This is a genomic window from Cruoricaptor ignavus (genome assembly GCF_900141665.1).
In the GTDB taxonomy this organism is placed as follows: domain Bacteria; phylum Bacteroidota; class Bacteroidia; order Flavobacteriales; family Weeksellaceae; genus Cruoricaptor; species Cruoricaptor ignavus.
The window spans coordinates 230,687-286,677 of sequence record NZ_FQYI01000001.1 but is presented as its reverse complement, the minus strand read 5'-3'; the positions used below and the strand labels follow the sequence as shown (position 1 = coordinate 286,677).

General features: G+C 46.1%; 57 protein-coding genes, 1 pseudogene and 1 riboswitch (2 of these 59 running past the window's edge). Of the genes and pseudogenes, 38 read left to right on the top strand and 20 right to left on the bottom strand.

Annotated elements, in window-relative coordinates; translation table 11 throughout:
- From rpsM to rplQ, 5 genes and pseudogenes are all read left to right on the top strand, one after another.
- On the top strand, positions 1-236 hold the 3' portion of the coding sequence (gene rpsM / locus BUB43_RS01390; protein WP_073177594.1) for a 30S ribosomal protein S13. It extends 142 nt beyond the left edge of the window; 236 of the gene's 378 nt are visible here — the last part of the coding sequence; its start codon lies off the left edge, out of view; its stop codon occupies positions 234-236.
- Positions 237-248: 12 nt separating this feature from the next.
- Positions 249-638: a 30S ribosomal protein S11 gene (gene rpsK / locus BUB43_RS01385; protein ID WP_073177592.1), complete on the top strand. Its 390-nt coding sequence runs from the start codon at positions 249-251 to the stop codon at positions 636-638.
- A 107-nt stretch (positions 639-745) separates the two neighbouring features.
- Positions 746-1,354: a 30S ribosomal protein S4 gene (gene rpsD, locus BUB43_RS01380; RefSeq protein ID WP_073177590.1), complete on the top strand. Its 609-nt coding sequence runs from the start codon at positions 746-748 to the stop codon at positions 1,352-1,354.
- A gap of 33 nt (positions 1,355-1,387) precedes the next feature.
- Positions 1,388-2,383: a DNA-directed RNA polymerase subunit alpha gene (locus BUB43_RS01375; RefSeq protein WP_073177588.1), complete on the top strand. Its 996-nt coding sequence runs from the start codon at positions 1,388-1,390 to the stop codon at positions 2,381-2,383.
- A 5-nt stretch (positions 2,384-2,388) separates the two neighbouring features.
- Positions 2,389-2,904 (top strand): annotated as a pseudogene (rplQ, locus tag BUB43_RS10980) (50S ribosomal protein L17); the annotation flags it as partial.
- 213 nt (positions 2,905-3,117) lie between these two features.
- Here the strand turns inward: rplQ and BUB43_RS01365 are convergent.
- A complete protein-coding gene (locus tag BUB43_RS01365; protein WP_073177587.1) occupies positions 3,118-3,462 on the bottom strand; it encodes a hypothetical protein in 345 nt (114 codons plus the stop codon).
- Positions 3,463-3,577: 115 nt separating this feature from the next.
- On the opposite strand from BUB43_RS01365, the gene eno reads away from it, so the two are divergent.
- Both eno and BUB43_RS01355 read left to right on the top strand, forming a co-directional pair.
- Positions 3,578-4,879, top strand: coding sequence for a phosphopyruvate hydratase (gene eno, locus BUB43_RS01360; RefSeq protein WP_073177585.1), 1,302 nt, complete (start codon positions 3,578-3,580; stop codon positions 4,877-4,879).
- A 49-nt stretch (positions 4,880-4,928) separates the two neighbouring features.
- Complete coding sequence (locus tag BUB43_RS01355) at positions 4,929-6,212, top strand: citrate synthase (RefSeq protein ID WP_073177583.1); 1,284 nt, start codon at positions 4,929-4,931, stop codon at positions 6,210-6,212.
- A gap of 70 nt (positions 6,213-6,282) precedes the next feature.
- Here BUB43_RS01355 and BUB43_RS01350 read toward each other — a convergent pair whose 3' ends face one another.
- Entirely contained in the window at positions 6,283-7,320 is a 1,038-nt protein-coding gene (locus tag BUB43_RS01350; protein WP_073177581.1) for a T9SS type A sorting domain-containing protein, read from the bottom strand.
- Between the two features lie 72 nt (positions 7,321-7,392).
- Complete coding sequence (locus tag BUB43_RS01345) at positions 7,393-8,253, bottom strand: GLPGLI family protein (RefSeq protein WP_073177579.1); 861 nt, start codon at positions 8,251-8,253, stop codon at positions 7,393-7,395.
- An 89-nt stretch (positions 8,254-8,342) separates the two neighbouring features.
- On the opposite strand from BUB43_RS01345, the gene BUB43_RS01340 reads away from it, so the two are divergent.
- Complete coding sequence (locus BUB43_RS01340; RefSeq protein WP_073177577.1) at positions 8,343-9,257, top strand: dimethylarginine dimethylaminohydrolase family protein; 915 nt, start codon at positions 8,343-8,345, stop codon at positions 9,255-9,257.
- 131 nt (positions 9,258-9,388) lie between these two features.
- On the opposite strand, the gene BUB43_RS01335 is transcribed toward BUB43_RS01340, so the two are convergent.
- On the bottom strand, positions 9,389-10,060 hold the full coding sequence (locus BUB43_RS01335; protein ID WP_073177576.1) for a copper homeostasis protein CutC: 672 nt from the start codon (positions 10,058-10,060) through the stop codon (positions 9,389-9,391).
- Positions 10,061-10,126: 66 nt separating this feature from the next.
- Between BUB43_RS01335 and ctlX the strand changes: the two genes are divergently transcribed.
- A complete protein-coding gene (gene ctlX, locus BUB43_RS01330) occupies positions 10,127-11,050 on the top strand; it encodes a citrulline utilization hydrolase CtlX (protein ID WP_073177574.1) in 924 nt (307 codons plus the stop codon).
- A 6-nt stretch (positions 11,051-11,056) separates the two neighbouring features.
- On the opposite strand, the gene BUB43_RS01325 is transcribed toward ctlX, so the two are convergent.
- The 4 genes from BUB43_RS01325 to recJ form a co-directional block, all read right to left on the bottom strand.
- Positions 11,057-13,264 (bottom strand): outer membrane beta-barrel family protein, encoded by a 2,208-nt coding sequence (locus BUB43_RS01325; RefSeq protein WP_073177573.1) that lies wholly within the window; start codon positions 13,262-13,264, stop codon positions 11,057-11,059.
- A 94-nt stretch (positions 13,265-13,358) separates the two neighbouring features.
- Positions 13,359-13,700, bottom strand: a complete 342-nt coding sequence (locus BUB43_RS01320; RefSeq protein WP_073177572.1) for a DUF3817 domain-containing protein — start codon at positions 13,698-13,700, stop codon at positions 13,359-13,361.
- Between the two features lie 6 nt (positions 13,701-13,706).
- Positions 13,707-14,294, bottom strand: a complete 588-nt coding sequence (nadD, locus tag BUB43_RS01315; protein WP_073177570.1) for a nicotinate (nicotinamide) nucleotide adenylyltransferase — start codon at positions 14,292-14,294, stop codon at positions 13,707-13,709.
- A gap of 3 nt (positions 14,295-14,297) precedes the next feature.
- The gene (gene recJ / locus BUB43_RS01310; RefSeq protein ID WP_073177568.1) at positions 14,298-16,010 is read right to left on the bottom strand and encodes a single-stranded-DNA-specific exonuclease RecJ; all 1,713 of its coding nucleotides are present in this window, start codon (positions 16,008-16,010) and stop codon (positions 14,298-14,300) included.
- Positions 16,011-16,118: 108 nt separating this feature from the next.
- On the opposite strand from recJ, the gene BUB43_RS01305 reads away from it, so the two are divergent.
- Entirely contained in the window at positions 16,119-16,340 is a 222-nt protein-coding gene (locus BUB43_RS01305; RefSeq protein ID WP_073177566.1) for a hypothetical protein, read from the top strand.
- Complete coding sequence (locus BUB43_RS01300; RefSeq protein WP_073177564.1) at positions 16,328-16,522, top strand: hypothetical protein; 195 nt, start codon at positions 16,328-16,330, stop codon at positions 16,520-16,522. The genes BUB43_RS01305 and BUB43_RS01300 overlap by 13 nt, the downstream gene beginning before the upstream one ends.
- Before the next feature lie 170 nt (positions 16,523-16,692).
- On the opposite strand, the gene BUB43_RS01295 is transcribed toward BUB43_RS01300, so the two are convergent.
- A complete protein-coding gene (locus BUB43_RS01295; protein ID WP_073177562.1) occupies positions 16,693-18,318 on the bottom strand; it encodes an ABC-F family ATP-binding cassette domain-containing protein in 1,626 nt (541 codons plus the stop codon).
- A gap of 73 nt (positions 18,319-18,391) precedes the next feature.
- Between BUB43_RS01295 and smpB the strand changes: the two genes are divergently transcribed.
- The 3 genes from smpB (at position 18,392) to BUB43_RS01280 (ending at position 21,211) form a co-directional block, all read left to right on the top strand.
- Complete coding sequence (gene smpB / locus BUB43_RS01290; RefSeq protein ID WP_073177560.1) at positions 18,392-18,850, top strand: SsrA-binding protein SmpB; 459 nt, start codon at positions 18,392-18,394, stop codon at positions 18,848-18,850.
- A 77-nt stretch (positions 18,851-18,927) separates the two neighbouring features.
- Positions 18,928-20,376, top strand: a complete 1,449-nt coding sequence (locus BUB43_RS01285) for an OmpA family protein (RefSeq protein ID WP_073177559.1) — start codon at positions 18,928-18,930, stop codon at positions 20,374-20,376.
- Between the two features lie 94 nt (positions 20,377-20,470).
- Positions 20,471-21,211 carry a YebC/PmpR family DNA-binding transcriptional regulator gene (locus BUB43_RS01280; RefSeq protein ID WP_073177557.1) on the top strand — a complete coding sequence of 247 codons (741 nt, stop codon included), beginning with the start codon at positions 20,471-20,473 and terminating at the stop codon, positions 21,209-21,211.
- A gap of 32 nt (positions 21,212-21,243) precedes the next feature.
- Here BUB43_RS01280 and BUB43_RS01275 read toward each other — a convergent pair whose 3' ends face one another.
- On the bottom strand, positions 21,244-21,534 hold the full coding sequence (locus tag BUB43_RS01275; RefSeq protein WP_073177554.1) for a GNAT family N-acetyltransferase: 291 nt from the start codon (positions 21,532-21,534) through the stop codon (positions 21,244-21,246).
- Between the two features lie 35 nt (positions 21,535-21,569).
- Complete coding sequence (locus BUB43_RS01270; protein WP_073177552.1) at positions 21,570-22,304, bottom strand: RDD family protein; 735 nt, start codon at positions 22,302-22,304, stop codon at positions 21,570-21,572.
- Positions 22,305-22,325: 21 nt separating this feature from the next.
- On the opposite strand from BUB43_RS01270, the gene BUB43_RS01265 reads away from it, so the two are divergent.
- The 7 genes from BUB43_RS01265 to BUB43_RS01235 are packed head-to-tail and all read left to right on the top strand — an operon-like array spanning position 22,326 to position 28,932.
- Complete coding sequence (locus tag BUB43_RS01265) at positions 22,326-23,306, top strand: stage II sporulation protein M (protein ID WP_073177550.1); 981 nt, start codon at positions 22,326-22,328, stop codon at positions 23,304-23,306.
- Entirely contained in the window at positions 23,284-24,240 is a 957-nt protein-coding gene (locus BUB43_RS01260) for a hypothetical protein (protein WP_073177548.1), read from the top strand. Before BUB43_RS01265 ends, BUB43_RS01260 begins: the two co-directional genes overlap by 23 nt.
- Positions 24,237-25,013: a DUF4129 domain-containing protein gene (locus BUB43_RS01255; protein ID WP_083541108.1), complete on the top strand. Its 777-nt coding sequence runs from the start codon at positions 24,237-24,239 to the stop codon at positions 25,011-25,013. The genes BUB43_RS01260 and BUB43_RS01255 overlap by 4 nt, the downstream gene beginning before the upstream one ends.
- On the top strand, positions 25,010-26,149 hold the full coding sequence (locus tag BUB43_RS01250; RefSeq protein WP_073177545.1) for a DUF4350 domain-containing protein: 1,140 nt from the start codon (positions 25,010-25,012) through the stop codon (positions 26,147-26,149). The genes BUB43_RS01255 and BUB43_RS01250 overlap by 4 nt, the downstream gene beginning before the upstream one ends.
- A gap of 17 nt (positions 26,150-26,166) precedes the next feature.
- Complete coding sequence (locus tag BUB43_RS01245) at positions 26,167-27,162, top strand: AAA family ATPase (protein WP_073177543.1); 996 nt, start codon at positions 26,167-26,169, stop codon at positions 27,160-27,162.
- A 3-nt stretch (positions 27,163-27,165) separates the two neighbouring features.
- On the top strand, positions 27,166-28,485 hold the full coding sequence (locus BUB43_RS01240) for a DUF58 domain-containing protein (RefSeq protein WP_073177541.1): 1,320 nt from the start codon (positions 27,166-27,168) through the stop codon (positions 28,483-28,485).
- A gap of 18 nt (positions 28,486-28,503) precedes the next feature.
- Positions 28,504-28,932: an OsmC family protein gene (locus BUB43_RS01235; protein ID WP_073177539.1), complete on the top strand. Its 429-nt coding sequence runs from the start codon at positions 28,504-28,506 to the stop codon at positions 28,930-28,932.
- 30 nt (positions 28,933-28,962) lie between these two features.
- Here BUB43_RS01235 and BUB43_RS01230 read toward each other — a convergent pair whose 3' ends face one another.
- Complete coding sequence (locus tag BUB43_RS01230; RefSeq protein WP_073177537.1) at positions 28,963-31,581, bottom strand: MGH1-like glycoside hydrolase domain-containing protein; 2,619 nt, start codon at positions 31,579-31,581, stop codon at positions 28,963-28,965.
- A 101-nt stretch (positions 31,582-31,682) separates the two neighbouring features.
- Positions 31,683-31,786: riboswitch (SAM riboswitch) on the top strand.
- Between the two features lie 61 nt (positions 31,787-31,847).
- On the opposite strand from BUB43_RS01230, the gene BUB43_RS01225 reads away from it, so the two are divergent.
- Genes BUB43_RS01225 through metF form a run of 3 tightly spaced genes read left to right on the top strand, consistent with a single transcriptional unit; the run spans position 31,848 to position 36,560 of the window.
- On the top strand, positions 31,848-32,864 hold the full coding sequence (locus tag BUB43_RS01225) for a homocysteine S-methyltransferase family protein (protein WP_073177535.1): 1,017 nt from the start codon (positions 31,848-31,850) through the stop codon (positions 32,862-32,864).
- A 7-nt stretch (positions 32,865-32,871) separates the two neighbouring features.
- A complete protein-coding gene (gene metH / locus BUB43_RS01220) occupies positions 32,872-35,559 on the top strand; it encodes a methionine synthase (protein ID WP_073177533.1) in 2,688 nt (895 codons plus the stop codon).
- A gap of 44 nt (positions 35,560-35,603) precedes the next feature.
- A complete protein-coding gene (metF, locus tag BUB43_RS01215; protein ID WP_073177532.1) occupies positions 35,604-36,560 on the top strand; it encodes a methylenetetrahydrofolate reductase [NAD(P)H] in 957 nt (318 codons plus the stop codon).
- Here metF and hemH read toward each other — a convergent pair.
- Together hemH and BUB43_RS01205 are read right to left on the bottom strand one after the other, a co-directional pair.
- A complete protein-coding gene (gene hemH / locus BUB43_RS01210) occupies positions 36,557-37,588 on the bottom strand; it encodes a ferrochelatase (RefSeq protein ID WP_073177531.1) in 1,032 nt (343 codons plus the stop codon). The genes metF and hemH overlap by 4 nt on opposite strands.
- 120 nt (positions 37,589-37,708) lie before the next feature.
- On the bottom strand, positions 37,709-38,587 hold the full coding sequence (locus tag BUB43_RS01205; protein ID WP_073177530.1) for a NifU family protein: 879 nt from the start codon (positions 38,585-38,587) through the stop codon (positions 37,709-37,711).
- Positions 38,588-38,707: 120 nt separating this feature from the next.
- Here BUB43_RS01205 and BUB43_RS01200 point away from each other — a divergent pair, with 120 nt between their 5' ends.
- The 4 genes from BUB43_RS01200 to BUB43_RS01185 are packed head-to-tail and all read left to right on the top strand — an operon-like array spanning position 38,708 to position 43,407.
- Positions 38,708-39,220: a gamma carbonic anhydrase family protein gene (locus BUB43_RS01200; RefSeq protein WP_073177529.1), complete on the top strand. Its 513-nt coding sequence runs from the start codon at positions 38,708-38,710 to the stop codon at positions 39,218-39,220.
- A 49-nt stretch (positions 39,221-39,269) separates the two neighbouring features.
- Positions 39,270-40,250, top strand: a complete 981-nt coding sequence (locus BUB43_RS01195; protein WP_073177528.1) for a YihY/virulence factor BrkB family protein — start codon at positions 39,270-39,272, stop codon at positions 40,248-40,250.
- 45 nt (positions 40,251-40,295) lie between these two features.
- Positions 40,296-42,422 carry a helix-turn-helix domain-containing protein gene (locus BUB43_RS01190; RefSeq protein WP_260200442.1) on the top strand — a complete coding sequence of 709 codons (2,127 nt, stop codon included), beginning with the start codon at positions 40,296-40,298 and terminating at the stop codon, positions 42,420-42,422.
- Positions 42,409-43,407: an LLM class flavin-dependent oxidoreductase gene (locus BUB43_RS01185; protein WP_185113757.1), complete on the top strand. Its 999-nt coding sequence runs from the start codon at positions 42,409-42,411 to the stop codon at positions 43,405-43,407. Before BUB43_RS01190 ends, BUB43_RS01185 begins: the two co-directional genes overlap by 14 nt.
- On the opposite strand, the gene folB is transcribed toward BUB43_RS01185, so the two are convergent.
- Genes folB through BUB43_RS01165 form a run of 4 tightly spaced genes read right to left on the bottom strand, consistent with a single transcriptional unit; the run spans position 43,404 to position 46,273 of the window.
- A complete protein-coding gene (folB, locus tag BUB43_RS01180; RefSeq protein WP_073177525.1) occupies positions 43,404-43,763 on the bottom strand; it encodes a dihydroneopterin aldolase in 360 nt (119 codons plus the stop codon). The genes BUB43_RS01185 and folB overlap by 4 nt on opposite strands.
- Positions 43,763-44,779, bottom strand: a complete 1,017-nt coding sequence (gene nadA / locus BUB43_RS01175; protein ID WP_073177524.1) for a quinolinate synthase NadA — start codon at positions 44,777-44,779, stop codon at positions 43,763-43,765. Before nadA ends, folB begins: the two co-directional genes overlap by 1 nt.
- A 23-nt stretch (positions 44,780-44,802) precedes the next feature.
- Positions 44,803-45,366, bottom strand: a complete 564-nt coding sequence (gene gmk, locus BUB43_RS01170) for a guanylate kinase (RefSeq protein WP_073177523.1) — start codon at positions 45,364-45,366, stop codon at positions 44,803-44,805.
- Between the two features lie 52 nt (positions 45,367-45,418).
- Positions 45,419-46,273 (bottom strand): YicC/YloC family endoribonuclease, encoded by an 855-nt coding sequence (locus BUB43_RS01165; protein ID WP_073177522.1) that lies wholly within the window; start codon positions 46,271-46,273, stop codon positions 45,419-45,421.
- Positions 46,274-46,369: 96 nt separating this feature from the next.
- On the opposite strand from BUB43_RS01165, the gene BUB43_RS01160 reads away from it, so the two are divergent.
- Together BUB43_RS01160 and BUB43_RS01155 are read left to right on the top strand one after the other, a co-directional pair.
- Positions 46,370-46,810 carry a hypothetical protein gene (locus tag BUB43_RS01160; protein WP_073177521.1) on the top strand — a complete coding sequence of 147 codons (441 nt, stop codon included), beginning with the start codon at positions 46,370-46,372 and terminating at the stop codon, positions 46,808-46,810.
- Positions 46,811-47,986: a hypothetical protein gene (locus BUB43_RS01155; protein ID WP_073177520.1), complete on the top strand. Its 1,176-nt coding sequence runs from the start codon at positions 46,811-46,813 to the stop codon at positions 47,984-47,986.
- Positions 47,987-47,993: 7 nt separating this feature from the next.
- On the opposite strand, the gene BUB43_RS01150 is transcribed toward BUB43_RS01155, so the two are convergent.
- Positions 47,994-49,205, bottom strand: coding sequence for a type IX secretion system plug protein (locus BUB43_RS01150; RefSeq protein ID WP_073177519.1), 1,212 nt, complete (start codon positions 49,203-49,205; stop codon positions 47,994-47,996).
- A 53-nt stretch (positions 49,206-49,258) separates the two neighbouring features.
- Here BUB43_RS01150 and BUB43_RS01145 point away from each other — a divergent pair, with 53 nt between their 5' ends.
- Both BUB43_RS01145 and BUB43_RS01140 read left to right on the top strand, forming a co-directional pair.
- Entirely contained in the window at positions 49,259-49,768 is a 510-nt protein-coding gene (locus BUB43_RS01145) for a DUF2480 family protein (protein WP_073177989.1), read from the top strand.
- A 20-nt stretch (positions 49,769-49,788) separates the two neighbouring features.
- Positions 49,789-50,421, top strand: a complete 633-nt coding sequence (locus tag BUB43_RS01140; RefSeq protein WP_073177987.1) for a DUF937 domain-containing protein — start codon at positions 49,789-49,791, stop codon at positions 50,419-50,421.
- Positions 50,422-50,462: 41 nt separating this feature from the next.
- On the opposite strand, the gene BUB43_RS11545 is transcribed toward BUB43_RS01140, so the two are convergent.
- Positions 50,463-50,657 (bottom strand): 30S ribosomal protein THX, encoded by a 195-nt coding sequence (locus tag BUB43_RS11545; protein WP_073177518.1) that lies wholly within the window; start codon positions 50,655-50,657, stop codon positions 50,463-50,465.
- 410 nt (positions 50,658-51,067) lie between these two features.
- On the opposite strand from BUB43_RS11545, the gene aspS reads away from it, so the two are divergent.
- The 6 genes from aspS to BUB43_RS01105 all read left to right on the top strand — a co-directional run.
- Entirely contained in the window at positions 51,068-52,816 is a 1,749-nt protein-coding gene (aspS, locus tag BUB43_RS01130; protein WP_073177517.1) for an aspartate--tRNA ligase, read from the top strand.
- A 35-nt stretch (positions 52,817-52,851) separates the two neighbouring features.
- Positions 52,852-53,925 (top strand): chorismate synthase, encoded by a 1,074-nt coding sequence (gene aroC, locus BUB43_RS01125; protein ID WP_073177516.1) that lies wholly within the window; start codon positions 52,852-52,854, stop codon positions 53,923-53,925.
- Positions 53,926-53,993: 68 nt separating this feature from the next.
- Positions 53,994-54,545 (top strand): TlpA family protein disulfide reductase, encoded by a 552-nt coding sequence (locus tag BUB43_RS01120; protein ID WP_073177515.1) that lies wholly within the window; start codon positions 53,994-53,996, stop codon positions 54,543-54,545.
- Positions 54,546-54,668: 123 nt separating this feature from the next.
- Positions 54,669-54,923, top strand: coding sequence for a YkvA family protein (locus tag BUB43_RS01115; RefSeq protein ID WP_260200441.1), 255 nt, complete (start codon positions 54,669-54,671; stop codon positions 54,921-54,923).
- A gap of 72 nt (positions 54,924-54,995) precedes the next feature.
- Entirely contained in the window at positions 54,996-55,907 is a 912-nt protein-coding gene (miaA, locus tag BUB43_RS01110) for a tRNA (adenosine(37)-N6)-dimethylallyltransferase MiaA (protein WP_073177513.1), read from the top strand.
- A 4-nt stretch (positions 55,908-55,911) separates the two neighbouring features.
- Positions 55,912-55,991 carry the 5' portion of a thioredoxin family protein gene (locus BUB43_RS01105; RefSeq protein WP_073177985.1) on the top strand. The gene runs 481 nt beyond the window's last position, so 80 of the gene's 561 nt are visible here — the first part of the coding sequence; the start codon lies at positions 55,912-55,914; the stop codon falls past the right edge of the window.

Sequence of the window (55,991 nt, the reverse complement as noted above, 5' to 3'; positions counted from 1 at the left end):
GGAATGACGATGAATTGGCTGCCATCAGGTCTTACATTACTGATAATGTAAAGGTGGAAGGTGAGCTTCGTTCTGAAGTTCAGCTAAACATCAAGCGCCTGATGGATATAGGTTGCCAACGAGGAATACGTCACAGGCTTGGATTACCTTTAAGAGGCCAGAGAACGAAAAACAACTCGAGAACCCGTAAAGGAAAGAGAAAAACTGTTGCTAACAAGAAGAAGGCGACTAAATAATCGTTAAGAAAAATGGCAAAACAGACCAAAACAGTCAAGAAAAGAAAAGTAAAAGTAGAAGCGATTGGAGAAGCGCACATCCAGGCTTCTTTCAATAATATCATTATCTCCCTCACCAATAAGAACGGGGAGGTGATATCATGGGCTTCTGCAGGCAAGATGGGCTTTCGTGGTTCTAAAAAGAACACGCCGTTCGCCGCGCAAATGGCAGCGGAAAACTGCTCAGCGGTGGCACACGAGGCGGGTCTCAGAAGGGTAAAAGTGTATGTGAAAGGACCTGGTGCAGGCCGCGAGTCAGCGATTAGAACGATTCATAATTCTGGTATCGAAGTTACCGAAATTATTGATGTGACGCCAATCCCTCATAACGGATGCCGTCCACCAAAAAGGAGAAGAGTGTAGGAACTCTTTAGTTTGCGCCGCTAGGATTGGAGCTTGGAGGTTAACAACTTGCTCAACATCAATCTTAATCTGATTTGCGCAGACTTTTAATTCTAAATTATTTTTAAATGGCAAGATATACAGGACCAAAAACCAAAATAGCGCGTAAGTTTGGAGCGCCAATTTTTGGTGATGATAAAAATTTCGAAAGGCGTAAGAACCAACCGCCAGGGCAGCACGGACCAAATAAGAGAAGGGGTGCGAAGCGCTCGGAATACGCTATTCAGCTCGCTGAAAAACAAAAGGCAAAATATACCTACGGCATTCTAGAAAGACAGTTTGCCAATATGTACGAGCGGGCAAACCGCGCGAAAGGTGTTACAGGTGAGGTTTTACTACAGCTGTGTGAATCCAGGCTGGATAATGTGGTGTACAGACTGGGCTTCGCAAAGACTAGGGCTGCTGCAAGACAGCTGACCTCTCACCGCCACATCACTGTGAATGGAGAAATTGTAAATATCCCTTCATATATTCTGAAGGCGGGAGATGTAGTAGCTGTGCGCGAGAAATCTAAGTCACTGGAAGTAGTGAGTGATGCACTTGCTAGTCGCTCATCTTACGAATGGCTGCAGTACAACGATGAGAAGCAGGAAGGTACCTTTATTTCCGCTCCGGAGCGGATCCAGATACCTGAGGACATCAAGGAGAACCTCATCGTCGAGCTTTACTCTAAATAATCCATAACCTTTCGCTAAAGCCCCAAAAATACTATGGCAATTTTACAATTCATTAAACCTGATAAAGTCGTCCTGCTGAACTCAGACGATTTTAAGGGTCAGTTCGAGTTCAGGCCTCTGGAGCCAGGCTTTGGCCTTACGATTGGTAATGCCCTTCGCAGGGTGCTACTTTCATCTTTGGAAGGTTACGCTATTACCTCCATTAAAATCGAAGGAGTAGAACACGAGTTCTCTACAATACCGGGAGTGGTAGAAGATGTCACCGAGATTATTCTCAACCTTAAGCAACTCCGTTTCAAGGCTAATTCTGAAAAACAAGAAGGGGAAACAGTTACCGCTAAGATTTCCGGACAGGAGATGATTACCGCCGGAGATTTTGAAAAATCCATCAACGGTTTCACTGTTTTGAATCCGGATCTTGTCATCGCGCATACAACTACTGATGTACAGTTTGAAATAACTTTTGAAATCGGTAAGGGACGCGGATATGTACCATCTGAATTAAACAAACCTGCAAATGCGCCAATAGGAACAATTGCAATTGATTCCGTATACACGCCAATAAAAAAAGTTCAGTATTCTATTGAAAACTATCGTGTTGAGCAGAAAACGGACTATGAAAAACTCGTGATTGATATTGAGACAGACGGGTCTATCAGCCCGCAGGGAGCTCTTACAGAGGCTTCCAAAATCCTCATCTATCATTTTATGCTTTTTTCAGATGAAAGAATCACTCTTGAGACAGAAGCCGTAAAGGCAAGTGCTCAGTATGATGAAGAAACTATGCATACCCGCCAGCTTCTTAAATCTAAACTCGCGGATATGGATCTTTCCGTGCGCGCACTGAACTGCCTGAAAGCTGCTGAGGTGGAAACTCTTGGCGAATTGGTTTCTTACAGCAAAACTGATCTGATGAAATTCAGGAATTTTGGTAAAAAATCCCTTACCGAGCTTGAAGAACTAGTACACAGCAAGGGCCTTAATTTTGGCTTTGATGTGGCGAAATATAAACTTGACGCTGATAAATAATTACAATGAGACACGGTAAAAAAAATAATCACCTAGGAAGAACCGCCCCACACCGGAAGGCGATGCTTTCTAACATGGCTTGTTCTCTCATAGAGCATAAAAGAATCAACACTACTGTGGCTAAGGCGAAGGCACTCCGCGTATATGTAGAGCCGATTCTGACCAGAGCCAAGGAAGATACCACGCATAACAGAAGAACCGTTTTCGCATATCTACAAAACAAGTATGCAGTAACAGAGCTCTTCCGGACAGTTGCCCCAAAAATTGCAGATCGTCCGGGTGGCTATACGCGCATCATCAAGACAGGATTCCGCGTTGGCGACGCTGCTGATACAGCAATGATCGAGCTCGTTGACTTTAATGACCTCTATAACCCTAAGGCAGAAGAGAAAAAAGCTACCAGAAGAAGCCGGCGTTCTACAGCTAAAAAGGCTGCCGTTTCAGAGAATGTTTCTGCCGAAGAAAACTCAATAGTTACGGAAACAGATATGGAGAAGGTAACAATGGAAGAATCTACAGAAGCTACCACCGTTCAGGCATCCGAAGAACAAACATCACAAGATGAAATGACGGAGGCCGAATCTGTAAGAATATCTGACGATCCCAACGCTCCTGCGGATGAGCAGGATGTAAATACCGATAAAGCTACCGGTACGCCGGCCGCCGAGGAGGAAGAAAAATAATTTTTATAACTTAGCAATAACAGGCATCCCGTTACGGATGCCTGTTCGTTATTAATTGTCCCAAACCAGCTCTATCACATTCTCCTCCTGAGTGATAATTAAGGAATCACCCTTCCTGTCTGCTGTAATGCCACGCCGCTCGTAATGGCCGCTGCCTTTATCATCCAGCTCGAAGGTGGTATTATTCGATGTTATGCTCATCGTATTTTTCTTATGATCGAAATATACCCTTGCTCGTGAGCCATCTTTTGCCCTGTATGTAAAACTGCCGTGGTCGCCAGGCTTTCTGGGGCCTGCAGCCTGTTCCGTGGTGGCAAGGTTTTCATTATTTTCCTTATTGCAGGCTGTAATGCTTATGAGGACGCAAGTACCTGCAGCAATTATTAATCTTTTCATTTTTTTAAAAAATCTTATCCAAAGTTAATTAAAATTAAGATACTTCGGCACATAATTCTCTCGGTGCTTTCATACGAAATCCTTAAATTTGTAGAAAATCATTAAAACCAACAAGATGAGCTACATATCTTATATCGAAGCACGGCAGATTCTGGATTCGCGCGGAAATCCCACAGTAGAAGTAGATGTATTTACAGAAAGTGGTGCTATGGGCCGTGCTGCGGTGCCTTCTGGCGCTTCCACAGGTGAGCACGAAGCCGTGGAGCTGAGAGACGGCGGCGAAGATTTTCTTGGAAAAGGCGTGATGAAGGCGGTGGAGAATGTCCGCGAAACCATCGCACCAGAATTGATTGGCATGCCAGTTTTCGAGCAGAACCTTATCGATAGAATAATGGTAGAGCTGGACGGATCCGACAACAAAGGTAAGTTGGGCGCCAATGCAATCCTGGGCGTATCCCTTGCTGCGGCGAAGGCTGCGGCTGCAGAACTGCGGCTGCCGCTTTACAAATATGTGGGTGGCGTAAATGCCAACACGCTGCCTGTGCCGATGATGAATGTAATCAACGGTGGTTCGCATTCCGATGCGCCGATTGCGTTTCAGGAATTTATGGTAATGCCTGTGAAGGCGGATTCCTTCTCGCACGCTTTGCGCAAAGGCACGGAGATTTTCCATAGCCTGAAGAAAATCCTTCACGACAGAGGCCTTTCCACTGCGGTTGGCGATGAAGGCGGTTTCGCACCAACTTTCACGGGAACAGAGGATGCGCTCGATACTTTGCTACAGGCAATTGAAAAGGCAGGCTACAAGCCTGGCGACGATGTGATGCTTGCGCTGGATTGTGCATCTTCCGAATTCTACAAAGACGGCATTTACGATTACAGAAAATTCCAGACCGAAGATGCGGCGCAGTATTCAAGCAGCGAGCAGGCTTCTTACCTTGAAGAGTTGGTGAACAAATACCCGATTATTTCCATAGAAGACGGAATGCACGAGGACGACTGGGACGGCTGGAAAATGCTTACCGAGAAAATTGGCGACAGGGTGCAGCTTGTGGGCGATGATTTGTTTGTAACGAATGTGAGGCGGCTTTCTCAGGGCATCGAGCAGAATGTGGCGAATTCCATTTTGGTGAAAGTAAACCAAATCGGTTCATTGACGGAAACGCTGGATGCCGTACAGATGGCGCAGCGCAATAGATATACTGCCGTGATGTCTCACCGAAGCGGCGAAACGGAAGATGCTACCATCGCTGATTTGGCGGTGGCTACCAACTGCGGACAGATTAAAACCGGCTCTGCATCACGCTCAGACAGGATGGCGAAGTACAACCAGTTGCTGAGAATCGAGGAAGCACTGGGAGAATCCGCAGTGTTCCCTGGTTTATCAGCTTTTCAAATTTCTAGGGGAAGAAATTAAAACCTGATGTAGGCAGGGATTTAAGTCATGAACAATTAAAAAAATATAAATGTCAGATTCAGTACAATTAAAATACAACGGGCAAGAATATGAATTCCCGGTTGTAGACAGCACGATGGGCGATAAGGGTTTCGATATTTCGAAACTACGCGATCAGACAGGCCTCATCACCCTGGACCTTGGATATAAAAACACTGGGGCCACCATCAGCGAAATTACTTACCTTGATGGAGATAAGGGCGAACTTTACTACAGGGGCTATCCGATTGAGCAAATCGCGGAACAGTCAAACTTTTCGGAGGTGATGTACCTTCTGCTTCACGGGGAGTTGCCCACTAAGGATCAGTTTGAAGTCTTTGAAAATGAAATAAAGCATTACAACTTCGTAGCCGATGAGATGAAGAAAATCCTGGATGCGTTTCCTCGTTCTGCGCATCCTATGGGTGTACTCTCGTCGCTTACTTCCGCACTCGTAGCCTTCAATCCGAAGTCTGTGGACGTAAGCTCCGAGGATGATATGGAACACGCATCCATTATGCTGATTTCCAAATTTGCCCACCTTTGTGCGTGGACTTACCGCAAGAAAATGGGCCTTCCAGTAAACCACGGGGATAATAAGCTGAACTATGTGGAGAACTTCTACCGGATGACTTTCCGCAAGCCTTACGAGGAATTTGAAATTGATCCTGTAGTTGTAGGCGCTCTGGATAAGCTTCTGATTCTCCACGCAGACCACGAGCAGAACTGCTCTACTTCCACCGTACGGATGGTGGGCTCTGCACACACAGGCTTGTTCGCGTCTATCTCCGCGGGCGTTTCCGCGCTTTGGGGGCCGCTTCACGGCGGAGCAAACCAGGCAGTAATCGAGATGCTGGAAATGATTGAGAAAGACGGTGGCGATGTAGCGAAATATGTGGAGAAAGCGAAAAACAAGGAGGATAATTTCCGCCTGATGGGCTTTGGGCACAGGGTTTACAAGAACTTCGACCCGCGCGCTAAAATCATCAAAAAAGCCGCGGATGATATTCTGAATTCCCTTGGTATTCACGATAAGGCGCTGGATATCGCGCTGCAGCTGGAGAAAGTAGCTCTGGAAGACGATTATTTCGTGAGCAAAAAACTTTATCCAAATGTGGATTTCTATTCCGGAATTATCTACAGAGCGCTGGGCATCCCAACCGAAATGTTCACTGTGATGTTTGCGCTGGGAAGGCTGCCAGGCTGGATTTCCCAATGGAAAGAAATGCGCAAAAAAGGCGACCCGATCGGCAGGCCGAGACAGGTATACCAAGGGGCGCAGGTGCGCGAATATGTGAAAATGGAGAACAGGTAATCTTCGCAAAAAATAACAAAAAAAATCCCTTCCAAATTCGGAAGGGATTTTTTTATTTGGATAGTGATTTTTATTTCTTGATAAACTTCGAGCTAATCATCTTTCCGCTGGCAGTTTTCGCGGTGAAGATGTAGCTGCCTTTCGCTAAACTTTCCACAGAAATTTCCCCGGAAGGTTTTACGCCTTCCAGAACTTTTCTTCCATCTGCAGAATAAATTTTGTAAAGGCTGATGGCTTCATCCGTTTTCACGCTGATGAAATCTGTAGCAGGGTTTGGATAAACCGAAATCTTCGCAGCGCTAAAATTCTTCTCAAAAATTCCCAGCTGTGCAAAAGTGCCGTGCTTCGCATTATCGATAAAGGCTGTGCCGCCGGCATTGTTGTGCCCAAGTTTCACAAGCGTCCAATCTCTCTTAGTCAGGATGTTCTCCACGGTTTTTACAAGGTTTCCATCCAGGTAATAGTGCAGTTTGCCATCCGTAGCCATCGCCTTAAAATTCAGCCACTTGTTTGCTTCGTATTGCCCAATGATTTCAAATAACGAGTCTTCCGGCTCTTCGTCCCTGTTCATCGCCTTCAGCTTTCGGTGCTGCTTCAGTTTTTCCAGCCTTTTATCTTCACCATCACCAAAATCGATGATTTTCAGCTGAGCATAAATATCTCCGCCAAGCATCCCAAACCAGAAGGCCGTTTCCATCTCGTAATCTTCCTCGCCTTCATCGTTGGTGAATTCGTAGTAGGCGTAGCCTTCGATTTCGTAGAAAGTATCTTCCGCATCACTCATCTGAAAATCCGTGGAAAACACGGCATCCTCAGGTGCTAGCTCGTTTTCCAGGAAATAATAAGCCGCCATATTTGCGGCAAAAAGTTCGCCGTACTCAGGGTGCGTAGCGATTTTTAGGGACTGCGTTCCGTGCGTTGCTTTCTCATCAGTAATCAGGAAGTTGGGAAGGTAGCCCTCATCATCCTCCAAAACCAGCCAGTTCTCTTCATCCTGCCCGCCGAAAATTCCAACATTAAAATTCTCCGATTTCTCGAAGGAAACGGTGGTTTGCGCAAAGGAAATCCCGGCAAGGAAAATCCCGGCCAAAAGCGTAAATTTTTTCATATCGTAAAATTTTAGAGGTTCTAAGCAAAAATAAAATTTCCCTCGGAATTTGCAAGGCTGCAGGTTTTGCCATTATTTCCGCATTGGTTTCCGCGACGGTTTTTTGGTGATGCCTTCGTAATCCACCGCTTTATCCAGTTCTATCGGGTTGTAATTTTTACGGATTTCTGCCTGCGTTTCTGGCGTCATTCTTTTCAGCTCTTCATTTGTGGAAACTTCCTTCCCGTCCTTCGTCTCGAAAATCCAATTTCCCTCGCCCAAAATTTTGAAGCGTACAAAAGGATCGCGATAATCATTCAGTAGAATCTCTTTATATTTACTTTCCGTAATCTCCAGCGGCAGCTGTTTGAAAACGGTTTCCAGCAAATTAGGATTGAAATTTCCAGGCTTCTTTACGGATTCCAGTTCCCAGCTGTAATTATTTTTCGTATCGCGAATTTCGGTGATAATTCCTGGCAAGCCTGTGAATTTGTAAGGTCCTTCGTTAAAGGGGAAATCCTTGGCAAACCAGGCTTCCCAAGTTCTTCCGCCAAAATTGCAGGTCGCCTTTTGCACCAGCCACTCACCGTGCTGCTTGGTATCGGGCAGAAATTTCCAGTCGATTTTATCTTGGGTTTTAAATTTGAAATAATCCATCGAAGAGCGGTAATAATTCATATTTACAAAATCGCCAGTTTTGCGTTTCAGCTTGGCAATTGGCGAAGTGTAGGTGCTCGTAGTTAGAGGCTTGGATTTATTAAGCGAATCTGTAGCGATGGCCCGCTCTTCAAAATATAATGTGTGGCCTTCGTGAATATCAAGTACCGTTTTCAGAATTTTGAAATCTGTGGCGGTAGAATCTACCTTATATTTCAGGTTGTAACTGAGGCGAAGTGCTTGCGCGCAAGCCAATTGGCTGAAAATCAAGATAGTGAGCAGGATTAACCTTTTCATTTTCAAAAGTTTTCACAAATATGAAAAGTTTTCCGAAAATTTCCAAAATCGGGAATTCAATGCAGCATTATCCCTATCTTTGAAGCGCTATGCAACTCAACATTAAAAACGAAACCGGCAGGCTGCGCTCTGTGGTGCTGGGCCAGCCAAAATCGAACGGCGCCGTGCCTACGCTGGAAGATAGCTACGACGCGAAATCCTACCACACGATTCAGCAGGGAAATTATCCCACGGAAGAAAACATTACTGCGGAAATGTGCACCTTTGAAAGCGTGCTGAAAAAGTACGGCGTGGAAGTTTTCCGGCCGGATGTCATCCAGGATTATAACCAGGTTTTCGCGCGAGATGTGGCCTTCGTGATTGATGATAAGATGATACTTGCCAATCTTCTGCCGGACAGAGCCGATGAACAGGATGCCTACAGCAAAATTTTCGAGAAGGTGGAATGGCGCAAAATCATCAACCTGCCGGAAACTGCGCACATTGAAGGTGGCGATGTAATTGTATGGAACGATTTCCTCTTCATAGGCACCTGCTTTTCAGAGGATTACAGGAATTTCAAAACGGCGAGAACCAACGAGTACGCCATAGAAATTCTGAAGGAATACTTCCCGAAAAAGCGCATTATAGACCTGGAGCTGAAGAAGAACGACACCGTGCCCTACGAAGGCATACTGCATCTGGACTGCACCTTCAACCCGATAGGTACGGATAAATGCATCATCTACAAGGATGGTTTTGTGGATGAGAACGATTATAATCTGCTGCTGGATATTTTCGGTGAAGATAATTGCTTCCAAGTAACCAGGGAAGAAATGTTTGCGATGAACCCGAACATTTTCTCGATTTCGCCGGAAGTCATCGTTTCAGATTCGGCCTTTACCAGGATGAACGATTTCCTGCGAAACGAATGGAACTTCACCGTGGAAGAGATTCCGTACCGCGAAATTTCCAAAATGGGTGGGCTTCTGCGCTGCAGCACAATGCCGCTGGTTAGGGATTGAGAGATTAGGAAATTAAGTGATATTGCACGCAAAAATTTTTAAGCAAAATCCACAAAGAAATTTTGTAATCTTAAACGAGAAAATATCTCTGCACCTTTGCCTAAAATTCCTCAAACTCAACCTGAATCAACCTAACTTATTTCCGCTTTCAGGCGCATTATTTCATCTTCGTTGGCATAGGTTTCGTAAGATGGAATTGCGGAAGAATGGAAATTCCACGCACCGGTAAAATCCTTCAGTTCACGAATGTTGCCGGAACGAACGCCGCCGCCAACTAAAATATTGATCCGGTGAGAATACCTTTCCACCAGCGTTTTTAGGACATCGCGGCCTTTCATCGCGGCATCTTCACCGCCGGAAGTCAGCACATTGCGGAAGCCCAGCTCAATTAATTTTCCCACAGATTTTTCCACATCAGGAGTCCGGTCGATAGCACGGTGAAAAGTGCAGGGCTTTTCCTCTGCCAGAGCCAGAAGTTCACGGTTACGCTGCATATCCACGATGTTGCCGTGCGAAAGAACGCCGAAAACAAAACCGTCTGCACCGGCATTTTTAAATTCCACGATGCTGTTTTTCATCCGCAGAAAATCCTCATCGGAATAGAGAAAGCCGCCGCCTTTCGGGCGAATCATCACGAAAATCGGCTTGCTGTAGTGGCTCTTCAAATAGCGGAATTCATCAATATTTGGCGTGATGCCGCCCAAGCTTTGCCCGGCGCAAAACTCAATCCTATCGGCTACTGAGCGCAGCGCCGTTTCAGCGGAAGTCATTTCAAAGCAGGCAATTTCCAGTAGGTTTTCCATCGCAAAAACTCTTCCGCAAAATACGGAAATTTGGTTAATTTTGCCCTGAGAAATTTACACCGAACAATGCAGGCTACCGATACCGTTTTGATGATAGAGCCCGTAGCTTTTGGCTACAATGCACAGACTGCCGAAAATAATTATTTCCAAAATAATGCGGAAAGTGCTGATACTCAAGGTAATGCGCTGAAGGAATTTAATGCTTTTGTGGAAAAGCTCCGGGCAAAGGGCATTAATGTGATCACAGTGAAAGACACTTTGCAACCGCACACACCGGATTCCATCTTCCCGAATAACTGGGTAGGTTTCGGTAGCGATGGAAAGGTGACGCTTTTCCCGATGTTTGCACCAAACCGAAGAGATGAACGCCGCAAAGAAATTTTGGAAGAAGTTAAAAATCAAGGGTTTACAATTACGGAAATCGTGGATTTGAGCGGCAGCGAAAATGAAGGGAAATTTCTGGAAGGCACCGGAAGTATGATTTTCGATCACGATAACAAAGTGGCTTACGGCTCGGTTTCGCTAAGGCTGGATGAGGAGCTTTTCCGTGATTATTGTGCGAACATCGGCTATGAACCCGTGGTTTTCCACAGCTTCCAAACTGCGGGCGATGAAAGGCTGCCAATATACCATACCAATGTGATGATGTGCGTAGCCGATAGATTTGCGGTGATATGCCTGGATGCCATCGACAGCGAACTGGAACGGGAAATGGTAGAGGAAAAGCTGAAACTTACCGGAAAGGAAATCGTGGAAATTTCCGAAGAGCAGATGCAGAATTTCGCCGGAAATATGCTGCAGGTGCGGAATTCCGAAGGGCAAACTTTCCTGGTGATGAGCGAATCTGCCTACAAATCTTTATCAAAGCAACAGATTTCCCAAATTGAAAAGTTTTCCGAAATCATCTACGCTGATCTCCACACCATCGAAACGAACGGCGGCGGAAGCGCGCGCTGTATGATGAGCGAAGTTTTCCTGCCAAAAAAATAAGCGGGATTATTTCCCGCCGGTTCTGCTTTTCAGCTCGCTGGCTTCGCCGCCGTCCTGCCTTGTGCGTTTCAGCTTTTGGTTGCCGAAATTGTAGGTGATGCCCAGCGCAAATCTTTGGTTGTAGTTTCTCTGCCGAACATTATTGAAATAGCCGTTGCCATTTTCATTAATGATATCCATTTTTCTAAGGCCGTTAAACACATCAGATACCGAGCCCTTGAAAGTCCAGTTTTCCCAGTTTTTCTGTAGGGAAAGGTTCAGCGTGTGCAGCAGCGGCAGATGTCCCATCTCCAATTCTATTTTCGTTTGCAGGAAATACTGTGCATTCAGCCACCAGGTTTTAGCCTTGTCGAAAGCATATCTGCTGCCTGCAGTGATGGTGAGAAAATCCGTGGTTCTATCCACAATGTATGGCTCGAAAACTTCCAGAGTCAGCGGGTCTGTATCCACGCTTCCGCTGTATTTTTGGTGGCTGAAGTTGGCAGAAGCATTAGCAATCCATCTGCCCTTCAGGAAAGCCTTTTGCATTCCTACGGTTGCTGTAATGCCCTGATTATCACCATAGTTCGTGCGGATGTACCTTAGCGAAACATCTCCGCTGGCATCGGTTTTCTGCAAAGGAATTTGCGCGGAAGCATGCCTGGTGTAGTAGTGGCTCAGCTGCAGATACCAGGCGCCGTTCAGCATATACATCAATTCCTGCTCATAGATTTTTGCCGGAATCATAAACGGATTGTTCTGAACATAATTATTCGGCGTGGTATAGTTTCTCACCGGGTTCAGTTCCCAGAAACTTGGGCGCTGCACCCTGCTCGTGAAGCCATAGCTCAGGCTGTGTTTTTCGGAAGGCTGCCAGCTCAGGTTTACGAATGGCAAGATGTCGTTCAGCGAACGGCGGAAGTTGTATTCCGGCTTGTCAGAAATTTCACCGTCCATCGTTGTATGCTCAAATCTCAGCCCTGCTTTTGCCGAGATTTTCTCGCTGAAATTCCTCTCATAATTCGTGTAGGCAGAAGCTATATTTTCCTTGTAAACGAAGTGGTTGCTAAGTTCAGGATTTGTGATGAAATAGAAACCGTCCGCAGTTTCATACCGCGTATCATTATCGGTTTTGGTAAGGTTTACATTCCCGCCGAAACTCAGCGTGCTTTCATCCTTGAACTTCAGGACTTCGTCCCCCTGAAAAATAAAGGCGTCTATCTGCTGTGGTGAAATCTGGTTAAAACCGCCCAGCATTCTCATCGTTGGCAGCGCAAAAGTGCGGTTTTCGCTGTGCTCATCTTTTTTATAATTCAGGTAGGATGCGAAGAATTTCAGCTTGCTGTCGTTCTTTCCGTGCGTCAGTTCATAGCGGATTTGCCCGGAAAGGTTGTCCGACTGATTCTTCGGATTATCCGTTCGGTTATAGTTTTCATTCGTGATGCTGCCGCTGTAGAAGCTTTGGTTGGAAAATTCCGCAGAATAATTTTTAATTCTCGAGAAGTTCGAATTAAAGCCGAAGTTCAGATAGTTTTTCTCATTAATATCATAATCCAGGCTAAGGTTGGCGTACAGGTTTTTGGACAAAAGATTTATACTTCCGCTGCTCACCGTATAATTTTCGCGTATTCCGTTTTCCAGAATCATCTCCTTAAAATAAGTTGTTTCGCTGTAGCCCGTGCTGATGTTCGCACCGAATTTATTCTGCCGCAGGTTCAGGTTCAGCGCGGTAGAAGGATTGCTGCGGTACGCCTTTTCGTTTTCCATTCTCAGCGTTCCGTTGTAGCCGTCCGTTGTGCGTTTTTTCATCACAATGTTGATGATGCCCGTATTTCCCGGCACATCAAATTCGCTGCCCGGCATAGAAATCACTTCGATTTTGGAAATATTTTCTGCCGGTGTATTTTTCAGCATAGCGTTCAGCGCATCGGCATTCATATTCGTTTTTCGCCCGTTGATGTAGATGGCCACGGCGCTTTTTCCCGGCATTGAAAATTTATCATCTTCGGTGGCTATTACCGTTGGCGTTTCTTTGAGAAGATCCAGCGCTGTGCTGCCTTTTGCAGAAGGCGATGCCGCTACATCGTACACCATCCTGTCGGTTTTGCGCTCGAAAATTTTCTTCGTGATATTCACTTCCTGAATGTCCTTCGCCTTTGCAGAATCTTGCTTCGGCGTTTGCTGCGCGGAAATCATCCCGCCTAAAAGTAGGGATGCGATGCTTATCTTTCTCATCGTTTCAAATTTTTTAACAAGGCAAAGATATATGTTTTTTTTTATACTTTGCAATGCAAGGTAGAAAAAGTTTTAAAAAATGTTGGGTTGAAATTTATTCTCCACGGTTGAACCGTGCCAGCTTTCTATCCACCCAGATTGTTGCCAAAGGGAAGAAAGCTGCGCCCAAAGCAAACACGAAATCCTCATCATCCCACCGGAAAATTTTCTTCGCCGGGAAAACCAGCAAAAGATAAAGCGTGAAGAAAAGCCCGTGAATATTGCCCATAATAATGATGTAAATGGTGGGTGCCAGGCTTTCCCTATCCATCCGGATCCACACCATTGCAGAAAAAAGCAGCAGCCAGGAAACCGCTTCCAGAATGCATGCCAGCCTGAACCACCGCACGATTTTTTCCTGCGGATATTTTACCAGAAATTTTTCTACAACGCTCATTATCAGTTACTTATAAAGGTTGGAGCCATCGATGTAATCGAAGACTTCTGGTGGAAGCATCGGTCGCACATTCTTGCCGTCCTTTATCATTTGCCGAATTTGCGTGGCAGAAAGTTCGATAATCGGTGCATCAATCAGCGTGATGTTCTCGTGCTCTTCGTAGCTCTCCAGCGTTTCGCTTTTCTCGAAATACCTCGGGTAAACGATGATTTGGTAATTCTTCACCAGAAGTTCCGCATTCTTCCATTTCGGAAGGCCGGCAAGGTTGTCTTCGCCCATTATCAGCGCAAAGCTATGGTTCGGGAATTTTTCTTTCAAATAGGTCAAAGTATCAATCGTGTAGCTTGGTTTCGGTAATGAGAATTCTACATTAGAAACGCGCATTTTTTCATAATTCCGCAAAGCGCGCTCTACCAAATCCAGCCTTGTCATATCATCCAAAAGAGATTTTTTTTCCTTGAACGGATTCTGTGGGCTTACAACAAACCACAGTTCCTGCATATCAGAATTTTCCAGAATATAATTAGCCAGGATTAAATGCCCGATGTGAATAGGATTGAAAGATCCGAAAAAAAGACCGGTTTTTTTGCGCATTTTTTAATTCAGAAATTTTACATCACGAATTTGCAGGTAATAAGTCACATTGCCCTTCCAGTGATTTTCTTCCACCGTAAAAGCCAGGTCGAAAGATTTGGTTTTAAAATCTTCCAGAAAAGTCCCAAGCTTCCAGCCCACACACTCGATGTTTCGGGAATTTGCCGGGTTATGGATGTAGAATTTTATGTGGTTGCCGTCTTTTCCCATCTGCTTTACAAGGCCTGCGGCGCTTTGATTTTCCAGCACCAGCACAGGCTTCATATTGTGCGGGCCAAAGGGCGCCAGCTTTCTGTGGAAGTTGAAGAAATCGCGGTTCAGGTTTTCAATTTCCGCTACGCTGTCGATGGTTAAAGTGGGCACTTTTTGTTCATCCCGAATCATTTCCGCCACCACCTCTTCGAATTTTATTTTAAAATCTTCGAAGCGTTCCTTTTCCATTGAAAGCCCTGCAGCAGCAGGATGCCCGCCGAATTTGATGAAAAATTCCGAGCACTGCTCCAGCGCCTTGTGCACATCAAATTCTGGAACGGAGCGTACCGATGCCACCAGCTCACCATTGTTCCCATCGGTGAAAACCACGGTGGGCTTGTAGTAGGTTTCGGTAAGGCGGGAAGCCACGATGCCGATGACGCCCTTGTTCCAGTGCGGCCCGTAAACCACGGTGGTAAAGTTTTCGGTTTGCTTGGTTTCGAGGACCTGTTCCAGCGCTTCTGCCGTGCTTGCAGAATCCAGCATCCTTCGGGAGTCGTTCAGGTTCACAATCTCATTTACGATTTGTTGGGCGTGTTTCAGGTTGTCGGAAACCATCAGTTCCACCGCAGATTTTCCGTGGGAAATTCTTCCCGCAGCGTTGATTTTCGGCGCTATTTCAAACACGATGTTAGAAATATCGTAGGTTGGCAGTTTTTCATCAGGGATGAGCAACCTCAGCCCGATGTTCCGGGTTTTCCGGAGGATTTTCAGTCCCATTTTTGCAAGCGTCCGGTTTTCGCCCGTCATCGAAACAATGTCCGCAGCGATGGAAATCGCCAGCAAATCCGTAAGCTCGAAAATTTCCGATTCCGGAATTTTGTAAATGGTATTCAGGCCCTGGCAAAGCTTGAAGCCTACACCGCAGCCCGAAAGCTCCTTAAAAGGATAGCGGCAATCTTTGCGCTTCGGATCCAGAACTGCCGCAGCGTTCGGAATTTCTTCGCCGGGCAAATGATGGTCACAAATGATGAAATCTATGTCGAACTGCCGCGCAAATTCCACCTTTTCGTTCGACTTGATGCCGCAGTCTAAAGCGATAATCAAGCTGAAGCCGTTTTGATGCGCAAACTGGATGCCCTCGTGTGAAATGCCGTAGCCTTCGGAATTTCTGTCCGGTATGTAGAAATCCAGGTAGCGCTTTTCCACGATTTTTGAAAGGTACAGGTACATCAGCGAAACCGCCGTGGTTCCATCCACATCATAATCGCCGTATATCAGGATTTTCTCGCCGTTTTCTATGGCTGTGGCTACGCGTTCCACTGCCTTCTGCATATCGGCCATAAGGAAAGGGTTGTGGATGTCTTCAATTTTCGGCTTGAAGAATTCGCGGGCTTTTTCGTAATTATCGATGCCGCGCAGCACCAGCAGTTTAGATTCAAAAGTGCCGAAACCGAGCGACATACTGAGCCTGTCCACCGTTTCTTCATCAGGTTCCTGCCGGAAAATCCACTTTTGATTCATAATTGACAAAGATAAGGAAAACAGAAAAGAGCCGAGGAAAGTAAAGGGCAAAAGCTAGGGAAAAAGGAAGTTATCAATTATCAATTATCTTTGTTCAAAAATCGAGCTATGCTTACAAAGGTTTCGTTTGATATTGCGGAAGAAGAATTGCCGATTGTGAAGGAAGTTTTGCTTCGCTTCGGTGCGGAAAACATTGAAACAGAAGACGATATGGATGTTCCCGATGAACATTGGGAAAGCATTCAGCAAGGTAAGAAGGAAATTGAAATAGGTTTGGGAATTCCTGCTGAATTGGTGATGAAAAGGGCACTTGAAAGATGTACAAGATAATTTGGTCGCCAATTGCGGATAAAGAATTTTCCGCCAATCTTGTTTTTTGGACGGAGCATAATTATTCCAATTCTTATTCGTTGAAAATCATTTCTGAAGTGATGCGTTTGCAGGAAATCTTGCGAGAAAACCCTACATCGGAAAACCAACCGAGAAAGACCGTTCGGTTTTCAAAGTTTTAATTCTTCGGAATTTCTACCTCTATTATTCTGTTGAAAATCAGGTGATTAATGTTCTTTCCTTCAAAGCGTTTCGCAAGGCGGCAAAACTAATCCGTTTGGTTTGTAAAAAAACAGCGCCGGAAGTTTCGGCGCTGTTTTCTTAATACCTTAATTCTTTAATCATTTAATTTTCAGCTGTAAAGCTGTGCCTGCAGTTCCTTCACCTTTTTATCGGCAAGGTATTCATCGTAGGTCATCTCCCTATCTATGATGCCTTTCGGCGTAAGCTCGATGATGCGGTTACAAACGGTTTGCAGCATTTCGTGGTCGTGCGATGCCAGCAGGATGTTGCCCTTGAAATTCACCAGGGAATTGTTCAGCGTGGTGATGCTTTCCAAATCCAGGTGGTTCGTAGGCTCATCCAAAATCAGCACATTCGCTTTTTGCAGCATCATCCGGCTGAACATGCACCGCATTTTTTCGCCCCCGGAAAGCACGGTGGAGGATTTCAGCGCTTCATCACCGGAAAACAGCATCCTGCCAAGAAAACCGCGGATGAATTCTTCGTGGCGCTCTTCATCATTTTTGGTGAATTGCCTTAGCCAGTCCACCAGGTTCAGATCTTTATCCTGGAAAAATTCCGTGTTGTCCAGCGGCATATAAGATTGCGTGGTCGTCACACCCCAATTGTATTCACCATTGTCTGGCTGAGCATTTCCTGTAATTATTTCAAAAAATTCGGTGATTGCCAAAGTATTCTTCGAAATAATCGCTACTTTGTCGCCTTTTTTCAATTTGAAATCAATGTTGGAAAAAAGCAGCTCGCCGTCCTTCGATTTTTCCAGGTTTTTCACCTCCAGAATTTGGTCGCCGGCTTCTCTTTCTGTTTCCCAGATTATCGCAGGGTAGCGGCGCGAAGTAGGCTTAATGTCCTCGATGTTCAGCTTCTCTATCATCTTTTTTCTTGCGGTAGCCTGCTTGGCTTTCGCCACATTGGAAGAGAATCTTGCGATAAATTCCTGAAGTTCCTTCTTCTTTTCCTCCGCCTTTTTATTGGCCTGAGCCCTTTGCTTCGTGGCAAGCTGGGAGGCCTGGTACCAGAAGGAATAATTGCCGGTGTAAAGGTTCAGCTTGCTGTAATCCAAATCGCCAATGTGCGTGCACACCGTATCCAGGAAGTGCCTATCGTGCGAAACTACGATTACCGTATTTTCATAATCGGCAAGGAAGTCTTCCAGCCAGGCAATGGTTTCGATGTCCAAATCGTTCGTAGGCTCGTCCAAGATCAGTACATCGGGATTGCCGAAAAGTGCCTGTGCAAGCAGCACCTTCACCTTGTCCTTATTTTCCAGCTCGCCCATCATTTGGTAGTGCATATCTTCCGGAATTCCCACATTGGAGAGCATCGTCATCGCGTCAGATTCTGCATTCCAGCCACCCATTTCATCGTAGATTACGCCCAGCTCACCAGCCTTTATCCCGTCTTCATCGGAAAAATCCGGCTTGGCATACAGGGCATCCATTTCTTCCTTGATTTCGAAAAGTTTCTTGTTGCCGCGCAGCACGGTTTCCAGCACGGTATATTCATCGTAGGCAAAGTGGTCCTGCTCCAGCACGGACATTCTTTTGCCCGGTTCCAGCGAAACATTCCCTGTGGTAGGCTCCTGCTTTCCGGTAAGTATTTTCAGGAAGGTGGATTTCCCGGCGCCGTTCGCACCGATGATTCCGTAGCAATTGCCTTTGGTGAAATTGATGTTCACATCGTCAAAGAGCACGCGCTTTCCGAATTGCAGTGATAAGTTTGAAACAGTTAACATATTATGTTATAAATTTGCCGCGAATTTACGAAATAAAGCGCAGATTGGCAGCCATGCCACACCATAATATATTATGAAGATACAGAAGACGGTTTCCATCCTGAATAAAAGGGCGCGTTTTGAGTACGAGCTTTCGGATGAGATGGAAGCGGGAATTGTGCTGACGGGAACTGAGATCAAGAGCCTGAGGATGGGCAAGGCAAGCATTGCGGAAAGCTTTTGCCAGTTTATCAATGGTGAGCTTTTCATCATCAATATGCAGATTGAGGAGTATAAACTGGGCACTTTTTACAACCATAAAGCAAAAAGGGAACGGAAATTGCTGCTGCACCGAAGAGAACTGCAAAAGCTGGAACGCCGCGTGAAAGATGTGGGCTATACGATTGTTCCGCTGAAGGTGTACATAAATGATGCTGGAAAGGCGAAAGTTTTTATTGCGGTAGGCCGTGGAAAAAAGCAGTTTGACAAGCGGGAAACGATAAAGGAGAGGGAAAATAAACGCAATCTAGACAGAATCCTTAAAAAAAGTTAAAAAATTCATAAAAAACTTTGTTTAGAAAAAATATTTGTTTTTAATTTGCATCATCAATTATTTAATCGTATAATTCTATGAAAAATCTAAAAGTAGGAATGGCGGCACTGGCGCTTAGCATTGGCGGTGCAGCATTCGCTCAGACCACTACCAACCCGTGGTTGATCGGTGTTGGTGCGCATGGTGTAAACCATGTTGCTGCGCAGGGTAAAACTGGCGAGCAGCTTGGAAGTGCTTTCGGTGGAAAAGGTGTATTCGAGAAGAATCAGCTTTATGTAATGAACAACTTCACCGTGGTACCACCACTTTCCAAACTTACCGTGGCAAGAAATCTTGGTCCTGGTATCGTTCTTGACTGGCAAACCTCTGTAGGTAATATCGATAATAAGAAAATCGGTATGGATAAAGAATTCATGCTGATGACGGGTCTTGGTCTTCAAATAAAGCTTGCCGGTCTTTTCGGTGGAGAGGAGAGCTGGTTTGATCCTTATGTGCGTGTAGGTGCAAACTATCTAAGACACGATTACGAAAATCAGATCAATGCTGTAGATAAAGATGGAAAAAATGTAGGTGCTGATCACTTTGCTCTCAACCCAGGTCTTGGTCTTAATCTTTGGCTTACAAAAAATTTCGGTCTTGGAATCCAAGGTGATTATGTTGGAACTCCGGGTGATAAGTCTGATGTAGCTAACTTTTGGCAGGCTTCTGCATCTCTTCTATTCAGATTTGGCCAGAGAGATAGAGATAAAGACGGCATCCTAGATAAAGACGATGCTTGTCCTGATGAGCCGGGTATTCCTTCTGAAGATCCACAGTTCAACGGCTGCCCTGATACAGATGGTGACGGCGTATTCGATAAAGTGGATGCGTGCCCAGATGTAGCTGGTCCTGCTGAAAACCAAGGTTGCCCTTGGCCAGATACAGATGGTGACGGCGTACTTGATAAAGACGATGCTTGCCCTACTGTTGCCGGTCCAGTTGAAAACAACGGCTGTCCTTGGCCAGATACTGACGGAGATGGCATCCTAGATAAAGACGATGCTTGCCCTACAGTGCCAGGTCTGCCAGAATACAACGGCTGCCCTAAACCTCAAAGTGCATACGCAGATGAAGCTACAGGCGCATTGAAAGGTATTCATTTCGACTTCGATAAAGCAACTATCCGTCCTGAGTCCCACGAAAGACTACAGCAGGCGGCTGAAATCATCAGATCTTCCAATGGAGGTACATTCCTTGTAACAGGACATACTGATGCTAAAGGTAACCCTAACTATAACCTGAACCTTTCAAGAAGAAGAGCTGCTGAAGTAGTGAAGCAACTTGAAAACAGAGGTGTAGATCCATCTCAACTGAAATCTACAGGGGTAGGTTCCAGAGATGCTAGAGTACCTGCTACTGCTTCTAACGAGGAAAGACTACAAGACAGAAAAGTGGTTGTAGAAGCTATCAGCGGTGCTGCTTGGGAAGCTCTACAAAAATCTGATCTTCCAGTAGTTCAGAAGAAGACAGTGAAAAAGAAAAGATAATAATATCTTTTTAAATATTACATCGAAAACGCTCTCAGAATTGAGGGCGTTTTTTTTGTTGATTTCTTATTTTTGCAAACAATTTATTTACAAAATGGGAAGGGCGTTTGAATACAGAAAAGCTTCGAAGCTAGCACGATGGGACAAAATGGCGAAAACTTTTTCCAAAATCGGGAAGGATATTGCACTGGCCGTGAAGGCCGGCGGACCTGATCCTGAAAGTAATCCTGCGCTGCGCCGCTGCATACAGAATGCAAAAGGTGCCAATATGCCGAAGGATAATGTGGAAAGAGCCATCAAGAAAGCGTCCGGCGCTGATGCGGAAAATTATGAAGAGGTTACCTACGAAGGCTATGGACAGGGCGGTGTAGCATTTTTCGTGGAATGCACCACCAACAACCCTACGAGAACTGTGGCCAATGTGCGCGCGGTGTTCAACAAGTTTGACGGCAACCTTGGGAAGAATGGCGAGCTGGCGTTTATTTTTGACCGGAAGGGAATTTTCTCAATCGATAAGTCTCAAATCAAAATGGATTGGGAGGATTTCGAAATGGAAATGATTGACGGTGGAGCGGAAGAAATTGACCAAGATGATGAAGAAGTGATGATTACCACGGCATTTGAAGATTTCGGAAGCCTTTCGCACAAGCTGGAGGATCTGGGCATTGAACCGAAAAGCGCTGAGCTTCAGCGAATTGCCAACAATACAAAGGATGTGAACGAAGAGCAGTTCAAAGCGAATATGAAAATGCTCGAGAGATTTGAAGAGGATGACGATGTGCAGAATGTGTATCACAATATGGAAATGACGGACGCTCTGCTGGAAACGCTTTAAACAAAAAACCTTCAGAATTTCTGAAGGTTTTTCTATCCGCGGAAAACATCAGAAACATCTGGCATTCTCAGCATCACAGAGCGTGCGTAGGAACAGTGCGGAACTACGGCATACGCATTTTCCCGCGCAAAACTGATGCCTTCCTGCACGAGGAATTTTCCCATACCACGACCTTCAAACTGCGGGTGAACCATCACATAGGAAATCACCAGGGTTTGCCTTTCCGGGAAAAGCGTGTAGGTAAGCCGCCCAACTTCTTCGGCGTTCTCGTTCGTCATCACGATTACGCCGCCATTTCCTGATTTTTGATTATCGAAATTCATAAAAATAAATTTAAAATATCCCTGCAAAATTCAGGCTATTGCTCTTTGCCAGTCACAAAATTGTAATCTTTTATCACCCTGTCGATGAAGCTCTGATGCGTAAAAATCTTGCTATCTGGCTGAACGCCAATGGTTTGCTGAATTTTATCCGAAAGCTTAATCATTAGTTTTCCGTCGCGGTTTTTCTGCGCCTTCACGAAATTATTCTTAATGATTCTCATATCATTATCGCTCAAAACCACAACCTGCGGAAAAGCCGGCACATAAGTTTCCGCGATGTTTTCAAAAATCGTGTGGGAAATATTCACCCGGTTTTTCAGGGAAATCACCGTGGTTCCGGCAGCCATATCGCCAAGCCGCTGATTGTTCGCCGAGGTGATGATGGAGGCGATGCCCACAATACCGCTGCTCACATAAACATCCACCAGCCTTGCAAACCACCGCATCGCATAATCCGGGAAGGTTGCCTGGTATCCGTCGATTTTCACCACTTTTATTTTCAACGCCTTTTTGCCTAAAGTCTGTCCCTGCATTACGCTTTCCGAAATTAAGGTGTAAAATACAATGGGCAATGCCAGCAGGATGTAGAATGCGGTTTTTCTTTCGTATGGGATGAATTTTTCAATCTGGCTGAAAAGAAATAGGGCGACAATTATATAGCCGAACATCACGATGAAATCGATGATGCAGGCAAAGATTCTTTCGCCCACGCTTGCCAAGGTGAAATCAATTTTCACATTTTGTGAACTGATTATCGCAACGCTAGCCATTTTTTAGTAATTTTATCGCCTATGAGAGAGGTGGCTTTCATTAGGCAAAATAAAGCAAAATGGCTGGAAAACGAAGCCGTGATTGCCGGGAAAGTGAAAAAAAATCCCGATGAGCTTTCTTCGCTCTACATCAATCTGTTGAACGATTTGGCTTTCTCGCAAACTTATTATCCGAAGAGCAGCACCACGGTTTACCTGAACCACCTCTCATCGATGATGTTCCAGCGGATTTACAAAACCAGGAGGCTTGAACGAAACCGCCTTTCGCAATTCTTCCTTTACGAAGTTCCGCTGATAATGTTTGAATACCGTAAATATCTATATTTCACGATATTGCTGTTCCTAGCTTTTGTGATGATTGGCGTGGTTTCCACCAAATACGATCCGGATTTTGTGCGCCATATTTTGGGCGACGGCTATGTGAATATGACGCTGGAAAACATCGAGAAAGGAAATCCTACCGGTGTGTACGGCACCAGAACGCCGCTGGATATGGCGCTTGCCATTATCTTCAATAATTTAATGGTGGGTGCAAAGCTCTATGTTTACGGGGTTTTCGCTGGGCTGGGCACGCTGTTCATCCTGATGCAGAACGCTATAATGGTGGGCACTTTTCAATATTTTTTTGAAACGCAGGGTGTGCTGGCAGAAAGCGCGAAAGCCATTTGGCTACACGGCACCTTTGAAATTCTGGGGATGGTGGTGGTAGCTGCGGCAGGCTTTATCCTGGGCGCTTCGATGCTTTTCCCAAAAACTTTTTCGCGGATAAATTCGTTTAAAACGGGCTTCAAGAATAGTTTCAAAATTTATCTAAGTACGGTGCCACTCACGATTATTGCAGGGATTATCGAAGGCTTCGTTACAAGGCTTGCACCAGAAATGCCTTTGCCCATCATACTTTTCATCATTCTCGGTTCGCTCGGGTTTATGATTTTTTACTACATCATTTATCCGCGGAAAATCGCTAAAAAACTAAACTATGCAGCTGATAAAACGCCGTGATTTCAACGCGCTGATTTCCGATACTTTTTCGTTCTTCAAGGTTTACGGCAAAAATTATTTCCGTAACTACTTAATCCTGAACGGTTTGCCGATGATTTTGATGATGGTGCTTTTCTTCTTTTTCTACCGTGCGTTTCTTGTGCCGCTTGCTAGGCAGGATTTTGGGATGGATGCCGGATATTTCGACAGCCTTCTGGACGAGAATTTGCCGCTACTCCTTGTCTTAGTATTGGTAGGTTTCCTACTGTTCATCGCGTTCTACATCATCACCTATTCTTACCCGGTGCTTTATTTGAAACGAATTTCTGAAACTGGCGCTACCGAAATTCAGCTGGATGAAATTTCCGGCGACATCAGGCGGAATTTGGGCAAGGCCTTCAAGTTTATGCTTGGCGTGCTTTTCATCATCACACCGCTGCTCTTCGTGTTCTTCGGAATTTCTCTATTTCTGATGCTGCTCCTCATCGGAATTTTCCTGCTTTTGCTGGCAGCACCTGTCGTTTACAACATCATAAATTTCACGCTGTTCGATTATTATCACAGCGGCAGAAATTTCTTCCAATCGCTGTCGTACAGCTTCAATGCGCAGTTCAATTATCAGGGCATCACAGAAAAATCGCCGTTCTGGAAGTACTGGGGCTCATCCATCATAATTCTCTTCATCATCCAGTCGGTAATCGGCGTCATCACGATGATTCCCTACATTCTCTTTATGGTGGCAATGTATTCTTCGGCAGAAGCAGCTAATTCCGATGGCTTTTCGTCAACGAATATGATGTGGATTGCCATAGCCTATGCGCTTTCTTTTCTGCTGACGTTCGTGCTGAACAATGTGATGTATGTGTGCTGCGGCCTGATGTACTACGACAGTAGAACGGATCTGCAGCGCAATGAAGATTTCAGCGAGATTGACCAAATCGGGAAGAATTTATGATGAGGCTGCGCGTTCTCCTTCTTCTGCTGCTGATGTTTTCCGCGCCGGTTTTTTCGCAAAAAACGGTGGCGAAAACTAATGTTTTTGTAGAAAAGCAGCCCGAAGTTTCCGCAGATTCTCTGATGAGGGTTCAAAGCACGGTGCTTCCTGCAAAAACGCAGCGGAATTTCGCGCAGGATTTCATGCGGAAATATACTTCGCCAGAATTTGACTACAGCGCATCCAAACCGCGCGAAACCCTTTGGGACAGATGGAAGCGGAAGATTGCCGAATTTTTCGACAGGCTTTTTACAAAGCAGGTGAACGATTTTAACGACAGGTCTGAAACACTGCTGCATTTCCTCGCAGGAATTCTTTTTCTGGTGCTGGTTTACTTCCTGGTGAAATATGTGGTGAGCAACGATGGCAGCTTCATTTTTAGCCGAAAAAACCGAAAGACGAAAATTCCTGCGGAAGACTTGATAGAAGATATTCACGCGATAAACTTCCCTGCGGAAATTGCGAAATTTGAACAAAATGCAGATTTTCGCTCAGCAGTCAGGATGCGCTTTCTTCAGTTGCTGAAAATGATGGACGAGCGGAGCCTCATCCAATGGCAGCCAGAGAAAACCAACCTGGAATATTTGGCCGAACTAAAAAATTCTGAGTTTAAAAAGCAGTTTAAAAGTTTGGCAAGGGTTTACGATTATGTTTGGTATGGCGAATTCCCAGTTTCCGAAAAGGATTACCAAGGCTATCGCACAAACTTTGAAAACGCACACCGCCTGATATGAAACGCACGCTGAGAATTTACGGAATTGTGCTGGCGCTGTTCCTAGCGCTCATCGGCTTTCTGGAACTGAGCCGCAAAACCGTGGTGGATTGGCGCAAAACCTTTGATGTGGAAAGCAAGGCACCGTTCGGACTTTTCGTTTTCGATAAGGAAGCGGAAAAAATTTTCGGCGGAAAGCTCAAGAAATCCGTACAATCGCCGTACACTTATTTCGCCAATAAAAATCAGCAGCCGCAGAACATTCTGTTCATCAATAAATTCCTGGACGAAACTTCGCTGGAAAGATTGCTGAAGGAAGTGGAGAAAGGCAGCGACCTTTTTATCGCCGGAAACCCCGACCTTTATGGAATGGGTGTTCACACTTCAAGGTATTTCAGCGATGACGATGTTTACCTGCATCTACTAAACCACGACCTGAACGGCATTCAGAAGCTGGATAAATTTCCAGACAGGCTGTATATCAGCAGAGTTCCGAAGAATGCTAAAATTTTAGGTTATACAAAAGTTGCCAACAAAAGCTATCCTAACTTTATACAAATCCCAAAAGGGAAGGGTAACATCTACATCCATACAGAGCCACTGTTCCTCACAAATTATCAGTTGCTGAAACCCGGTGAAGAACGCTATGCAGCGCAGGTTCTCAGCTATTTACCAGACAGGGAAACCGTTTGGTTTCAGGATTTCAGTACGCAGGGAAATTACAACGCAATGTATTTCGTGCTGAGCAATCCGCCGCTGAAATTTGCGTGGTGGACATTCCTTGTCACAATGTTGCTCTTTATGATTTTTAATGCGAAACGCCGCCAAAGAATCGTGCCGGTAATTTCCCCGCCGGAAAATAAATCGGCAGAATTCGTGAAAAGCATCGGCAACCTTTACCTTCAGGAAGGCGATTTCCGCGATATGATGGCGAAAAAGGCCACTTACTTTCTGCATTTTGTAAGAACGGAATTTTTGATTGATACCGAAAGGCTCGACGAAGAATTCATACAAAAACTCATCAGCAAAAGCGGGCAACCAGAAGAAAAAATACGGGAAGCCGTGGCATTAATCCAAAAATCATTACACCAAAGCCACGATATTACGAAGCAAGATTTGGAAAAAATGAACAGGCTTCTCGATGAAATATCAAAATAAAAACACCAGAAATAATTATGCAAAATATTGAAAATCAAAACGATATGCAGTTTACGCCAAGAGTTCGGCTGAACGAATTAAGGGAAGGCGTGGAAAGAATAAAAAGCGAGATAGGCAAGGTGATAGTAGGGCAGGAAGCGATGATAGAGCACCTGATTGCCGCGCTGCTTGCCAACGGGCACATCCTGATAGAAGGTGTACCTGGCGTTGCCAAAACCATCACCGCGAAACTTCTGGCAAAAACCGTGGAAACCGGCTTCAGCAGGATACAGTTCACACCGGATTTGATGCCGTCCGATGTCTTGGGGACTTCCGTGTTCAATATGAAAACCACGGAATTTGAGTTTAAACCCGGACCGATTTTCTCGAACTTCATCCTGATAGATGAAATCAACCGTTCCCCGGCGAAAACGCAGGCCGCACTTTTCGAAGTGATGGAAGAACGGCAGGTAACTATGGATGGCACGAGATACCCTATGGCAATGCCTTTCCTGGTGGTGGCCACGCAAAACCCTATCGAGCACGAAGGAACTTACAGGCTGCCGGAGGCTCAGCTGGACAGGTTTCTGTTCAAAGTGGTGGTAGGCTACCCGGATTACAGCAGCGAAATCGCCATCATCCAAAGGCATCACGAAAGCCGTGAAAAAGATAAAACCACAGTGGTAAACCCGGTGATTGCCGAAGCGCAACTTATTGCCTATCAGCAAATGCTGAAGGAAATCGTGGTGGAACCTCAGCTAATGGAATACATCGCGAAAATCATCGTGAACACGCGGGAAAATCCATTCCTTTACCTTGGCGCTTCGCCGCGAGCAAGCATCGCACTGCTGATGGCATCGAAGGCTTTTGCGGCAATTCGCGGAAGAGATTTCGTAACGCCGGACGATATAAAATTCGCAGCACCGGCAGTCCTTCGGCACAGAATCGTGGTGGCGCCAGAAAGGGAGATGGAAGGTCTTTCCGCCGATGAAATCATCCACCAAATTATTGAAGGTATCGAAATTCCAAGATAAAAAATGCGCAACCTCTACCTCACCAAAAGGCTTTTCGCATTGCTCAGCGTGGTAATGCTGCTGTTCGTGCTGGCGTTTTTCATCGGCTGGCTCCTGCCTTTTGTGCGCATTTTTTTAGGGCTGGTCATCCTTGCCGCAATCATCGATTATGCAATGCTTTTCGGGATGAAATATGGCGTGAAAGCACAGCGGATTTTACCAGAAAAACTGAGCAACGGCGATGAAAACCCCGTGAAGCTGGATGTGAAGAACGACTATCCTTTCCCGATTGAAACGGAAATAATCGACGAGGTGCCGTTTCAGTTTCAGATGAGGGACTTTAACATTAAAAGAAAAATTGAATCGAAAAAAAATGTTTTCCTGCAGTACATCCTGGAACCGAAGGAGCGCGGTGAATTTGTTTTCGGCGCGCTGAATGTTTACGCTAAATCTGCAATTGGCTTAGTATCAAAGCGTTACAGGTTCCAGAAGGATGCTGCGCTGCCAAGTTACCCGTCCTTCATTCACCTTGGAAAGTACGAGCTGCAGGCCATTCGTGATCAGTTTTTGCTGGGCGCAAGAAAAGTGAGGAGGATAGGGCACCAGACGGAGTTTGAGCAAATAAAAGATTATGTGCCAGGCGATGATATCCGCACCATCAACTGGAAGGCGACTTCCAAGCGAAATCACCTGATGGTGAACCAATATCAGGAAGAGCGCTCGCAAAGAATCTGGATGATCATCGATAAGGGCAGAACGATGCAGATGCCTTTCGGCGGGCTTTCGCTGCTGGATTATTCGATAAATGCTGCGATGGCGCTCTCTCACATCGTGCTGAAAAAGGGCGACAGAGCAGGAGCGATGACCTTCTCGAAAACTGCGGAAAACCGCGTACCTGCGGAAAGTAAGGCAGGGCAGCTGCGGAAAATTTCGGAAGCGCTGTACAACATTCGGACGAATTTTTACGAGAGTGATTTTGGCGCGCTTTACCGTGATATTCGGCAAAATATCAGCCAGCGAAGCCTGATTTTACTTTTTACTAATTTCGAAACGCTGGATGCGGTGAACCGCCAGATGAAATTTCTGCGGGCTATTGCGCGAAACCATCTGGTAGTGGTGGTGTTTTTCAAAAATAGCGAGCTGCAGAAAATCATCCACCGAAATCCGGAAAATATGCAGGAAATTTATGATGAAATCATCGCCGAAAAATTCGAGTTCGAGAAGAAGCTCATCATTCAGGAACTGCGGAAATACGGCATCTACAGCCTGTACACCCTACCGGAAAATCTCAGCGTGGAAGCCATCAACAAATATCTGGAAATCAAGGCGCAAGGCCTATTATAATTTAAAAAAAGATTTATTATGAAAATTTCTCTGAACCGAATCAATGACGATTTTCTATTTGAATGCAGCAATTCTGCGGGCAACAAAATTCTGCTGGATAATGCTTCGCTTCCCGATGCCAAGGGCGTTTCACCGATGGAAGCCGTTCTGATGGCTGTGGCAGGATGCAGCGGTATTGACATTGTTTCCATCCTGAAAAAGCAGCGGCAGGGCATCACGGATTTTTCTGCAGAAGTGGAAGGCGAAAGAATCCCGAAAGATGATGCCAAGGTCTTCAAAACCATCACGGTGAATTTCAGTATGTCTGGCGATATTGACCCGAAGAAAGCCTACCGTGCCGCTGAACTTTCCTTCGAAAAATACTGCTCCGTCTCGAAAACTCTCGAACCCAATGTAGAAATAAAATTCTCGGTGAAGGTGAATGGTGAATTGGTAGAGAAAAATTAAACTTTTGCCATTTTAATTTTGCCTTGGCTCTTAGCTCTCGCCAAGCCTTGGCTGAATAAGCTTCGCTACGGTGGCTGTCCATCCGCACTGGTGTGAAGCGCCGAGGCCACGCCCTGTATCTCCATCGAAATATTCGTAGAAGAAAATATTTTCTCGGAAATACGCATCGTGATTGAACTTGGCATTGCCGCCGTTGAAAGGTCTTTCGCCGTTTTCATTCTTCTTGAAAATGCTTTGCAGGCGCTCGCTCACATCGTTTGCCACTTCATCCAGGCTCAGCATTGCGCCGCTTCCCTTTGGATGCTCCACTTTTAGCCTGTCGCCAAAATAATAGTGGAAACGCTGCAGGCTTTCCACCACCAGGAAATTCAGCGGAAACCAAATGGGGCCACGCCAGTTGCTATTGCCGCCGAACATACTGCTGTCGCTTTCTGCCGCGGTGTAGCGTACCACATATTGCGTATCGTGCGCCGCGAAAACAAACGGGTTCTGCTCGTAGCATTTGGACATTGAGCGGATGCCATATTCGCTGAGGAATTCATCCGGGTCGCACATTCTCTCTAGAATTTTTTTCAGCCTTTTTTGCCGAAGGATGCTGATAAGGTGCTTCTTCCCTTGGCCCTCAACCTGCCAGTTGGATACCAGCTCCGCAAGTTCTGGCTTATTGCGTAGCACCCAGTCCATCCTTGTTTTAAAGTTCGGAAGTTTCTCCAGCATTTCGTGGCTGATGACTTCCACGGCAAACATCGGGATGAGGCCTACCATACTCCGCAGTTTCAGCGAAATGGCGTCGCCGTTTTCCAGCTGAATAAGGTCGTAGAAGAAGCCGTCGTCCTCGTTCCATAGTCCGTCTTTATCGCCCAATTTGTTCATTGCCTGAGCGATGTAGAGGAAATGCTCGAAGAATTTTATCGCCATATCTTCATACACCGGGTTGTACAGCGAGAGCTCCATTGCGATGCGCATCATATTCAGTGCGAACATCGCCATCCAGCTTGTGCCGTCGGCTTGCTCCAGGTGCTGTCCGTCGGGCAGTTCCATATTTCTGTCGAAGGCACCTATGTTGTCCAGTCCTAAAAATCCGCCGCCGAAAATATTTTCCCCGCGCTTATCTTTGCGGTTTACCCACCAGGTGAAGTTCAGCAGAAGTTTTTGGAAAACGGCTTCCAGGAAGAAGTAATCTGGCTTTCCGGAAAGCTTCGCATCAATTTTGAAAACGCGAAAGGTTGCCCAGGCGTGAACTGGCGGATTCACATCGCTCAGGTTCCATTCGTAGGCCGGCATCTGTCCGTTCGGCCGCATATACCATTCCTTCGTCAGCAGTCTCAGCTGTTCTTTGGCAAAATTGCCATCAATCAAGGCAAAAGGCACGCAGTGAAACGCCAAATCCCAAGTGGCATACCACGGATATTCCCATTTATCTGGCATCGAAATGATGTCTTTGTTGTGAAGGTGCTCCCAGTCCTTATTCCGCACGAAGCTTTCAAAATCCCGCTCAATTGCAAAATTTGGGTCGCCCTTCAGCCATTTGGAAACTTTGTAATGGTAAAACTGCTTGTTCCAGAGCAAGCCTGCGAAAGCCTGCCGCTGCACATTCCGCTCATCATCGCTTTCTATATCCTGCTGAATTTCCGCGTAAAATTCCTGGCACTCGTTTTTTCTCTGCTCGAAAATTTCATCGAAATCGTAGAAGGCATCCGGGAAAATATCGTGCGGGCTAATCCTGAAATCGAAGGTTTCAGAGCTCCCGGCATTTATCATTTGCTGGATTGCAAAGCAAGCCTTCGTCCCGAATTTTTCAGGGTTTACGGAATCATCACCGAAGAGAATGTGGTTATTAATGCCGTCTTTGTAGAAAAATCCTTCCTGTCTTGGTTCGCCGTATATGGCTTCTGGGTTGGTTTCGTTCTCGCAGAAAAGGCTCTCTGCACCGCGGCATCTAGAGTAGAAATTTCGCACTGCCATATCATTATGCTCAATTCCGATGATGCCGCGCTCTTTCTCGAAAAAATTCGGCTTGTAAGAATTGTAGCCCCACCTCCAATTGTTGCGGTACCAGATTGTTGGCAGTATTACCAGCGGTGCATCCCTTTCGCTGCGGTTGTGCACGGTAAGGCGGATGAAGATGTCTTCCGGGTCCACCTTGCAATACTCGATTTCCAGGTCGAAATATTCATCATTGTCGAAAATTCCCGTGTCGATAATTTCAAATTCCGGGTCGTTTCTGCTCCGCGACAAATTCTCCTGAACAAGCTTCTCATAAGGGAAGGCACCGATGGGGTACTTGTAGAGCATCTTCATATAAGAATGCGTGGGCGAACTGTCCAGATAGTAGTAAATTTCCTTCAAATCTTCGCCGTGGTTCCCCTGATGGTTGCTTAGCCCGAAGAAGCGCTCCTTCAGCATCTCATCATTTTTATTCCAGAAGCTGAAGGCAAAGCAAAGCCGCTGCTTGTTATCAGAAATCCCTGCAATGCCTTCCTCCGCCCATCGGTAGGTGTAGCTTTTCGCGGTATTATGCCCGGTGAAATCCCAGGCATTTCCATCGGCGCTGTAGTCTTCGCGCACATTTCCCCACTGTCTGTTGCTCACATAAGGCCCCCAGGTTTTCCACGCATCATCCTGCAATCTTTGCCGTTCTGCAATCATATTCTTGGCTCAATTATTTTTACGAAGATAAAGTTTTTTCAAAATTTTTATGCAAATGAATTTTATACCGAAAAAAACTATATTTGCAGCTCACAACATTGAAGTTATCAGGAAAGGCTGAGGGAATAGACCCTGCGAAGCCTTAGCAACCCTCAGGATTGAGAAGGTGCTAAATTCTACCTAAAAATTTTAGGAAAGATAACCGAGAACGCAGTTTTCCTCTGGGCTTTTTCCGGCGAATTTCAATGATTAAATGTTTGTTTGAAATGAACCGTAAAGCCGAACTCTACCGCTCTCTTGGTGAAAGAATCCTGATTCTGGACGGTGCTATGGGAACGATGATCCAGCGCTACAAGCTGGATGAAGACGATTACCGCTCCGCACGCTTCCAAGATTGGGAAAAGCCTTTGAAGGGCAATAATGATCTGCTCTCTCTTACCCGGCCGGAAATTATCGCGGCAATCCACAGAGAATATTTGGAAGCAGGCGCGGACATCATCGAGACCAACACATTCAGCGCCACCACCATAGCAATGGCAGATTATGGGATGGAAGATTTCGTTCAGGAAATGAATTTCCAATCTGCAAAAATCGCCCGCGAAGTTTGCGAAGAATTCAACGATAAAAATCCTGCGAAGCCCCGGTTCGTGGCAGGCTCCATAGGCCCTACGAACAAGACGGCGAGCCTTAGCCCTGATGTGAACGACCCCGGCTTCCGCGCCATTACCTTCGATGAGCTTCGCGAAGCCTACAAGCAGCAAGCCAAGGCTTTGATGGAGGGCGGCGCCGATATTCTTCTGGTGGAAACCATTTTTGATACGCTGAATGCCAAGGCTGCGCTTTTCGCCATAGATGAAATCCAGGAAGAAAGCGGTGCGAAAATTCCTGTAATGGTTTCCGGTACCATCACAGATTCTTCCGGCAGAACGCTTAGCGGACAAACCGCTGAAGCCTTCCTTATTTCCGTTTCGCACCACGATTTGCTGAGCGTCGGTTTCAATTGTGCACTGGGCGCAAAGCAGCTCACGCCTTATCTGGAAACCCTCGCCAATCAGTCGGGTTATTACATTTCCGCCTATCCAAACGCGGGCCTGCCCAATGCTTTCGGCGGCTACGATGAATCGCCGGAGGCTATGGCAATGCAGGTGAAGGACTATGCGGAGCGCGGCATCGTGAATATTGTGGGCGGATGCTGCGGTACTACGCCTGCTCACATCGCTGCGATTGCCGATGTAGTGAAAGATTTTGAACCGAGAAAAATTCCGCAAACAATTTTGAGCTAGTCCAAAAATGGCAGAATATAATTACAGAACAGACTTCCGCCCGATGAAGCTTTCCGGGCTGGAACCACTCATCATCACGCCAGAATCCAACTTCATCAATGTAGGGGAAAGAACAAATGTGGCAGGCTCTAAAAAATTCCTGCGGCTCATCAAGGAAGAAAATTTTGCAGAAGCGCTGGAAATCGCGCGGCATCAGGTAGAAAACGGTGCCCAGATTCTGGATGTGAATTTTGACGACGGAATGCTGGACGGCCAATACTGTATGGTAAAATTCCTGAACCTGGTAGCCGCGGAGCCGGACATTGCGAGAATCCCGATAATGATAGATTCTTCAAAATGGGAAATCATCGAAGCCGGGCTGAAAGTGGTCCAGGGAAAAGCGGTGGTAAATTCCATCTCGCTGAAAGGCGGCGAAGCAGAATTCATCCGCCAGGCAAAGCTCGTGAAACGCTATGGCGCGGCATTAATCGTGATGGCTTTCGATGAGATAGGTCAGGCGGACAACCTTGAAAGGCGCATCGAGATCGCGAAAAAGTCTTACGAAATCCTCACCGAGAAAGTAAATTTTCCGCCTCAGGACATCATCTTCGATTTGAACATTTTCCCTGTGGCAACGGGGATGGAGGAGCACCGGAGGAATGCGCTGGACTTCATCGAAGCTACAAAATGGGTGCGCGAAAATCTGCCGTATGTCTCGGTTTCCGGCGGCGTTTCCAATGTATCTTTTTCGTTCCGCGGAAACGACAGAGTCCGCGAAGCGATGCACTCGGTTTTCCTGTTCCACGCGATAAAGGCAGGGATGAATATGGGAATCGTAAACCCTGCAATGCTGGAAGTGTACGACGAAATTCCGCCCGATTTGCTGGCGCTGGTGGAAGATGTAATTCTGGATAGGAGGGCGGATGCTACGGAAAGACTGCTGGATTATTCCGAAAAAAACAAATCCGCGAAGAAAACCACCACGGAAGATTTGCAATGGCGAAGGGAAAATCTTCAGGAAAGAATTACTTACGCTTTGGTGAAGGGTATCGATAAATTCATCGAAGAAGATGTGGAAGAAGCCCGCCAAAATTCTGCGCGACCTCTGGAAGTGATTGAAAATCAGCTAATGACGGGTATGAGCGTCGTAGGCGATTTATTCGGCAGCGGAAAGATGTTTCTACCGCAGGTTGTAAAATCGGCAAGGGTGATGAAGAAAGCCGTGGCATACCTGCAGCCATTCATCGAAGCAGAAAAAAGCGCGGACGAAAAATCAAACGGGAAAATTTTGATGGCTACAGTGAAAGGCGATGTTCACGATATTGGGAAAAACATAGTGAGCGTGGTGCTGGGCTGCAACAATTACGAAATCGTGGATCTGGGCGTAATGGTACCTGCGGAAAAAATTCTGGAAACGGCAGTGCGGGAAAAGGTGGACATCATCGGGCTGAGCGGGCTCATCACACCGAGCCTTGATGAAATGGTTTTCGTAGCGAGCGAACTGGAACGGCAGAACCTGAATTTTCCGCTGATGATAGGCGGTGCCACGACTTCCAAGGCGCACACCGCCGTGAAAATAGACCCAAGCTATAAAAATGCCGTGGTGCATGTAGCTGATGCTTCGCGCTCTGTGGGCGTTGTCACGGCGCTTCTTGGTGAGAACAGTGGGCAATTCGTTGCGGAGCTGAAAAAGGAGTACGCTGAGTTCAGGGAAAATTTCCTGAACCGTCAGGTGGAGAAAAAATATGTTTCGATAGAAAAGGCGCGCGAAAATAAATTCCAAATCGATTGGGAAAATGCCGAGATTTCTGAGCCGAAGCAATTAGGCGTACAAACAATTGAAAATCAGAACCTTGGGGATTTGGTGGAGTTTATCGACTGGACGCCTTTCTTCAGAAGCTGGCAGCTTTTCGGGAAATTTCCGCAGATTCTGGAAGATGAAATCGTGGGGGAAGAAGCCACGAAACTCTTCGCGGATGCTCAAAAAATGCTCGGCGAAATCATTAGCCAAAAACTTCTGACGGCAAAGGCTGTGTACGGCATTTTCCCTGCCAACTCCAATGATCGGGATGATATTCTGGTGAGAGATTTGGGCGGAAACACGCAGACAATTTTCCGCACGCTTCGTCAGCAGGCCGAGCGTTCCGAAGGGAAAAGCTACCTGGCGCTTTCCGATTTCATTGCGCCGGAAAGTTCCGGAAGGCAGGATTACATAGGTGCCTTCTGCGTTTGTGCAGGGTTCGGCGCGGAAGAATTAGCAAAAAAATTTGAGCAGGAAAACGATGATTACAACGCCATAATGGTGAAGGCTTTGGCAGACCGTTTGGCAGAAGCTTTCGCGGAATTTCTTCACAGGGAAATCCGCACGAAAATCTGGGCGTATTCCGAAAACGAAAATCTGGAAAACGAAGATTTAATTTCCGAAAAATACAAGGGCATCCGGCCTGCGCCCGGGTATCCTGCCTGCCCGGACCATCTGGAAAAACTCAGCATTTTTTCGCTGCTGAATGTGGAGGAAAAAATCGGCGTACACCTCACGGAAAGTATGGCGATGTATCCTACTGCCGCAGTTTCCGGCTATTATTTCGGCAATCCGGAAGCCAAATACTTTGGCGTGGGAAGAATCGGCAGAGATCAGCTGGAAGATTATGCCCAAAGAAAAAATATGGATGCTGAGCTGGCGGCAAAATGGCTGGCACCGAACTTGGCGGATTAACATTTAAAGTTCAAAAATCAAAGATTAGAGGAAGCCTTAATGAAATGAAAATAACTGAGCATATTAAAAAAGCCAACGGCAAAACGCTGTTTTCTGTGGAAGTAGTGCCGCCAACAAAAGGCGAAAGCATAGACGACCTGTACCGCAACATCGATCCGCTGATGGAGTTTCAGCCGCCATTCATCGATGTTACCACTTCGCGCGAAGAATTCGTTTACCTCGAAAAACACGGCGGCCTGATGGAACGCCGCATAACGAGAATGCGCCCCGGGACGCTGGGAATCTGCGCCGCGATAATGTACAAATACGGTGTGGATACCGTGCCGCATGTGCTTTGCGGCGGCTTCACAAGGGAAGAAACAGAGTATCTTCTCGTGGATTGCCTGTACCTCGGCATCGAGAATGTGATGGCGCTCCGTGGGGATGCACGCAAAGGCGAAAGCCATTTTGTGCCTACAGACGGCGGCAATGCCAATGCCGGCGAGCTTGTGCGGCAGATAGATGATGTAGGCCACGGAAAATTTCTTACGGATGAAGGCAGGGCTTGGGAAAATTCCAAATTCTGCATCGGTGTGGCGGGCTATCCGGAAAAGCACATCGAATCGCCATCTATGAAATATGACCTGGAAAAGCTGAAGCAGAAAGTGGACGAGGGCGCGGATTATGTGGTGACGCAGATGTTTTTTGACAATCAGAAATATTTTGCTTTTGTGGATGCCGCCCGAAACATCGGGATCACGGTGCCGATAATCCCCGGCATAAAGCCCGTGGCTACGAAAAACCATTTGTCCATTTTGCCCAAGACTTTTAAAATTGATTTGCCAGAAGATTTGATAAAAGCGATGGATACGGCGAAGGACAACGCTGCGGTGCGGGAAATCGGGATAGAATGGGCGGTGGCACAATGCAGAGAGCTGCTGGATTTCGGCGTGCCGGTGCTGCATTTTTATTCAATGGGAAAGAGCAGCAATATCACGAAAATTGCTGAGCAGGTGTTTTAGCCGACCAGATAAAAACCGTCCAATTTTTCGCGGCAGAGTGTTTCAATCACATCTATCCACCGCTCCTCATCGTTCAGGCAGGGCAGATAGTGAAATTCCTTACCCCCGGAATGAAGGAAGGTTTCCCTGCCTTCCTCGGAAATCTCTTCCAAAGTTTCCAAACAATCCGAAACGAAGGCCGGGCAGCAAATCGCCAGATTTTTCACGCCTTTCTTCGGAAGATTTTCCAAAGTTTCATCGGTATAAGGCTCAATCCACTTGTCCCTTCCCAATCTGGATTGGAATGAAACTATCGTTTTTTCCTTCGGAATGCCCAGTTTTTCAATCACCAATTCCGTAGTTTTATAGCACTGATGGCGGTAGCAGAATTTGTGCGACGGCCTGGATTCTTCGTGGCAGCAATCGCCAATTTTGCAGGTATTGGTAGGGTCCGTTTTGTAGAGATGCCGTTCCGGAACGCCGTGATACGAGAACTGCAGCGCATCGAACTCTTCCGGTAATTTTTCGCGCAAGCTTTCCGCAAGGCAATCGATGTAGATATCCCTGCCGTAAAACGGCTCCACATACGAAATCTGCACGCCCGGAAATTTTTCCTTCCGCACTTCCTCCGCCTTATCCACCACAGTTTCCGTAGTGCTCATCGCATACTGCGGATAAAGCGGAAACAGTACAATGTTCGTAACTCCCTGACTTACAAGTTTTTGAATGCCATTTTCTATGGAAGGCTCGGCATATCTCATCCCGATTTCTACGGGAACATCAAAGCGCTGCTGAAGTTTCTCGCGGATTTGTTCTGTAATGATGATGAGCGGCGAACCCTGCTCTGTCCACACCGTTTTGTAGGCTTCCGCCGATTTTTTCGGGCGCTTTCTTAGGATGATGCCACGCACCAAAAGCGAACGGAAAAACCACCGATAATCGATGACTTTTTCGTCCATCAGAAATTCATCCAAATATTCCTTCACATCCGGAACGGAAGTAGATTTCGGCGAGCCGAGATTTACCAGAAGTATGCCCTTTTTGTTCAAAGTTTAAAGTTAAATGTTCAAAAATTAAAGTTCAGGGGTCAGGGTTCAAAGTTTAAGGTCTGAAGTCAAAGTATGCGTTGCGCATTAAATTTTGAAATTTGAATTTTAAACCTGAAACTATCATCCATTTACCGCCTCCACGCTTTCCACAAGCTCCGGCACGAATTGCTTCAGCAAACTTTCGATGCCGCCCTTTAGTGTAGCCGTAGAACTTGGGCAACCGCTGCAGGCACCCTGCAGAAGCATTTTCGCCGTTTTAGTTTCGGCATCGTATTCAATCAGCGAGATTTTCCCGCCGTCATTCTCCACAGCTGGCGCTACATACTCCGCAAGGATGTCGGAAATCCGCTGCTCATCATCTGTATATTCCCTGTTAATCAGTTGCTCCACAGGGTTTTCGTGCTTCGTGGGCGATTTTTCGGATACCGTTTTTCCCTGCTGAAGATAATCCGCGATGAAGCTGCGCACCGCCACCATCACTTCGTTCCACTGCACGGAATCGTTTTTGGTAACGGCAACGAAATTATCCGAGATGAAGACTTCTTCCGCAAAATCAAACTCATCCAAAATCCCTTTTGCCAAAGGAACTTGCAAAGATTCCTCCCTGGATTTCACTTCCACGAAACCATCCAGAATCAGCTTGTTCGAAACGAACTTCATCACATTAGGATTGGGCGTCATTTCGGCATAAATCGGGAAGATTTCGCGCGGCTTCTGCCGGTAAATCCTCGGGTTGGCAAGCAGCTCGTCCTCAATCACATTTTTCAGGTTGGCCTGCACCATATCCCATTCCACCGTGTCCTGCTTTGCCACGGCAACGAAATTGGCGGTGATGAAAATCTTATCCACGAAAGGATAATTGAACAGTTCCTGCGCCAAAGGGATTTCGGAAACATCGGAATTTCTGTCGAGCTCTACAGCGCCAGGAATCAGGGTATAATCCGCCACGAACTTCATCACTTTAGGATTGGCCGTAGGCTCTATGGTAATTTCGCGCATTTATTTTTTTGCTAAAAACAAATGCAAAAATACGGGAAAAAGAATTAGCGAAATGAATAAGTCTTGTGGACAGAGAAAAGATTTCTTAAATTTAAAACTTCAAACCATCAAACTTCAAGAATGGCATTAATCAAAGAACTTCTCGGAAAATCGCCGCAAATTGGCGAGAATACCTTCCTGGCGGAAACTGCCGTAATCATCGGCGATGTTTCGATGGGCAGGGACTGCAGCGTTTGGTACAATGCGGTAATCCGTGGCGATGTTCACTACATCAAAATCGGCAGCAAGGTGAACATCCAGGATAATGCGATGCTGCACTGCACCTACGAAAAATTCCCGCTGAACATCGGCAATAATGTTTCCATAGGCCACAATGCCATTGTGCACGGCTGCACGATACACGATAATGTGCTGATTGGGATGGGCGCCATAGTGATGGACGATTGCGTAGTGGAAAGCGACAGCATTGTGGGCGCAGGAAGCGTGGTGACGCAGGGCACGCACATAAAATCTGGCGAAGTGTGGGGCGGCGTTCCGGCAAGGAAGATTAAGGATATTTCGCGCGAACTTCTGGAAGGCGAGGTGAACAGGATTGCGAATAATTATGTAAAATATTCCTCCTGGTACAAGTAGCGGTTGCTGCCATTTTTGAAAAACTTACATTTGCGATGAAATTTTTCCTATGAAAAAAAAACTCCAGGACATTTGGGAAATTACCAAACGAACCTTCAAGGATTATGGCACCCGCAATGCGGGTACAGATGCTGCGGCACTGGCGTATAGCGCGATTTTCTCAATTCCCGGCCTGCTCATCATCGTGATCTGGACGGCGGGCATCTTCCTCGGGGAGGAGGCGGCGCGCGGCGAAGTTTCCCGCGTGCTTGGCGATCTGATGGGAGCGGAGGTAGGGAAAACGATCGAGGAGCTTATCCTAAAAAGTATGGTGGATAAGGACGACTGGTTTATGAAAATCATAGGTGTGGCGGCGCTGGTCTTCGGTGCTACCAACTTCTTTTTCCAGCTGCAGAAATCGCTAAACAAGATGTGGGAAGTGCGCCCCGCCCCGAAACAGGCGTGGTACCGCTTCCTGCTGGACCGTGCCAACTCCCTCGGTATGATCCTCACCATCGGCTTCCTGCTGCTGGTCACGATGGTCATCTCCTCTATGATTGGCCTACTGAACAATTACATCGTGCAGTGGTTCCACCTGGATACGCTATTCTGGGTAAATCTCGCAAATTTTGTGATAGGCTTAATAATTACGACCGTACTTTTCGCACTGATGTTCAAGATTCTTCCGGATGCAGATATTGAGTGGCGCTCCGTCTGGCTGGGAGCTTTCGTGACTTCCTTGCTTTTTGCCGTTGGGAAATTTGCGCTCACCCTTTATTTTGATAACTTCAAGCCATCTTCCAGCTTCGGTGCGGCGGGGACGGTGGTGTTGCTGATGATGTGGATCAATTACACCTGCCAGCTCATCTTCCTCGGGGCAGAATTTACCAAAGTTTCTGCAAGGTATTATGGGCATAAAATTGAGCCATCTCCTCACGCAGAATCCGTGCCGCAGATCAACACACCCGAGGAAGCCGATGAGTTTATAAGGGAGAAGGTGATGAAGCGCGTGGCGCCCGACACAAAAACCAATCACGATGCAATGATTTAGCGCTATTTGATTTGGAAAAGATGATATAATCTTGCGCCTCGCATTTTGGATATTTTCGAACTTGCCGAGTACACCAACCGAAGCATTTTCCTTACAGGAAAAGCTGGCACCGGGAAAACCACCTTCCTGAACGATTTCGTGCGCCGCACAGCGAAGAAGCACATCGTTCTTGCGCCCACAGGGATTGCGGCAATCAATGCTGGCGGCGTTACCATCCACTCGATGTTTGGGCTGCCGCTGCGGAACTTCATTCCTACGCTAGACCGCATCGATGAAAACCGGGCGATGAACATCCCAGACCTTGTGTCGCATTTTCGGTACCGGAAGGACAAGCTGAAATTGCTTCGCGAAGTGGAAATCATCATCATCGATGAAGTCTCGATGCTTCGTGCCGATGTGCTAGATATGGTGGATTTTTCGCTGCGCCACATCCGGAGAAATTCCCAGAAATTCGGCGGCGTACAGATGCTATTCATCGGAGATTTATACCAATTGCCGCCGGTTGTAAAGGACGAGGAATTTATGATGCAGTTCTACAGCTCGCCGTTTTTCTTCGACAGTTTTGCGCTGAAAGAATTACCGCTCATCACCGTAGAACTTACGAAAGTTTACCGCCAAAAAGACGAGCAATTCGTAACGATCCTCAACGCAATCCGTAGCGGAAACCGCGACGAAATTGATTTCGAAAAGCTGAATTCGCGCTACATCCCAAATTTTGAACCTGGCGACGAAGCCTTTGTACACCTTACATCCCACAATTTTATGGCGGATGGCATCAACCGTAAAAAGCTTGGCGAGCTGCACGGCCAGTCGTACTTCTACCCGGCGGAAATCGAGGGTGATTTTAATGAAAACCAGTTCCCGAACGATGCGGAGCTTGAGCTGAGAGTGGGCGCACAGGTGATGTTCATCCGCAATGATGCATCCAGCGAGAGAAGGTACTTCAACGGAAAACTGGCGGAAGTTGTAGCGCTTTCCGAAGATGAAATCTCCGTAATCATCGATGGTGAAAGCGAGCCGTACAAACTGAAGCGCGAAATATGGCTGCAGAAAAAATACTCTCTGGCTGCGGACAAAAGCATTCAGGAAGAAGTTCTCGGCAGCTTTCAGCAGTTCCCGATTCGTTTGGCGTGGGCTGTTACCATCCACAAATCTCAGGGTTTAACTTTTGACCGCGTCATCATCGATGCGGGGAAATCCTTTGCATCTGGCCAGGTTTATGTGGCGCTCTCACGCTGCCGAACGCTGGAAGGCATCGTGATGAAATCGAAGATTTCGCGGGAAGTGATTTTCAGTGACCATCGTGTGGAAAATTTTCAGTCGGAAACCGGTGCCAATGACAGAATCAGCGAAATTCTCAGCGCAGAAAAATTCGATTTCGCCATTGCTAAAGTTTTGAGATTCACCGATTTACAGTGGATAAAGCAGGCGGTTTCAGGTTGGTATGATTCTGCAAAAACAAGCCGTTTTCTTGACAAAGAAAAAGCGGCCGATATTCATTTCCTGCTTGAAAAAGATGTGGACAATTTGGCAGAGATTTATGCAAAATTCGCAAAAGTTTTAACGCAGAAATCGCGGCGAAACGATGTGGAAGACAATTGGGCAGAGGTTGAAGCCAAGGCAAAAGGCGCCGTGAATTTTTTCTACCAAAATGTGAACGAGAAAGTTTACATCCCGCTGAAAGAATTTTATGCTGAGACAAAGGGTATGAAAGGCCTGAAGGAATACAACGAAGTTACGCGCACTTTGCTTACCGATTTGGAAGATTATCTGGAGGATTTAAAACGAGTGAAACTGATTGATTATCAATTATTTAACAAAGCTGAGAATTCAGAAATCAACAAGGCTGTTGCGAAAAAGCCTTCGCCTTCCATTACTTTTGAAATGTTCCAAAACGGAAAATCTATTCCGGAAATCTGCAAAGAGCGCGGACTGATGAAAAGCACGATCTATGGGCATCTTGCGGAATTCGCTTCCAGAGGTTTGCTCGAAATCGAGCGCATTGTTCCAAAGGAACGCCTGGAAATTTTTGGAAAGGCTTTTGCTAAAAATAAGATGGACTGGAACCTTACGCAGTGGAGGAATTTTCTACCTTCGGAATTTGAGTTTCAGGAGCTGAGATTACTCGTAAACCATTTTACATTTTTATCAAAGAATGATGAAAAATTTTGAATTATCCGTATTAGACCTTGCACCTGTAAAGCAGGGCAAAACCATCCTAAACACTTTTGAAGACAGCCTGGATTTGGCAAGAACCGTGGAAAGCCTGGGCTACAAGAGATTCTGGCTTGCCGAGCACCACAATATGAAGAGCATCGCCAGCTCGGCAACATCCGTGCTCATCGGCTATATAGCCGGCGGAACGGAAAAAATCCGGGTAGGATCAGGCGGCGTAATGCTGCCCAACCACAGTTCGCTCGTCATCGCAGAACAGTTCGGAACGCTGGAAACGCTTTATCCCGGCAGAATTGACTTGGGCGTTGGAAGAGCGCCAGGAACGGACGGCATTACGGCGAAAGCCCTGGGCAGAAATCCAGCAAATATTAATGAGCAGTTTCCTCGGCAAATTCAGGAGTTGCAGTACTTTTTCTCTGAAAATCAAGAAGATGCGCCAATTCGTGCGGTGCCTGGTGAAGGGCTGAACATCCCGATTTACATCCTTGGTTCCAGCACGGATAGTGCTTGGCTCGCTTCGGAACTGGGCCTGCCCTACGCTTTTGCGGCGCACTTTGCACCGGATCAGATGGAAATGGCGTTTAAAATTTACCACCAAAATTTCAGGCCGAGCGAATATCTTGCCGAGCCATACACCATTGCCTGTGTGAACGGAATAGCTGCAGACACCGATGAACAGGCGCAAAAACTGAGCAACACGCTGTATATGGCGTTCACGAACATTGTGCGGGACAATAGACAGCCCTTCGGTCCGCCGCCTGAAAATATGGACGAAATCTGGAACCCGATGGAAAAGGCCTATGTGCAAAAAATGCTTCGTGTGAGTTTCATTGGCGGCAAAGAAAAGATTGCTGAGGAATTGTCAAATTTTCAAAAAAGAGTGATGGTTGATGAAATAATGATAACGGCGCACATCTACGACCACGAAGCAAGGAAGCACTCGTACAGTATCATAAAGGAAGCGGCTGAGAGCCTAGCCTAAAACTCAGCAGAAAATTCTACGCTTGCGCCGGAACATTCGCCATTCATTGGCGGTGCGGTTTTGGTGATTTTAATTTTGACAAAAGAAATCTGCGGAAATTTTTCGTGGATTTTTTTGATGATTCTTCCCGCTACATTTTCCAAAAGCTTCGAGGGAATCAGCATTTCTTCCCGAATAATGTCGTTCAGATCGGCATAGCTGATGCCGTCGTTCAGGTCGTCCGTATCCGCAGCCTTCCAAAGATCGGCGTGAAATTCCGCATTCACGAAATAGTAAGTGCCGATGATTTTCTCTTCCGGCAAAACGCCGTGGTATGCGTAGATTTTCAGGTTTTCGATGAAGATTTTCGAGTTCATTATTTGATGGCTTCGGAAAGCTCCAGCATTTTTTCGATTGGTTTCAGCGCTTTCAGGCGTAGTTCTTCCCCAATTGTAATTTCTGGGAGTTCGTATTTCATACAGAGGTAAAGCTTTTCCATCGTGTTTCGCTTCATAAAGAAGCATTCCGAGCAGTTGCAGCTTTCGTCGTACACCTGCGCCGGGATTAGCGTTTTCTGCGGTGCCCGCTTTTTCATCTCGTGCAATATGCCTTCTTCCGTAGCCACGATGAATTTCTGGCCCTCATCTTTTTCCACGAAATTCAGAAGGGCAGAGGTTGAGCCGATAAAGTGCGCCAATTGTAACACTGGCTCTTCGCTTTCAGGGTGGGCAATCAGCTTGGCATCGGGGTTGTCCGCCAATTGTTTGGCGATGCGTTCCATCGAAAATGCTTCGTGAACAATGCAGCTGCCGTCCCACAAAATCATATCCCGGCCGGTTTTTTTCATCAGGTAGCGTCCCAGATTTTTATCTGGTGCAAAAATTATCGGGCGGTCTTCCGGCAGGGATTCAATAATCGTCTCAGCGTTCGAGCTTGTTACGATGATATCGCTCTCAGCCTTCGTCTCAGCGTTGCAGTTGATGTATGTGGCAATCAATGCGTTAGGGTGTTCTTCGCGCATTTTTCGCAAGCCTTCTCCAGAACATCCGTCGGCAAGCGAGCATCCGGCTTGTGTGTCCGGCAGGATCACCTTTTTCGTAGGGTTCAGGATTTTCGCAGCTTCCGCCATAAAGTGCACGCCGCAAAACGCAATCATATCAGCGTCCGTATTCTTTGCCTGCCTCGCTAGTTGCAGTGAATCGCCCAGAAAATCAGCGATGTCCTGAATTTCCGCAGGCTGATAATAATGCGCCAAAATCACGGCATTTTTTTCCTTTTTTAAGTCTAAAATCGCCTGTACCAGTTCTTCACCTTGGGGAATGGCGTAATCTGAAATATCCAAAAAACCTTTTACGGGCAGGTTGGCTTTTGCTGTTTCAAGTGAATTATTCATTATTCAATAAATAGTGTGAAAAATTATGAATTTAAAAATTCTGAAATTGCCTCGGAAATTTCATTTTTCGCATTTTCAAGGCTGTCGTTTACGATTATTTTATCAAATTGATTTCGGTATGTGAGTTCTTCCGCCGCCTTTTCCACGCGTAATTTGATCGTTGGCAAATCATCAGTTCCACGAGAAATCAAACGCTGTTCCAACTCTTCAATATTTGGCGGCATTATGAAAATTGAGAGCGCTTTTTCGCCAAAATACTTTTTCAGTGAAATGCCGCCCTTTACATCCACATCGAAGATTACCACTTTTTCCAAGGATGAAATTCGTTCAATTTCAGATTTTAAAGTGCCGTAAAATTTCCCGGGATAAACCTCTTCAAACTCTACAAAATCCTGATTTTCAATGTGTTGCCTAAAATCTTCTTCGGTGATGAAGAAATAATCCTTCCCGTGAATTTCCGTTCCGCGCAAAGCTCTTGTGGTTGCGGTGATTGAAAATTCCAGCTGCGGAAATTCTTCCAGGCAATATTTTACAAGCGTGGTTTTGCCGCTTCCTGAAGGCGCCGAAAAAATGATTACTTTTTCCATTTTTATAATTGATGAGCGATAAAGATAACTTGTTGATGCCTAAGGCTTTAGGCTATAAAATATTCATCGTTTGCTCTTTAATTTTTTCCAGGCTGTCTTTCATCAGCACCACAAGTTTCTGGATTTCAGCGTGGTTGGCTTTCGATCCCAGCGTGTTGATTTCCCGGCCCATCTCTTGCGCGATGAAGCCCAGTTTTTTTCCGTTCTGTTGCTCGTTTTGCAAAACTTCTTCATAATATTTCAGATGCTGTGCCAGCCGAACTTTCTCTTCCTGAATATCCAGTTTTTCCGTGTAGAAAGCCATTTCCTGATAGAATCTCGTTTCATCCGCTTCAAAATCTTTCAGCGCATTCTGGAAGCGCTGCCTTACGGTTTCCAGCCGCTCACTTTCATAAGGATTTACCCTTTGCAGATTTTCATGAATTTCAGCAATATTTTTGCGAATATCGAAATTTAATGCTTCGCCTTCAATTTTCCGGAACTCATTAAATTTTGCAAGGCATTCCGAAATGAGATATTTTAAATAAATCCACTCATTTTCTGAGAATTCTTCATTTTCGGTAGCAAGTACATCGGGCATTTTCAGCGCCATTTTCAAATATTCAAAATTCGGCGCATCATCCGCAATTTTTCGCAGTTGGGAAATGTAATTTTCCACCAATTCCTGATTGATTTTCGTTGATGAATTTTCCTCAGTATTTTCAATAGTAATGTAGCAGTCCGCTTTTCCGCGTAAAATACTGTCAATCAATATTTTACGAATTTCAAATTCTTTCTCGCGGTATTTTTGCGCAAGGCGAAGATTAAGGTCTAACTGTTTGCTGTTCAGCGATTTGATTTCCACGCTGATTTTTTTTCCTTCAAAAATGCCCTCGCTGCGCCCAAAGCCTGTCATCGATAGTACCATTCTGCTGAGTTTAGTGTGCAAATATAAGTTTTCGGCAATTTTTCTTTCGGGATGGCTTTTTTTTAAATTCTCTATCTTTGGAAGATATTTTCCTGAATGAAAAAGTTTTGTTTAATATTATTCTCCACAGTAGCAGTGATTAGCTGCAAGAAAGAGGAGAAACTTCCGGAGTCTCCTGATGTAGTAACGAATCAGGCAGAAATTGCCACCAACGAAGTAGCCACGCTCGCCGTAGCTCCCGATCTTGGGAAGATCATTTTCACGCAGGAGGGTAGGGCGGTGATTGCGTTCGATTCCCGCTCGCAGAAGGGCGAGGTTGTTGTTAATGGTAAGCCTTACACATTAAATAACATCGAGTTCTCTGAAAATAGCTACAGGCTCAGCGGCGATGATGTAAGCATCAGTGCGGAAAACGGAGATTTTGGCGATGTGGAATCCGACTGCGCATATGGCGAATTTCCGTCGGTAAGGATAGTGGCAGGCGGTGCGCAGGTGCAGCTCCGGAATGTGAAAGTGCAGGACTGCCCAGAATTGTAAATGAACCCCTCTCTGTTGAAAATCAATGCCGTAGCGGTGGATACTGCAGAACTCCGGAGGGAATTTCTAGATTTCCCCGCGAGGCTGTATGCCGATGATCAAAATTATATCCGCCCGCTGGATCAGGACATCGAGAAAGTTTTTGATCCTAAAGAAAATAAACTTTTCCAGACCGGGGAATGCGAGAGATTTCTTTTCAAAAATTCCGAAGAAGATACCATCGGCAAGGTGGCGGTTTTCGTGAATCCTAATTATGCCAATGATCAGCCCACGGGCGGCATCGGTTTTTTCGATTGTGTAAACGATCAGGAGGTTGCCAATTTTATTTTTGATTTTTGTAAAGACTGGCTTCTTCGCAGGGGTATGGAGGCTATGGATGGCAGTATAAACTTCGGGGAGCGGGATCAGTTCTGGGGCGTTCTGGCGGAGGGCTTCAGCGAGCCCCTTTACGGAATGAACTACAACGCGCCCTACTACCCGGCCCTTTTCGAGAATTATGGTTTCAGGCTGTACTTCAATCAGTTATGCTACAGCAGGCCGGTGCATGCGGAGCTTTCGCGGCACTTCAGGCTTTCTCACAGGAAGCACCTGGCCAACCCGGATTTCTCCGTACGGCATTTGCGGAAGAATGAGCTTGAGAAATTTGCAAAAGATTTTACTGAAATTTACAATCTCGCCTGGGCTGGCCACAGCGAAGGCGGGAAGGAGCTGGATTTTCCAAAAGTCCTGAAAATGTTCCGGAGTATGAAACCCGTGCTGGACGAGAACATCATCTGGTTCGCCTATCATAAGGACCGCCCCGTGGCAATGTGGGTCAATATCCCGGACCTTAATCAATGGTTTAAATATTTGCGGGGAAAATTTGGGATTTTGCAAAAATTAAAATTCCTTTTTTTAAAAAAATTCAGGAAAAATACCAAGATGGTAGGCATCGTTTTCGGGGTAGTGCCGAAGTGGCAGAGAACCGGCGTGGAAGGGCTGATGATAGTGGAAGGGGCCGCGCACATTCAGAAAAACACGGCGTACGAAACCACCGAGATGCAGTGGATTGGAGACTTTAATCCAAAAATGATGCACATCGCAGAGGCGTTGGATACGCGGATCACCCGCCGGCTAGTGACCTACCGCTACCTCTTCGACAGGAGCAGGGAATTCAGGCGCCACCCTATGGTGTAGGCAAGGGCTATCTCACCGGAGTGCGGAATTCGCCATAGCCCAGCAGTCCGTCGTAGTTTCGGCCAAACGGGCGGTAGTACAGGTACGCCTGGTAGAGGTTTTCAGTTTGCCAGAAATTCCCGTTGATTTCCCCGAAATTCGGAGTGCCCCCGCCGGATCTTGTCGCGAGTATGTAGTTGTAAAAGCCCTGTTTCAGGTAGATTTTCGCTATGTATTTTTTTGCATTTTCATCATAAAACATCTGGTTTTTTTGCGAAGGTTGAAATTCGTTAAACCCGCCCAGCACGAAAATTTCCTTGTCAACCGGCTCGGAATCTAGCGCAAAATACACCCAGCTGTAGTCGCCCTCGCGGTGCGGGTCTCGCTCGGTTCCCAGGTCGTTCCTGCGGAAATAGTAGGCGCCGTTCACATCCGGCATATACTGATAATTCTGCGGGAATGCCCAGACTGGAAACAAATAGGTATAATACTGATCCTCAATGCTTTCTGTGGCAGACACCATATCGAAAGCCGCGGTGATATTTTTATTATCGAAGTAATAAAATTCATTATTGCCAGGGAAAATGATGCCGGGATGCTGGAAAGTGAAATGGTTGGCAAGAACGGAAGTCGGGCGGATGTTATCAATCCGCATCCAGGGATTGTTGTTCTGTACTACGCTCATAGTCAGTGAGTTAGCCACGGAGTTTATATCGTATCCTTCTGAAGTCGCCTGTACCTCCACACGCTGGTTCGCGGCAGGTTGCCTGGCGTCCGCCGTACGGCTCACGCGCAGAGAAGCGCTGGCAAGGCCCTCCGAGATGCTGAATCTCCTTCGGAAAAGCGGCCGCTCGGGTGAATTTTCGTAAACAATAAGCTCAAAGTTTCCGGAAATTTTCGGCTGCATTTTCTCGTTTGGAAATTTCAGTTCATAATGGGTGTACTTCTGCAGTGTATTGAAGGAATAGCTGTAATTATCGATGAGGCCGCTCATACTGCCGCTCGCGATTTCGGTGAAAAAAAGTCCGTCCGGCTGCCAGTTCCGGTCGCAATGGCGAATGGTGTAGCGGTACAGCCTGCTTGTATTATCGAAATCATCGAAGCGGAGAATCAGCGATTCATTAAAGCCAATCACCGGGGTTTCATCGTTGGTTTGAGGATTAAAAAGCTGGATGCCGTGGATGTTTTGACAAAAAAAATGGGTTGAAATTAGCAGAAAAAAAAATGCTGCGCGCTTCATCTTGGAAAGATTTGGAAAAATTTTCCCCAAATTTAAACTAAATTTGCCTAATGATTTCCGAAGATTTCCCAATCAAAAACCGCGTAGCAGAAAGCGGCCTCATCAATTTTGACCTTGCCGAACTGATTCCTGAAGGCACGCGCAAAAGCATCGACCTGAAAGATTTTCTCTTCGAAGGCATTATCCTGAAAGAAAAGGATTTCCGCGAAAAAGTGGCAGCAATCAACCCGGAAGATTTCCGCGATTGCTTCGTGAACATCCACAATTCTGCGGATGCCATCGTTCCGCTTTGGTCGTATTTCCTGCTCACTTCCAGGCTCAGCGGTTTCGCGAAAAAAATCGTTTACGGAAGCCCTGCAGATTTGGAAACGATGCTAATGCACGACGCCATTTCAACCTACGATTTTTCGCCGTTAGAAAACAAGCGCGTTCTGGTAAAAGGCTGCTCAGAAAAGGAAATCCCGCTGAATGCCTACATAGAACTCGTGGAAAAGTTGCGGCCGCTCGTAAAATCCCTGATGTTCGGTGAAGCCTGCAGCAGCGTGCCGATTTTCAAAAATTGATTATCTTGCAAAAAAATTTCATGAATCTAATAGACTTACTTACTGGCAATGCCGGCGCACAAGTTGCCCAGCAGGCCGAAAACCGCTACGGCGTGGAGAAAAACCAGATGATTGCGCTGGCAGCCGTAGCCGCACCGCTGATAATTTCCTATCTGCAGAAAAAATCCCGCGAAAACCCTTCCGAAGCGGAAGCCCTGAACAACGCGCTGGAGAAAGACCACGATGGAAGCATCATCAGCAATCCTGCACAGGCAGCAGAGCGGCAGGAAGAAGGCTCTTCCATCCTGTCTCACATTTTCGGCAGCAAAAAATCTGAGGTGGAAAACCAGCTGGCGCAGCAAACCGGAATTTCTCAGAACAAGATCGGCGCCCTTCTTGCGATGCTTGCACCGGTGATTATGGGCTACATCGGCCAGCAGAAACGCCAAAACAATGTAGGTGCCGGTGGAATCGGCGATTTGCTGGGCGGCATCCTGAATAACACCGCTTCTCAGGCAGGCGGTTCAAATCCGCTGAACAATATTTTGACATCCGTACTTTCCGGTCAGCAAGGCGGCAATAATCCCTTTGGCGAAATTCTCGCCGGACTTGGCGGCGCACCGCAGCAAAAACAAAGCGGACTTGGCGGAATTTTTGGAAGTTTATTTAAATAATTAAAAAAAAGAAACCGAGGCATTTCGCTTCGGTTTTTTCTTTAGACATCGGCGTTTTCGGTAGGCTCGGTTTGTTCGCCCACTTTTTTCCGCACCTTTGCTTTTGGCGCCGGTTTCTCGTTTTCATCCAGCACCTTCACAGGTATTTTCGCCGCCGATTTCCTGCGCTGCCGCGTTTTCCCATAGCTTCCGGAAGTTATTTTTCCGCGCTTCGTCTTCTTATCGCCTTTTCCCATTTTTACGAAATTTTTAAATTTTAAACGAATTTAGAAAAAATTCCTCAAACCTGCAAATTTATTCTCAATAATTTGGGCGTGCCGCTGCACTTCGTTCGTTTCGGCGCTCGCTTCGCTCGCGCGCTCCACTCACTCCGTTTAGCGTCGGGCTATCCGCTTCTACTCCTCGCTTTGCCGCTCCGCTTCGCTTCGCGGCTACGCTGCGGGGTATCCGCTACTATCCCTCACGCAAAATCCCACCGCCAAAATCCATATCTTTGCAGAATTAGAATCAAGACCCAAGAACCGAGATTCGAGAATTGAGACGCAAAACTTAGAAGGTTAGAAATTTCATTTGTAATCAGCGCACGAATTAAACACTGCCCTAAAATCTTGACTCTTGGCTCTCGCAGCTAAAATCTAAAACGCGAATGTTCCGAACACATACGAACGGCGAACTCACCGCCAAAAATTTAAACGAAGAAGTAACGCTTGCAGGCTGGGTACAAACCGTGCGAGACAAAGGCTTTATGATCTGGATTGACCTGCGTGACAGATACGGCATCACGCAGCTTGTCTTCGATGAAGACCGCAGCGAAAAAGCGCTGCTCGAGAAAGCGCGGGAAATCGGTAGGGAGTTCGTCATCCAGGTCAAAGGAAAAGTCATCGAACGCTCGTCCAAAAACCCGAAAATTCCAACCGGCGAAATCGAGATTTTGGCAAGCGAACTCAACATCCTGAACGAATCCGAACTGCCGCCCTTCACCATCGAAGATGAAACCGACGGCGGCGAAGAACTACGGATGAAGTACCGCTACCTGGACATCCGCAGAAATCCCGTGAAGGACAAGCTGATGTTCCGCCACAAAATGGCGCAGAAAGTGCGAAACTATTTGTCCGACGAAGGTTTCATCGAAGTGGAAACGCCGGTGCTCATCAAATCCACACCGGAAGGCGCACGAGATTTCGTGGTGCCAAGCCGGATGAATCCAGGGCAGTTCTACGCCCTGCCGCAATCTCCGCAAACCTTCAAGCAACTGCTGATGGTGGGCGGTTTAGACCGGTATTTCCAAATCGTGAAATGCTTCCGCGATGAAGACCTTCGAGCCGACAGACAGCCGGAATTCACGCAAATCGATTGCGAAATGGCATTTGCCGAGCAGGAAGATGTGCTGCAGATTTTCGAAGGCCTCACCAAATCTCTGCTGAAGGAAGTGACAGGCAAAGATTTCGCGGATTTCCCAAGAATGACCTACGATGAAGCGATGCGCAGATTTGGGAATGATAAGCCAGACATACGCTTCGGAATGGAATTCGTGGAACTGAACGATGTGGCAAAAGGCCGCGATTTCAAGATTTTCGACGATGCGGAACTTGTGGTGGGAATTTGCGTAGAAAATGCGGCAGACTGGACGCGCAAACAAATCGACAACTATACGGATTTCGTGAAACGCCCGCAGATTGGCGCTTCCGGAATGGTGTGGGTAAAATATCAGAACGACGGCACGCTGACTTCTTCGGTGAATAAATTTTACGACGAAGCGGCCTTGAAAATTATCGCTGAAAAATTTGGCGCAAAACCCGGAGATTTACTGCTGATTCTTAGCGGCGATGAAAACAAAGTTCGCGCGCAGCTTTCCGCGCTTAGGATGGAACTTGGCAATCAGCTTGGCCTGAGAAAAGGCGATGAATTTGCACCGCTGTGGGTGGTGGATTTTCCGCTTCTGGAATGGGATGAAGAATCTGGCAGGTTTCACGCGATGCACCATCCCTTCACATCGCCGAAGCCTGAGGACATCGCGCTGCTCAGCGAAAATCCTGGCAATGTGAGAGCTAATGCCTACGATTTGGTTTTGAACGGCAATGAAATTGGCGGTGGTTCCGTGCGGATTTTTGACCGGGAATTGCAGTCCAAAATGTTCTCACTTCTTGGATTTTCTCAGGAAGATGCCGAGGCGCAGTTTGGCTTCCTGATGAACGCATTTAAATACGGCGCACCACCGCACGCTGGAATTGCATTCGGTTTCGACAGGCTGGTTGCAATTCTCGACGGCAACGAAGTTATACGCGATTACATCGCCTTCCCGAAAAATAATTCCGGCCGAGATGTGATGATTGATGCGCCAAGTGAAATTGCCGATGAACAATTGAACGAACTCAATTTACGGATTTCACAATAATTCACTAGAAAACCTGAAAAATTAATAAAACGAAAATGCTGAATACGCTTGGAAATTTTTTAACGCTCAACACTTTTGGCGAAAGCCACGGTGAAGCTTATGGCGGAATTATTTCCAATGTGCCTGCCGGAATTTCGGTAGATTTTGAAGCGATTCAGAAAGAATTGGACCGCAGAAAACCTGGGCAATCTGCGATTGTAACTCAGCGGAAAGAAAGCGACGAAGTGCAGTTTTTGTCGGGAATTTTTGAAGGAAAAACTACAGGCTTGCCCATCGGTTTCATCATCAAAAATGAAAATCAGAAGTCGCAGGATTATTCGCATATTCAGAATGTTTACCGCCCCTCTCACGCTGATTTTACTTACGAAAAAAAATTCGGCATCCGTGATTATCGTGGTGGCGGAAAATCGAGCGCAAGGGAAACGGTAAATTGGGTTGTGGCCGGCGCTTTAGCGAAGCAATTACTTCCTAACGATTTGAAAATCAATGCGTTCGTTTCATCGGTTAGTGAGATTTTTTGCGAAAAACCTTATCAGGATTTGGATTTCAACAAAACGGAACGCAACGCCGTTCGCTGTCCGGATGAAGAAACAGCGGAAAAAATGGAGGCAAAAATAAGGGAAGTGCGGAAAGATGGCGATACAATCGGCGGCACGATTACCTGTGTCGTTCAAAATTTGCAGGCAGGAATTGGCGAGCCGGTTTTCAATAAACTTCAAGCAGAACTTGCGAAAGCGATGCTGAGCATTAACGCTGCGAAAGGCTTTGAGTACGGCAGCGGTTTTTGCGGTTCGAAGATGAAAGGCTCGGAGCATAATGATATTTTCAACGAAGATTTCAGCACGAAAACGAATTTATCCGGCGGCATTCAGGGTGGCATTTCGAACGGGATGGATGTTTATTTTCGCGTGGGTTTCAAGCCTGTAGCCACTTTGATGAAACCGCAAGAAAGCGTGGATAAATTTGGGAATTCCGCAATTGTGGAAGGAAAGGGAAGACACGATGCCTGCGTTTTGCCAAGGGCCGTTCCCATCGTTGAAAATCTTGCGGCTTTTGTGCTGGCAGATTTGTATTTAATCAATAAACTAAGGAAGAGCGATAGGCTTTAGGCTTTACATGGTTCCCATAATCAGCCATTCTTAAAAATAATTAGCCATCAATCATTAACCATAAACCTATGCGGAAAAACACAATTTTTATAATCGTTACCATTTTGATTTTGGGATTGCTGATGATTCCCACTGTGCGCACTTTTTTACGGGACACCTTCTTCCCAATCGCTGCGATTGAAAAGACTACCAAGCTGGAAACCAATGATTTAGACATAGATTTGAAAGGCATCAATGTTCCGGATACCAACCTGAAAAACTTGCAGCAAAAAGATTTGCTTTTCCTGAATTTCTGGGGAACCTGGTGCCCGCCTTGCCGACAGGAATGGCCATCGATTGAAGCACTTTACAACGGCAAAAAAGAGCGGATGGATTTTGCGCTCATCGCAATGCAGGACAAGGAAGAAGATGTGCGGAAATTTATTGCCGAAAACCAATATACAGCGCCGGTTTACATCGCACAGAGCCCGATTTCAGGAGAGATTTTGCCAAATACTTTCCCGACAACCTTCATCATCTACAAAGACGGAAGAATCGTGATGAAAGAGAGCGGAATGAGAAATTGGAATTCGCAAAAAACTCATCAATTCATTGATAATCTTTCAAAAACAAATCCATAGATTTCGATATGGATTTTGCAAGCTGACTATTCCATTAAAGAAGTGATGAGAAAAAAATTCAGAGTTTATCGTCAAGCTGCCGGGTACAAAGGTTTTATCGCTAATTTGCCTACAATTTGGCGGATGATAAAACAGTGGCGGAAAGGCAATTATAAGACGAGCCAAGTTTCGATGTGGACGGTTTTTTTGGGGTTGGCCTACATCATTTCGCCGATTGATATTTTACCGGAAATTGCGATTCCGTTTGTCGGAATCGTCGATGATTTGGCAGTATTAGCATTCTTAATGCCTCGCCTAATGAACGAGGTAGAGCGTTTTCTACAATGGGAAAGCGACAAGAAAAACGACATCACCACAATTGAAGTGGATGCAGAATAATTTTCACAATAATTTTGTGCCGCCCGAATTTTTTGGGCGGTTTTTTATTTTGGAAAATCAGAACTTTGCGGCGTGAAAACGCTAATTTCGGTTATCGGAACTACGGGCATCGGCAAAACCCGGTTGGCAATTGATTTGGCAAAGCATTACAATGCGGAAATTTTGTCGTGCGATTCCAGGCAGTTTTTCAGGGAGATGAAAATCGGGACTGCGGCGCCAAGCGAAGCGGAACTTGCCGAGGCAAGGCACCATTTCATCGGGCATCTTTCCGTGCAGGATTATTATTCCATCGGTCAGTTTGAAATTGATGCGTTAGAGAAATTATCGCAATTATTTGAAAATCAAAATGTTGTAATTTTGGTTGGCGGTAGTATGATGTATGAAAAGGCGGTAATCGAAGGCCTGAACGATTTGCCCGAAGCCAATACTGAAAATCAGAAAAAGCTGGCAGAAATTTGGAAAAGGAAAGGCTACGAAGAACTGCTGAAAATTTTGCAAAATATTGATAACGAATACTTTGCAATTGTAGACAAGGATAATCCGAGAAGAATTCTCAGGGCGATAGATGTAATTTGGCAAACCGGGAAAAAATATTCTGAGCTGATTGCCGAGCCGAAAAAAGCGCGGGATTTCCGCACGATAAGAATCGGGATTGAAGCGCCGCGCGAAATTATTTATCAAAAAATAAACGAACGGGTTGATAAAATGATGGCAGCCGGACTTCTCGCCGAAGTGAAATCTTTAACGGAATTTCAAGAATTAGTACCACTGAAAACAGTAGGCTATATGGAACTTTTCCGCTTTCTGAACGGAGAATGGGATTTAGAATTCGCCGTTTCGGAAATCAAGAAAAATTCCCGAAGATTTGCAAAACGGCAGCTCACCTGGTATCGCGGTGAAAGCGATATTCATTGGGTGAATTTTGAAAATGCTTTCGCAGAATCGCTATCTTTGCTGGAAGATTTCGGCATTCAGAAAAATTAAAATTATGGCAAGAACACCATCCAATATGCTTCCGCTGGGAACGAAAGCGCCGTATTTCGAGCTTCCGAACCCTGCGCAAAACAA

Excerpts from the sequence above, each read along its gene's own strand:
- BUB43_RS01275 (WP_073177554.1), bottom strand. The coding sequence starts at position 21,534 with ATGAATTTCGATAATCAAAAATCAGGAAATGGCGGCGTAATCGTGATG.
- BUB43_RS11545 (WP_073177518.1), bottom strand. The coding sequence starts at position 50,657 with ATGGGAAAAGGCGATAAGAAGACGAAGCGCGGAAAAATAACTTCCGGA.
- BUB43_RS01365 (WP_073177587.1), bottom strand. The coding sequence starts at position 3,462 with ATGAAAAGATTAATAATTGCTGCAGGTACTTGCGTCCTCATAAGCATT.
- BUB43_RS01345 (WP_073177579.1), bottom strand. The coding sequence starts at position 8,253 with ATGAAAAGGTTAATCCTGCTCACTATCTTGATTTTCAGCCAATTGGCT.
- BUB43_RS01250 (WP_073177545.1), top strand. The coding sequence starts at position 25,010 with ATGAAACGCACGCTGAGAATTTACGGAATTGTGCTGGCGCTGTTCCTA.
- BUB43_RS01340 (WP_073177577.1), top strand. The coding sequence starts at position 8,343 with ATGCAACTCAACATTAAAAACGAAACCGGCAGGCTGCGCTCTGTGGTG.
- eno (WP_073177585.1), top strand. The coding sequence starts at position 3,578 with ATGAGCTACATATCTTATATCGAAGCACGGCAGATTCTGGATTCGCGC.
- BUB43_RS01200 (WP_073177529.1), top strand. The coding sequence starts at position 38,708 with ATGGCATTAATCAAAGAACTTCTCGGAAAATCGCCGCAAATTGGCGAG.
- BUB43_RS01195 (WP_073177528.1), top strand. The coding sequence starts at position 39,270 with ATGAAAAAAAAACTCCAGGACATTTGGGAAATTACCAAACGAACCTTC.
- BUB43_RS01140 (WP_073177987.1), top strand. The coding sequence starts at position 49,789 with ATGAATCTAATAGACTTACTTACTGGCAATGCCGGCGCACAAGTTGCC.
- BUB43_RS01120 (WP_073177515.1), top strand. The coding sequence starts at position 53,994 with ATGCGGAAAAACACAATTTTTATAATCGTTACCATTTTGATTTTGGGA.
- rpsD (WP_073177590.1), top strand. The coding sequence starts at position 746 with ATGGCAAGATATACAGGACCAAAAACCAAAATAGCGCGTAAGTTTGGA.
- BUB43_RS01255 (WP_083541108.1), top strand. The coding sequence starts at position 24,237 with ATGATGAGGCTGCGCGTTCTCCTTCTTCTGCTGCTGATGTTTTCCGCG.
- nadA (WP_073177524.1), bottom strand. The coding sequence starts at position 44,779 with ATGAATAATTCACTTGAAACAGCAAAAGCCAACCTGCCCGTAAAAGGT.
- BUB43_RS01265 (WP_073177550.1), top strand. The coding sequence starts at position 22,326 with ATGAGAGAGGTGGCTTTCATTAGGCAAAATAAAGCAAAATGGCTGGAA.
- BUB43_RS01205 (WP_073177530.1), bottom strand. The coding sequence starts at position 38,587 with ATGCGCGAAATTACCATAGAGCCTACGGCCAATCCTAAAGTGATGAAG.
- BUB43_RS01280 (WP_073177557.1), top strand. The coding sequence starts at position 20,471 with ATGGGAAGGGCGTTTGAATACAGAAAAGCTTCGAAGCTAGCACGATGG.
- BUB43_RS01115 (WP_260200441.1), top strand. The coding sequence starts at position 54,669 with ATGATAAAACAGTGGCGGAAAGGCAATTATAAGACGAGCCAAGTTTCG.
- aspS (WP_073177517.1), top strand. The coding sequence starts at position 51,068 with ATGTTCCGAACACATACGAACGGCGAACTCACCGCCAAAAATTTAAAC.
- BUB43_RS01355 (WP_073177583.1), top strand. The coding sequence starts at position 4,929 with ATGTCAGATTCAGTACAATTAAAATACAACGGGCAAGAATATGAATTC.
- metH (WP_073177533.1), top strand. The coding sequence starts at position 32,872 with ATGGCAGAATATAATTACAGAACAGACTTCCGCCCGATGAAGCTTTCC.
- BUB43_RS01230 (WP_073177537.1), bottom strand. The coding sequence starts at position 31,581 with ATGATTGCAGAACGGCAAAGATTGCAGGATGATGCGTGGAAAACCTGG.
- BUB43_RS01305 (WP_073177566.1), top strand. The coding sequence starts at position 16,119 with ATGCTTACAAAGGTTTCGTTTGATATTGCGGAAGAAGAATTGCCGATT.
- recJ (WP_073177568.1), bottom strand. The coding sequence starts at position 16,010 with ATGAATCAAAAGTGGATTTTCCGGCAGGAACCTGATGAAGAAACGGTG.
- BUB43_RS01240 (WP_073177541.1), top strand. The coding sequence starts at position 27,166 with ATGCGCAACCTCTACCTCACCAAAAGGCTTTTCGCATTGCTCAGCGTG.
- BUB43_RS01245 (WP_073177543.1), top strand. The coding sequence starts at position 26,167 with ATGCAAAATATTGAAAATCAAAACGATATGCAGTTTACGCCAAGAGTT.
- BUB43_RS01300 (WP_073177564.1), top strand. The coding sequence starts at position 16,328 with ATGTACAAGATAATTTGGTCGCCAATTGCGGATAAAGAATTTTCCGCC.
- BUB43_RS01375 (WP_073177588.1), top strand. The coding sequence starts at position 1,388 with ATGGCAATTTTACAATTCATTAAACCTGATAAAGTCGTCCTGCTGAAC.
- BUB43_RS01350 (WP_073177581.1), bottom strand. The coding sequence starts at position 7,320 with ATGAAAAAATTTACGCTTTTGGCCGGGATTTTCCTTGCCGGGATTTCC.
- metF (WP_073177532.1), top strand. The coding sequence starts at position 35,604 with ATGAAAATAACTGAGCATATTAAAAAAGCCAACGGCAAAACGCTGTTT.
- folB (WP_073177525.1), bottom strand. The coding sequence starts at position 43,763 with ATGAACTCGAAAATCTTCATCGAAAACCTGAAAATCTACGCATACCAC.
- BUB43_RS01160 (WP_073177521.1), top strand. The coding sequence starts at position 46,370 with ATGAAAAAGTTTTGTTTAATATTATTCTCCACAGTAGCAGTGATTAGC.
- smpB (WP_073177560.1), top strand. The coding sequence starts at position 18,392 with ATGAAGATACAGAAGACGGTTTCCATCCTGAATAAAAGGGCGCGTTTT.
- BUB43_RS01295 (WP_073177562.1), bottom strand. The coding sequence starts at position 18,318 with ATGTTAACTGTTTCAAACTTATCACTGCAATTCGGAAAGCGCGTGCTC.
- gmk (WP_073177523.1), bottom strand. The coding sequence starts at position 45,366 with ATGGAAAAAGTAATCATTTTTTCGGCGCCTTCAGGAAGCGGCAAAACC.
- BUB43_RS01260 (WP_073177548.1), top strand. The coding sequence starts at position 23,284 with ATGCAGCTGATAAAACGCCGTGATTTCAACGCGCTGATTTCCGATACT.
- BUB43_RS01270 (WP_073177552.1), bottom strand. The coding sequence starts at position 22,304 with ATGGCTAGCGTTGCGATAATCAGTTCACAAAATGTGAAAATTGATTTC.
- rpsK (WP_073177592.1), top strand. The coding sequence starts at position 249 with ATGGCAAAACAGACCAAAACAGTCAAGAAAAGAAAAGTAAAAGTAGAA.
- BUB43_RS01225 (WP_073177535.1), top strand. The coding sequence starts at position 31,848 with ATGAACCGTAAAGCCGAACTCTACCGCTCTCTTGGTGAAAGAATCCTG.
- BUB43_RS01150 (WP_073177519.1), bottom strand. The coding sequence starts at position 49,205 with ATGAAGCGCGCAGCATTTTTTTTTCTGCTAATTTCAACCCATTTTTTT.
- nadD (WP_073177570.1), bottom strand. The coding sequence starts at position 14,294 with ATGCGCAAAAAAACCGGTCTTTTTTTCGGATCTTTCAATCCTATTCAC.
- aroC (WP_073177516.1), top strand. The coding sequence starts at position 52,852 with ATGCTGAATACGCTTGGAAATTTTTTAACGCTCAACACTTTTGGCGAA.
- BUB43_RS01285 (WP_073177559.1), top strand. The coding sequence starts at position 18,928 with ATGAAAAATCTAAAAGTAGGAATGGCGGCACTGGCGCTTAGCATTGGC.
- BUB43_RS01235 (WP_073177539.1), top strand. The coding sequence starts at position 28,504 with ATGAAAATTTCTCTGAACCGAATCAATGACGATTTTCTATTTGAATGC.
- BUB43_RS01325 (WP_073177573.1), bottom strand. The coding sequence starts at position 13,264 with ATGAGAAAGATAAGCATCGCATCCCTACTTTTAGGCGGGATGATTTCC.
- BUB43_RS01320 (WP_073177572.1), bottom strand. The coding sequence starts at position 13,700 with ATGAGCGTTGTAGAAAAATTTCTGGTAAAATATCCGCAGGAAAAAATC.
- BUB43_RS01155 (WP_073177520.1), top strand. The coding sequence starts at position 46,811 with ATGAACCCCTCTCTGTTGAAAATCAATGCCGTAGCGGTGGATACTGCA.
- BUB43_RS01185 (WP_185113757.1), top strand. The coding sequence starts at position 42,409 with ATGAAAAATTTTGAATTATCCGTATTAGACCTTGCACCTGTAAAGCAG.
- BUB43_RS01165 (WP_073177522.1), bottom strand. The coding sequence starts at position 46,273 with ATGGTACTATCGATGACAGGCTTTGGGCGCAGCGAGGGCATTTTTGAA.
- BUB43_RS01335 (WP_073177576.1), bottom strand. The coding sequence starts at position 10,060 with ATGGAAAACCTACTGGAAATTGCCTGCTTTGAAATGACTTCCGCTGAA.
- ctlX (WP_073177574.1), top strand. The coding sequence starts at position 10,127 with ATGCAGGCTACCGATACCGTTTTGATGATAGAGCCCGTAGCTTTTGGC.